Raw genomic sequence first — 57,671 nt, forward strand, 5'->3', positions numbered from 1 at the left:
GCCACTAAGGCCGAAGCCTTCGTTCGACTTGCATGTGTTAGGCATGCCGCCAGCGTTCGTTCTGAGCCAGGATCAAACTCTCAGGTTCAGATCGCCAACCGAAGCTGACGACTGACAGGACCGCCTTAGCGATCTCCTGAAACGTCGATACTGTTACAGTTTCTCTGCTCAAAAGATGCACAGACGATCCTCATTGTGCCGATCCCCTTCCGGAAACCCGCACCCCAAGGCCGCAACGGCTACCAACTGCCGCCGCCTGCGCATCCCTTCTCACAACACGGTATAAACTTGTCAAAGAACCCGCAGCGCCTCAGCGGCACCGCCCGAACCATTCCGCGGCGCCTGCAGTTTGCAGCGCCGCGTCTTGTTCGCTTTATCTAGAGGACTTTACTTTCACTGTCAACCTCTTTTTTTCGAGGTGCTCGGCAGTTACTTGGTCTGACCTCTGTTTCCCTTGAAGCGACACTGTCTTGCCGACCGTGCTGCGTCGCGGGAGGCGGTGTATAGGCCGACCGACCGACCCGGCGCAAGCGCTTTTTTCCGACCCCCGCGGATTTTTCAGCCGAGCCGCTCGCGCAGTTCCGATCCGATCTGGAACGAGCGCAGCCGGGCGGCGTGGTCGTAGATCTGTCCGGCCAGGATCAGCTCGTCCGCCTGGGTGGCGCGGATGACCTCCGACAGCTTGGCCGCCACCTGATCCGACGTGCCGACCGCCGCCATGGTGCCGAGCGCGCGCTCCACCATCATCTTCTCGGCCGGGCTGCTCCACCACGCCTCGATGTCGTCCACCGGCGGGGGCAGCTTGCCCGGCGTGCCGCGGCGCAGGCTGGCGAATTGCTGCTGGGCGGAGGAATAGATGCGCCGCGCCTCGGCCTCCGTATCGGCGGCGAACAGGTTGACCGCGACCATCGCATAGGGCTTGTCCAGCGTCGCCGACGGCTCGAAGCGGGCGCGGTAGATCGCCAGCGCCTCCATCAGCATGTCGGGCGCGAAGTGCGAGGCGAAGGCGAAGGGCAGCCCCAGCATCGCCGCCAGCTGCGCACTGAACAGGCTGGAGCCCAGCAGCCACAGCGGCACCTTCAACCCGGCCCCCGGCACGGCTCGGATGCGCTGGTTCGGCTCCGGCTCTTCGAAATACATCTGCAGTTCGACGACGTCCTGGGGGAAGCGGTCGCCGCTGTCAGTCATGTCGCGGCGCAGAGCCCGCGCCGTCATCATGTCGGTCCCCGGCGCGCGGCCGAGCCCGAGGTCGATGCGGCCGGGATAGAGCGATTCCAGCGTGCCGAACTGCTCCGCCACCATCAGCGGCGCATGGTTGGGCAGCATCACCCCGCCCGAGCCGACGCGGATAGTCGAGGTTCCGGCGGCGACATGGGCGATCACGACGGCCGTGGCGGCGCTGGCGATGCCCGGCATGTTGTGATGCTCGGCCAGCCAATAGCGCTTGTAGCCCCAGCGCTCCGCATGGCGGGCGAGGTCCAGCGTGTTGCGGAAGCTGTCGGCGGCGGTCGCCCCCTGCACGATCGGGCTGAGGTCGAGGACGGAAAAGGGGATCATGGCGCAATCCATAATGTGGGCCGGCTTGCGGCCAGTGGTTAATAGGCAAGGTATGGTCGCGAAGACACGAGTTCCACGCCCCACGCCCGCGCGGCTGCCTTGCACCGGCCGGCGCCATCCGCTCCACCTTCTCCCGCTTGCGCCTGGATTTCAGGGTCAACAGCCACGCAGCCAAGGTCGGCAGGGCTGCTTCCGTATAACCGGACCAGCACAAGAAACCGATGGCAGTCGCAATGATCTCGACAACATGGGCGGGAGCCTTGACGTCACGCCAACATGACGAGGCAAGAAACCTACTCCCAAATGGCTAGAGGAGCTGGATTGCCACTCCTCGGACGATTGAATATCCTCGCGCCATGATCCGGACCAAATCCCTCATTTTTTGTCGGAGCATTCGGCATCGGCGCCCGGGACCGGCGCTGGCCGATGTGAATGGCTTGTGGATGACCGTCTTCGGGGTGTCCGGCGCATGATGCCCGATCGGGTCTGGGCGGATGCGGCCCGGCTTCGCCACGCCGATAGCCGCGATATGGACGGCCCAGGCTACAGGAACCGGGGCATGCCGGGGGGCACGCCGGACATCTTCACCGGCGGCGGGGAGATGGGCGCGCGGATGCGGGCGATGGACTGGTCCGCCACCCCGCTCGGTCCGACGGAGGGCTGGCCGCAGTCGCTGCGCACCCTGGTCAACCTGATGCTGACCTCCAGCTTCCCGATGTTCGCGGTCTGGGGACCGGAACTGACCTTCCTCTACAATGACAGCTACCGCCCGATCCTGGGCGACAAGCCTGAGGCGCTGGGCCGTCCCTTCGCCGAGGTATGGGCCGACATCTGGGAGGATCTGGTCCCCCTGGTCGTGCGGGCGCTGGCCGGCGAGGCGACCTACCACGAAGACCGGCTGCTGGTGATGCAGCGCCACGGCTATCGGGAGGAGACCTATTTCACCTTCTCCTACAGCCCGGTCCGCGACGAGACCGACCGCGTCGCCGGCATGTTCTGCGCCTGCACCGAAAACACCGCGCGGGTGCTGGCGGAACGGCGGCTGACCTTCCAGCTCGATCTGGCGGAGCGGCTGCGCGGGCTGAACGACCCGGTCGGCGTCACCGCCGCCGCGGCGGAGGGTATCGGCCGTCATCTGGGGGTGGCGCGGGCCGGCTACGGCCGCATCGATCCCACCAGCGCGACGGTATCGGTGGAGCGGGACTGGAGCGACAGCGGGATGACGAGCCTGTCCGGGGAGACCCGGCCGCTCGACAGCTTCGGCCCCGCCGTGATCGCCGAACTGCGGGCCGGATACACTCTGCGCGTCGATGATGTGGCGACCGACCTGCGCACCTCCGGCAGCGGACCGGCGGCTGCCTTCGCCGGCATCGGGGTGCGGTCGCTTCTGGTGGTGCCGCTGCTGAAGGCCGGTCAGCTGACTGCCATCCTCTACCTGCACGAAGCGAAGCCGCGCCATTGGACCGAGGCCGACGCGGCGCTGGCGGAGGATGTGGCGGAGCGGACTTGGGCGGCGGTGGAGCGCGCGCTGGCCGAAGCGGCGCTGCGCACCGCCAACCAGGCCCTGATGCGCGAACGCGCGGCGGTGGAGGCGGCCAACGCCCGGCTGGCGGCGGAGGGGGAGCGGCTGCGCACCCTGTTCCGGCAGGCGCCCAACTTCATGTGCGTGCTGCGCGGCCCGGACCATGTCTTCGAACTGGCCAACGATGCCTATCTGCAGTTGGTCGGCCGCCGCGATCTGGTCGACCGCCCCGCCCGCGAGGTCCTGCCGGAGGTGGAGGGACAGGGCTTCTTCGAACTGCTCGACCGCGTCTACAGCTCCGGCGAGACCTTCGTCGGGCGGAACATGCCGATCCGCTTCCAGCGCCGTCCGGACGGGCCGCTGGAGGAACGATTCCTCACCTTCGTCTACCAGCCGATCAAGGGCGAGGCGGGACAGGTCACCGGCCTGTTCGTGGAGGGCAGCGACGTCACCGAGGCCAAGCGGGCGGAGGAGGAGTTGCAGCAGCTCAATGCGACGCTGGAGGCCCGCGTCGCCGAGGAGGTGGCCGAGCGCGAGCGCGTGCAGGTGGCGCTGCTGCAGACCCAGAAGACCGAGGCGCTGGGCCAGATGACCGGCGGCGTCGCCCACGACTTCAACAACCTGCTCCAGGCCCTGTCCGGCTGCCTGCACATGATCGAGAAGCGGGCGGAAGGAACGCGCATCCAGCCGCTGGTCGATGCCGGCCGGCAGGCGGTCGACCGCGGCGCCAAGCTGGTGCAGCAGTTGATGGCCTTCGCCCGCCGCCAGGCGCTGCGGCCGGAAACCGTCGATCTGCGCGACCGTGTGCTCGGCATGTCGGAACTGCTGAACCGGGCGCTGCGCGCCGACATCCGGCTGGAGATCGACTTCACCACCGGGTTGTGGCCGGTGGAGGTCGATGCGACGCAGTTGGAGCTGGCCCTGCTGAACCTCGTGGTCAATGCGCGCGATGCGATGCCGGAGGGCGGGGTGCTGACCATCCATGCGGACAATGCGACGCTGGAGCCGAGAGACCCGCAGGCGCCCGACGGGCTGTCCGGCGACTTCGTGCGGCTGACGGTCAGCGACACCGGGACCGGCATGCCGGCCGAGGTGAGGGCGCGCGCCTTCGATCCCTTCTTCACCACCAAGGAGATCGGCAAGGGCAGTGGTCTCGGCCTGTCGCAGGTCTACGGCTTCGCCCGCCATTCCGGCGGCACCGCCTGGATCGAGAGCGAGGAGGGACGCGGCACCACCATCGGCCTGCTGATCCGCCGTTCCGGCACCGCCCCGCAGGCGGAGGCCGAGCCGGCGGCCGAGGCGGCCGGCGCCACCCGCGTCGGCGGCCATGTGCTGGTGGTGGAGGATGACCCGATCGTCGCCCTGACCGTCGCCACGGCGCTGGAGGATGCCGGCTTCACCATCACCCGCGCCGCCACTGCGGACGAAGCGCTGCCGCTGCTGGCGGCCGGCCGGTTCGACCTGCTGTTCAGCGACGTGGTGATGCCCGGCACCATGAGCGGCGTCGATCTGGCCCGCACCGTGCGGCACCTCTACCCCGGCCTTCCGGTGGTGCTGGCGACCGGCTACAGCGAGGAGGTGGCCCGCGCCACCGGAGTGATGGTTCTGCCCAAGCCCTACCGCATCGAACATCTGGTCGGCGTGCTGGATACGGTGCTGGCTGACTCTGGCCGCCCGCCTCCCGGCTTCGGTTAAGACACTGGACCGTTCGATGATTGAGCCAGATTAAAGACGCCTTGCGGGCCCGATGCTCTACTGATGGAGTTCAACCAGAGAGGCACTTCATGGCACCGCTGGCCGAATCAGGCTCCACCACCCGAACGCCCGCCCAAATGCCCACCGATACCCCATGGCATGCGCTCGACGCCGCCGACGCCGCCGGCCGGCTCGGCAGCCCGGACGAGGGGCTGAGCGGCACAGAGGCCGCGGCACGGCTGGAACGCTTCGGTCCGAACCGGCTGACCCCGCCGAAACGGCGGCCGGCCTGGATGCGCTTCCTGGCGCAGTTCCACAACCTGCTGATCTATGTCCTGCTCGCCTCCGGCGCGGTGGCGCTGCTGATGCGGCACTGGACGGACGCGGGCGTGATCTTCGGCGTCGTGCTGGTCAACGCGCTGATCGGCTATATCCAGGAGGGCAAGGCCGAACAGGCGCTGGAGGCGATCCGCAACATGCTGTCGCCCCAGGCGGTGGCGATGCGCGACGGCCATGCCGTGACCCTGGCAGCGGAAGAGTTGGTACCGGGTGACCGGGTGTTCCTCGCCTCGGGCGACCGGGTGCCGGCCGATTTGCGGCTGGAGCGCACGAAGGGGCTGCTGGTGCAGGAGGCGGCGCTCACGGGCGAGTCCGTCCCCGCCGCCAAGGCTTCCCTCCCCGTTGCCGCCGATGCGGCTCTGGGCGACCGCCTCGGCATGGCCTATGCCGGCACGATGGTGGTCCAGGGCCAGGGCACCGGCATCGTGGTGGCGACCGGCGACGGCACGGAAATCGGACGCATCGGCCATCTGCTGGCGTCGGTCGCGTCGGTGGAAACCCCGCTGCTGCTGCAGATGGCGCGGTTCGGCCGCTGGCTGACCGGCGGTATCCTGGTGCTGGCGGCGTTCACCTTCGCATTCGGCCGGCTGGTGCATGGCGAGCCGTGGCAGGACATGGTTCTGGCGGCGGTCGGGCTGGCGGTGGCGGCGATCCCGGAAGGGCTGCCGGCGGTGATGACCATCACGCTGGCGGTGGGCGTGACCCGCATGGCCAAGCGCAACGCCATCATCCGCCATCTGCCGGCGGTGGAGACGCTCGGCTCCGTCGGCACCATCTGCACCGACAAGACCGGCACCCTGACCCGCAACGAGTTGCTGGTGCAATGGGTGGTGACGGCCGACGGCACTTACCGCGTCGGCGGCAGCGGCTATGCGCCGGAGGGGGAGTTCAGCCGCGATGGCCGGCTCTCCGACCCGGCCCGCGAGCCGGTGCTGCTGGATCTCGCCCGCGCCGCCCTGCTGTGCAACGACGCCGACCTGCATCGAGGTTCCGGTGGTGAATGGCTGCTGGCCGGCGACCCGACCGACGGCGCGCTGCTGGCGCTGGCGATGAAGACGGGGCTGGAGCCGGGCGACGAGCTGGGCCGATGCCCCCGCCGCGACGCCATTCCCTTCGAATCCGAACGCCAGTTCATGGCGACCCTGCATCACGACCATTCCGGCCACGGCATCCTGGTGGTGAAGGGCGCGCCGGAACGCGTGCTGGCGCTGTGCGAACGCGAGAAGCGGGCCGGCGGCAGCGTTCCGCTGGACCGGGAGCGCTGGTCCGCCATGACCGCCGATCTGGCCGGCCAGGGGCAGCGGGTTCTGGCGCTGGCGATGCGCCGCACCTCCATCGACCTGTCGGAACTGATCGTCGACGACCTGGGGGACGGGGGGCTGGAGCTTCTGGGCCTGTGCGGCCTGATCGACCCGCCGCGGGAGGAGGCGCTGAGCGCAGTCGCCGCCTGCCGTCAGGCCGGGATCACGGTGAAGATGATCACCGGCGACCATGCCGCCACCGCCGCCGCCATCGGCCGGACCTTCGGCCTGCCGGACGGCGTCACCAGCGGACCGGAGCTGGACCGTATGGACGAGGCGGGCTTCGCCGCCGCCGCCCGCGCCAACAGCGTCTTCGCCCGCACCACGCCGGAGCACAAGCTGCGCCTGATCGCGGCGCTCCAGGCGGACGGCGGGACAATCGCCATGACCGGCGACGGCGTCAACGACGCCCCGGCGCTGAAGCGCGCCGACGTCGGCGTCGCCATGGGCCGCAACGGCACCGAGGCGGCGAAAGAGGCGGCGGCGATGGTGCTGGCCGACGACAATTTCGCCTCCATCGTCCACGCGGTGGAGGAGGGGCGCACCGTCTACGACAATCTGCGCAAGACCATCCTGTTCATGCTGCCGACCAACGGCGCCCAGGCGGTGGTGATCCTGGCGGCGGTTCTGTCCGGCACCATCCTGCCGATCACGCCGGTGCAGATCCTGTGGGTCAACATGGTGACGGCGGTGACGCTCGGGCTGGCGTTGGCCTTCGAAGCGCCGGAACCCGGCGTCATGGCCCGCCCTCCCCGCCCGCGCGACGAGCCTATCCTGTCCGGCCTGCTGATCCGCCGGATGCTGGTGGCGCTGGTCCTGCTGGTGGCCGCCAGTTTCGGCTTCTTCTATTTCCAGCGGATGCAGGGGGGCGGGATTGAGGTGGCGCGCACCATGGCCGTCAACGCCCTGGTGGTGGGAGAGATCTTCTTCCTGCTGAACGCCCGCGGCCTGCACAGCCACGCCGGCCTGCTGGCCGGCATCGCCGGCAGCCGGCCCGTCTGGCTTTCCATCGCGCTGATGACCGTCCTGCAGCTGGCCTTCACCTACGCCCCGCCGCTGCAGTCCCTGTTCGGCACCGCCCCCATCGGCGCCATCGCCTGGGCAGCCATGATCGCCGCCGGAGCCCTGCTGTTCCTGCTGGTGGAACTGGAGAAGCGGCTTTCGAAAGGGTAAGCCGCTCCGGTATGCACACATCTCAATATCTTGTAAGGTATCAGGACAAGGTTGCTTTCTCGGCCGTCATTCCCGCGAAGGCGGGAATCCAGCCACATCCGCCGCTGATCTGCGGAGTTTCCTGGATCCCCGCCTTCGCGGGGATGACCAGGGGTTCCTATTCGTCAGTAACCTACCCCCGCCCTTAGACCTGTGCATACCATCCCCCCGCCTGAAGAGGCCCCGCATGGTTGCGACCTGGGCGATATACTAGTATCCCAAGGAGACAGCCGCCGTCAGTGCCGGCCCTCCCCTTCCGGAACCTTCCCGCCCGATCATGACCCTCGCCTTCCACATGATGCCGCTCGTCGGCACGATCCTGCTTCTTGCCTCCCGCCGTGTCAGCCTGCTGACGGCCGGGCTGGCCGGCATGACGCTGGCGTTCATGACGATGATCGCCGCGCAGGCGCCGCTCGACAGGGTACCGGACATGGCGGCACTGACCATGGCGGCGGTCAAGGCCGGCGAAGGGGCGTGGCTGGCGTGGCATGCCATGTCGATCATCGCCGCCGGCCTGCTTTTCCACCGCGCCTATGAGGCCCGCGGAATCCCCGCCGCCGCAATCGCGCAGGAGAACCGCCGGCGCGCCGTTTTCGTCGCCTGCTTCCTGGTCGGCCCCTTCGCGGAGTCGGTGACGGGGTTCGGCGTCGGTCTGGTCGTGGCCCTCGCCATGCTGCGCCACATGGGGCTGCCGCCGGTGCAGGCCGCAGCCCTCGGCCTGTTCAGCCAGGTGCTGGCGGCCTGGGGCGCCATGGGAGTCGGCACGCGGGTCGGCGCCGAGTTGATCGGCGTGTCCTTTACCGAGCTCGGGACGGCCAGCGCCCTGCTGATGGCGGTCGTGCTGCCCTGCCTGCTCCCGGTGTTCTGGGGGCTGATACATAGCTGCGGGCTACGCTCCGGCCTGCGCGAGCGGGCGGCCGACGTCGCCCTCCTGCTCTTCCTGGCCGGGCTGATCTGGCTGACCAACCGCTTCGTCGCGCCGGAGCTCGGCGGCGGGCTGGCGACCGGCGTCCTGCTGGTGCTGGTGGAGGGGCCGCGCCTGCTGCGCAGCGACGCCGGACTCCGCGACCTGATGAAACGGCTTTGGCCCTATGTGCTGCTGATCGCCGCGCTGATGGCGACGCGGCTGCTGCCGCCGCTGTCGGACTGGACAGGCCGCTGGCTGGTGCTCGACCCGTTCGGCGGACTGGCCCCGCTGGCCCTGCTGCGCCATCCCGCGACATGGCTGGTGGTGATCGCCGCCATCCTGCTGGCCGGTTTGCCGGCCGCCAAGGCGGGAGAGGTGGTCCGCGGCGCCCTTCGCGCGGCGCTGGTGCCGATGGCGGCGACGCTGGTTTTCGTCGAATTCGCCGCCTTCATGGCCGCGTCCGGCGGCGCGGCGATGTTCGGCCAAGCCTGGCGCGAGGTCGCCGGACGCTTCGCCGTGCTGGCGACCCCGGTGTTCGGCGGCGCCGCCGGCATGCTGACCGGCTCCAACACCGCGTCCAACGCCCTGATGATGCACATCCAACTGAGCCTCGCCGCCGAAAGCGGCCTGCCGCCGATGCTGACCGCGGCGGTCCAGACCGTTTCGGGGAGCATCTGCACCATGCTGACCCCCGGCCGCATCGTGCTCGCCGCCGGCCTCGTCGGGCTGCAGCAGGCGGAAGGCGCCATCTACCGCCGCGCCCTGCCGATCGGGCTGGCGACGATCCTGTCGCTGCTGGCCGTCGTCGTCCTGGTGGCCGGGGCCAAGGCCTGGGGCTTGGTGTAGGTCCCGGCTTACCGCCTGATCATGTGACGGATCCGCGGGATCCGGCCCAGCCTGTTTCCGGTGGCTGCGGGGGCCATGCCGGTTACCGAGCAGGCATGGCGGTAAGCCATCGCAAGAACCCCCATGGCAAAAGCGGGATCCATGGGTTGGGACAGCATCTCGTCGCATGAGTATCCCGATCCGAACACCTTCGTCCAGAATGTGTCGTCGTCCAAGAACATCACATTCATGGCCCAGACTCCGAACCGCCGCCGGGGAACATCCTGCTCGGAATAGACGATCTCGATGTGGTCGTGGCGCGAGTCCCTGTAGATGCGGTCAAGTGTATCGCTGACATCGCGAACCTGTCCTTCGAGCGACTGAAGGAACACGCCGCCGCATTCAACCATGAAACCGGTGACAGCGGCCTTCCTGTTGTTCCGTGCCGCCGCAAGGCATAACCGCTGGATGTCGAGATAGGAAAGAAGCGTCGTCAATTGACTTCGGAAGACAACCTGCAGCATGCTCGCGTCTCCGGCGGAGAGGTCTAAACTATTCGGACACTGACGTGACTCCTTGAAATTATTCCAACCACGAACATTGTCACGGCTCAAAAAAGCCGACTAGCTCTCCGGGCGGAATCGGCAACGAATGGCTGTGGTCAACCTGTCCGAACGGTCAGGAACGCAATGGCCGAAGGTGCCGCCCCCGGCTGCGCGCTCGCCGTTAGCCCACAGGAGCCAAGCACCGGTGAGCGACAGCACTGTGACGGCGGTTCCTGTGAAGGCGATCAGGATCCGGCCCAGCAGGCCGTCATGCCACTCGAACCCCACGCCGTAAAAGTTGTATTTGAAGCTGTGGCAGAGCAAGCGCCTGCACCGGCCCGGCTTGCGGAGCAATCAGAAAAATCGGTCCGGCACCCTTGTTTCAAGCGACAGAATCCTCATTTTTAGCGATGTCGGCGGTGACGCCGAGCCTCCCCAAAATCCTGGCCCACAACCCTGGTCGGATACCCCGTGTCGATCCCATTCCCGGGCTCCACGGCAACTTTGGTGATCTCCTTGATCTAAGTTCTCCAGTTCGGCGTCCCTGTTCGGGCATGCCGACGCCTTCCTCTCCGGCCTGATGAAGTGCAGGCTGCCAGACTCCCCCCGATCGTGCGCCGCCGGCCGGGCCGGAGAGGGCCCCTCATATCCGCATCCTGTGGCGATGCGCGCACTCCGGCAGCGTCGAATGCCGGATTTTTGCAGCCTGCCCGCGCATCCGGCGCCGGGCCGACGAAGGAACCCTATGGGTACGAATCCGCACACCGACACGAATACCATCGAAACCCCGCGGTCCAGCCTGGGCCGCGCCCTTGTCCTCCACCCGGTTCTTCGCGGGACCGAAACCGACCGCAGCCCCGATGCCTCGCTTGAAGAGGCGGTGGGACTGGCGGCGGCGATCGAGCTTGAGGTGGCGCAGGCCGCCGTCGTCAAGGTCAACCAGCCGCGCCCGGCCACCCTGCTGGGCGGCGGTGCCATCGAGCAGTACGCCAAGCTGCTGGACGACGCGCGGGAGGCGGGCGAGGACATCGACCTCGTCATCGTCGACCATGCGCTGACCCCGGTGCAGCAACGCAATCTGGAAAAGGCGTTCGGGACCAAGGTGATCGACCGCACCGGCCTGATCCTGGAGATCTTCGGTGCCCGCGCCCGCACCCACGAAGGCCAGCTTCAAGTCGAATTGGCATCGCTGACCTACCAGAAGTCCCGGCTCGTGCGGTCCTGGACCCACCTTGAACGTCAGCGCGGCGGCTTCGGCTTCCTCGGCGGTCCCGGTGAATCCCAGCTCGAACTTGACCGTCGCCTGATCGGCAACCGCATCGTCAAGATCAAGCGGGAACTGGACGACGTTCGCCGCACCCGCGGCCTGCACCGAAAGGCGCGCGCCAAGGTGCCGTACCCGGTGGTGGCGCTGGTCGGCTACACCAACGCCGGCAAGTCCACCCTGTTCAACCGGATGGCCGGTGCCGACGTTTTCGCGAAGAACCTGCTGTTCGCGACGCTCGACCCGACCATGCGTCAGGTGGTGCTGCCGTCGGGCCGCAAGGTGATCCTGTCCGACACGGTCGGTTTCATCTCCGACCTGCCGACCCATCTGGTCGCGGCCTTCCGCGCCACGCTGGAAGAGGTGCAGTCGGCCGACATCATCCTGCATGTCCGCGACATCGCCCATCCCGATACCGAGGCCCAGAAGGCCGACGTGGAGGCGATCCTGACCGACCTCGGCATCGATCCGGAGCGCGATCCCCGCGTGGTCGAGGTTTCCAACAAGATCGACCTGCTGGATGGGGCGGAACTCGACGCCGCCCTCGCCCGCGCCGGACGGTCCGGCAACGCCTGCGCCGTTTCGGCGGCGACGGGGGACCGGCTGGACACGCTGTTCCGCATCCTCGACGACCGGATGACCGCCGGCCGCGAGCTGGTGGAACTGGATGTGGAGCATGGCGACGGGGCGACCCTCGCCTGGCTCTACGCCCATGGCGAGGTGGTCGGCCGCCGCGACGACGACAGCCACGCCCATCTGCAGGTGGCGATCGAGCCGGCGGTTCTGGCCCGTATCGCTCCCCTCGCCCAGGCGCGCGCCGCCGCCTGATCGGGTATCCATCATGATGTGGGACGTCCCACATCGTCGCGGAGAACCGCAAACGAAAAGGGCCATGTGGGACGTCCCACATGGCCCTTTTCGTTTGTCAGGTTCCGGTCCCGATGGACCTCTGTCCGGGAAGGTTCCTCATTCAGCCGGGGTGGCCACCATCGGAACTTCCAGGGCGCGGGCCTGGAACAGCTCCCGCCACTTCTTGAGGGCGGCGATCAGGATCACGAAGCCCAGCGTCAGCATGATGATGGAGATGCCGGCGTTGAAGGGGTTGTAGCCCTTGGCCGCCTTGTTCAGATAGACGTTGGCGATCATCCAGTAGCCGGCGACATTCACCGTGACGAACAGGTAGGCCAGCGGGACCAGGCAGGTCAGCATGTAGATCCGCTTCTGGGCCAACCGCAGGATGATGGTGGCGCCGATGATCAGGCCAACCGAAGCCATAAGCTGGTTCGACACGCCGAACAGGGCCCAGACCGAGTTGATGTCGCCCGAGGTCAGCAGATACCCCCAGGCCACGCAGGCGATGACGCTGGCGATGATCGAACCGGGGACCCAGTCCAGCCGCTTCATCGGGGCATAGACGTCGCCCAGCAGGTCCTGGATCAGGTAACGGGCGACGCGGGTGCCGCTGTCCACGGCGGTCAGGATGAACACCGCCTCGAACATCACGACGAACTGGAAGAAGTAGGAGGCGAGGCTGTTGAACCACGGAACGCGGGTGAAGATCTCGGTCATGCCGACCGCCAGCGTCACCGCGCCGCCGGTGCGGCCGTAGAGGTCGAGGCCGATTTCCTGGCTCAGCCGCGGCAGGTCGACGACGGTCATGCCCAGGGCCTTGAAGGCGGCCGGCGAAGAGTTGATGGCGAAGTAATCGGCCGGATGCAGCGCGGTCGCGGCGATCAGCGCCATGACGCCGACCAGGCATTCCGCCAGCATGCCGCCGAAGGCCACCGGACGGATGTCGCTCCACTTGTCGATCAGCTTGGGCGTGGTGCCCGACCCGATGAAAGCATGGAAGCCGGAGATGGCGCCGCAGGCGATGGTGATGGAGATGAAGGGCCAGACCGGGCCGTTCAGCACCGGGCCGCCGCCATGGATGAAGTCGGTCAGCGCGGGGAAGCGGATCTCCGGATTGATGAAGACGACGCCGACGACCAGTGCGCCGAACACGCCGACCTTCATGAAGCTGGACAGGTAGCCGCGCGGGGTCAGCAGCAGCCAGACGGGAAGGGCGGTGGCGAAGAAGGCATAGATGGGCAGGATGACGGCGACGGTCTCGGCATGCAGCGTCAGCCACTCGCCCAGCAGCGTGCCCTGGATGTACGGGCCGGCGAAGACCGAGGCGGCGATGGCGGCGATGCCGACCTGGGTCGCACCCTTGGACGAGCCGGTGACCTTCTCATACAGGCCCAGCGCGATGGCGATCGGGATCGTCATGAACACCGCGAAGGCGCCCCAGGCGTTGCGTTCCAGCGCATGGACGACAACCATCGACAGGCCGGCCATGGTGATGGTGATGATGAACAGCATCGCCAGACCGGTGCACCAGCCGGCCACCGGGCCGAGTTCGGCCTTGGCGACCTCGGACAGCGATTGGCCCTTGTGCTTCATCGAGGCGAACAGCACGACCGTGTCGTGCACCGCGCCGCCGATGACGCAGCCGATCAGCAGCCACAGGAAGCTCGGCAGATAGCCGAATTGCGCGGCCAGGACCGGACCGACCAGCGGGCCGGCGGCGGCGATGGCGGCGAAATGCTGTCCGGCATTCACCCACTTCTTGGTGGGCACATAGTTCTTACCGTCGGCCAGGATGTGGGACGGAGTGACTTCAGAATCGTCGGCACGAAGAACCTTGCGCACGAAGAACACGCCGTAAAAGCGGTAGCAGAGCGTAAGGATGCAGAGTGTCGCGATCACAAAGGTTAGAGCGTGATCCATGACGGCTCTCCTGAAAAGGACGTGCCATCGGTCTACGCCGCCACGTCGAACCCGTGGGGTGGAATGCCGCGAGCGGCTGTCAGGACGTGCCGAGCGGCAGCCGGCAGGGGGCGAGCGGCGCCGCTCAAGTCGCCATAGCGCCGCTCGGCGCCAGGATGCCGCCGTTCGCCGGGAATCGGCCCATCGCGCAACGGCACGGCGCTAGTGTGGGACGTCCCACTATGCCGGACAGCATCCCGGAGACCCAGCCATGTCCACCCAATCCGCCCCCTGCCCCACGCCGCTGCGCAAGGCGCTGGCCAACCTGCGCCGGCTGTTCAACGACGATTCCTACGAGCGCTACCGCGAGGCCCAGGCCCGCTTCACCCCGGACGAGCCGCCGCTCGACCGCCAAGCCTTCAAGGCGCGGCAGATCCTGATGACGCTGGGACGGGGTTGCTGCGGCCGATAGGGGGTTGGCTGACAGGAGGGCGGCCGATAGGAGGATGGTGCGACCGGCTGCCCTTGCGCTCCGAGTAGGCGCGGGTCAGTTCCGCCCCGAACAGAAAGATGACGGCCGAATAATAGACCCACAGCAGGATCAGCACGAAGGATCCGGCCGCACCATAGACCGTCACCACCCCGCTGGTGGCAATGTAGAAGCCGATCAGGAACTTGCCCACCGCGAACAGAAAGGCGTTGACCGCGGCCCCTAGCCACACGTCGGTCCAGCGGATGCGGGTATCCGGCAGGATCCGGTAGATCATCGCGAACAGCCCGGTCAGCACCGTCCAGGAAACCACCACGTCGAACAGCCACAACAGCGACGGCATCGCCGGCAGATAGCCCGTGGCCCAGGTGCCGACCGCCGCCAGGGCGGCACTGACCACCAGCGAGACGATCAGCAGGAACCCGATCGCCCCGATCAGCGCCAACGCCTTCAGCCTCACCCGAACCAGCCATGTGATGGTCGATTCCTGCGGTGCCGCCACCTTCCAGATACGGTTCAGCGCGGTCTGCAGCTCGACGAAGACGGTGGTGGCGCCGACGATGATGGTGCCGATGCCGATGATGCTCGCCACGATGCCGGTTTCCCGCGCATCGGCCCGCGCGATCAGGTCCTGCAGGGTCTCGCCGGCCTCGCGACCGACCAGCGCCGACAGTTGGTCGACCAGCGCGCCTCTTGCCGCCTCGTCGCCGAAGACCAGCCCGGTCAGCGCAATCACCAGGATCGCCAGCGGGGCCAGGGAGAAGATGGTGTAGAAGGCAATGGACGCGGCCATGCTCATCGCATCGTCGTTGATCCAGCCATAGGCCGCATCGACGACAATCGCCCACCACCGCCGAAAATGCTGCATCACCGCCCCCAGGATCCCGCCTCACTGGTCAGGTAACACTGGCGACGGCAATTCGGTCACAGGTGGAAGGCGGGGGCGGGGGCGGGGGCCGAAGCCACCAACGGGAACGGGCCGCCCGTCACCGGGCGGCCCGCTTCAAGTCATGTGGTCTGAACGGAGGAGCCGATCAGCCCAGCAGTCCGATGTCGTCGTAGGGGATGTGGTCGAAGCCCTGCCCATAAACGGGCGAGTTCGACGAAAGGGTGAAGTCGTCCGCACCCGGATTGACGAAGCCCGGGTTCAGCGTGACGGAGCCCTTGTCGTACCCGGCAGCCTGCCACTCCGCCAGATCGCCCTTGCCGCCGCCGGCCATCACCTGCGGCCAGACGTCGAACAGATCCTTGGACGCATCCAGGTTGCTGTAGAAGTTGTTGTGGATGTTGCCGACACCGGCCGGGCCGTAGATGTGGACGGCCATGCCCTCGCTGACATCGACGACGTTGCCGGAGATGTCGTTGCCGCTCATCACCTTGCCCTTCCAGCCGCCCCAGGCGACGGGCTGCTGCAGGCCGATCTGGGCGCCGCTGTTGCCGGCGATCACGTTCTCGGTGACCGTGTTTTCCCAACCGCCATGCAGGAACACGCCGCCGATGTTGTCATGGACGACGTTGCCCTTCACCGTGGCGCCGCTGGTCCAGTCGTCGAGATAGATGCCCCAGCTCGCCACCTGGCCCGTGGGGTTGGTCGCCGTGGTGCCGGACACGTCGTTGTTGACGACGGTGTGCTCGGTCAGGTCCTGCTGGCGGTTGATCAGGTAGATGCCGCCGCCGTCGTTCGATTCCAGGTTGGCGTTGACCACCTTGTTGAAGGCGATGGTCGCGCGGTAGGTCGCGTCGCTGCCGTCCGTCTGGACCGAGCCGACGGCGATGGCCTTCTCCGGCGAGTCTTCGATCTGGTTGTGGGTGATCTTGACGTCGGAGCTGCCGTTGACCCAGATCCCGGCATCGCCGCGGTCGGCGGCGTTGGGGTGCTTGATCAGATTGTCGGACACCACCGTGGCGTCGGAGCCGGCCTTGACGAAGACCGCCTCGGCGCCGGTGCGGTCGAACTGGTTGCCGACGACCTTGCTGTTGGCGCTGTTCTGCACCGTGATGCCATAGCCGCCGCCGGTAACGGTGTTGTTGGCGAAGGTCAGGCCGGCGGCGTTGTCGGCGAAGACATAGTGGCCATTGGCGACGCCGCCGGTGAAGGTCAGGCCTTCGATGGTCACGTCCTTGGCACCGCCCAGGCCGAACGACACGGACGCCTGCGCGCTGCCGTGGATCACCGCCTTCTCGTTGCCGTAGCCGGTGAAGGTCACGCCCGAATCCTGGCCGTCCAGCCAGATCGGGTTGCTCGGGTAATAGTCTCCGCCGCGCACATAGGTCGTGTCGATGTCGCTCGACCGCATGGCGTTCTGCGCCTTCTGTAGCGAGGCGAAGGGGCCGTCGGTGCCGTCGGCGTTGGGGGCCGCCAGCTTGCCGGACCAGCTGTCGTTGCCGTTCTTGGCGACGTAGAAGCCGGGGCCGCTCGGCTTCGGCACGCTGGGGGTGGGCTCGGTCGGCGTCGGCTCAGTGGGCGTCGGCTGGGCGGGCATCGGCTGGGCGGGCGTGGGCTGAACGGGCGCCGGCTCCACCGGCGTGGGGTCGGCGGGAGCGGCCACCTCGTCACCGGTCGAGAAGTAGTTCTTGCCGGCATTCACGACCAGCGCGCCGTTCCACCACAGGCCGTCCTGCCCGTCGACAACGTCGCGGCCGTCCAGCGCGCCCTTGTCGTAGGTGACGATGTCGTCGGTCGGCAGGACCGATTTGCCGTTGATCGAGATCTCGTTGACGATCAGGTTGCGGTCCTTGCCGTTCACAAATCCGTCGTTGTCGTACTGGACCTGCACCTTGTGGGCTTGGTCCTCTGCGAGATCCGTCTTGAAGACGAAGTCCTTGGCCGTGGCACCCGTGGTGCCATCACCGATCTTCTTGCCGTCGACCAGCAGGTTGAAGTGCGCCTGTTCGGTGCCTTCGGCGGTCACGATGATGGTCGAGTTCCCGGAGGTCGTGGCCATTGATCCGTATCCTTAGCGGTTGCGATGCGGCGCCACGATGGTCGGACGGCTGGGGCATTGGTGAGGCATTTTTCCTGGAATCATCGAATAGGTGGTAAATTCTGTTACATTCCTGAGATCAATGGCAAATACATACGAAAGTTTATTAAACAGAATAGACAGTCATTTTCGCAACAGTCTTAGAATTACCCCTTACGATGCTTGCAGATATTCGCTGATGATCTTCTACATAGCTTCCATCAGGCTGTTTACGCGCTCCGGATCAATAGGGCAGCAAACAGAAAAAGGCCCCTCCCGGTTGGGGAGAGGCCTTTCGTTTGCCAGCACCGCAGACCGACGGGGCGTCAGGTCATGCTGCGCAGTTCCTCCGCGCGGGTGGAGCGCGAGGCGGCGTAGTGGTCCTTGGCCAGCAGGGTGTAGACCGCCGGCAGGACGAACAGCGTGAACAGCGTGCCGATCAGCATGCCGGCCACGATGACGAGACCGATGGAGAAGCGGCTGGCGGCACCGGCACCCGCCGCGGTCAGCAGCGGCAGCAGGCCGACCACCATCGCCGCGGTGGTCATCAGGATCGGGCGCAGGCGGACGCGGGCCGCGTGCTCGATCGCGGTGCGGCGGTCCACGCCTTCGTTCAGCTGCATCTCGCGGGCGAACTCCACCAGCAGGATGCCGTGCTTGGAAATCAGGCCGATCAGCGTCACCAGACCCACCTGGGTGTAGATGTTCATGGTGGCAAGGCCGAAGAACAGCGGCAGCAGCGCGCCGCAGATCGACATCGGCACCGACACCAGGATCACCAGAGGGTCGCGCAGCGATTCGAACTGCGCCGCCAGCACCAGATAGATGACGACCAGCGCGAAGGCGAAGGTGACCATCAACTGGCTGCCCTCCGTCACGAACTGCCGCGATTCCGACAAATAGGCGTGGTTGAAGCCGGCCGGCAGGTGGATGCGCGCCTGCTCCTCCAGGAAGTCGACGACCTGGCCCATGGAGACGCCCGGCATCGGCACGGCGGAGAAGGTGGCCGAGGGGAGCTGGTTGTACTTGTTCAGCGCATTGGGCTCCACCGCCGTTTCAACCGACACCACGGTGGACAGCGGGATCTGGGCGCCGGAACCCGAGGTGACGTAGTAGCCGGTCAGCGATTCCGGCGTCAGGCGGTCGGCCCGCGGCACCTGCGGGATGACCTCGTAGGAGCGGCCGTTCAGGTTGAAGCGGTTGACGTAGTTGCCGCCGACCAGCACCGACAGCGTGCTCGACACCGACTGCATGGTCAGGCCGAGGTCGGCCGCCTTGGCGCGGTCGATCTTCAGCCGGACGACCGGGCTGTCATATTGCAGGTCGCTGTCGGTGATGATGAACATGCCGCTCTTGGTGGCGGCGTCCTTGATCCGCTCGATGGCGTCGTAGATCGTCCGGTAATCGCCGGGGCTGGAGATCACCATCTGCACCGGCAGACCGCCGGTGGAACCGGGCAGGGCAGGGGGCGACACCAGGAACACGTTGATGCCCGTCACCTTGCTCAGTTCCGCCTGGGCCAGCGGCTGCAGTTCCTTGGCCGACCGCTCGCGCTCGTCCCACGGCTTCAGGATCATGCCGGCGAAGCCCTGGTTCAGGGTGGGCATGCCGGTCAGGACGAAGCGGGTGTCGGTCTCCGGAAAGCTGGCGAAGGTCTCGTCGATCTGCTTCCCGAAGCTGTCGATGTAATCGAGGTTGGCGTATTGCGGCGCCTTGGAGATGCCGAACAGGATGCCCTGGTCCTCTTCCGGCGCCAGTTCCGACATGGTGTTGGCGAACAGGTAGCCGACGCTGGCCAGGATGCCGACCGCGAACAGCAGCGTGGCCGCCCGATAGTCCAGCGTGCCGTGCAGCCGCCGCTCGTACCAGTCCGCCAGCTTCTCGAACTGGCGGTCGAGGAAGGCGGCGAAACGGCCCTGGGACCCGCCCTCCTTGAGGATGACCGAGCACATCATCGGCGACAGCGTCAGCGCCACGACGCCCGACACGATCACCGCCGCGGCGAGCGTGAAGGCGAACTCGCGGAACAGCGCGCCGGTCAGGCCGCCCAGCAGGCCGATGGGCGCATAGACCGCCGCCAGCGTGATGGTCATGGAGACGACCGGCCCGACGATCTCCCGCGCGCCGATCAGCGATGCGGCGACCGCCGATTTCCCGTGCTCGATATGGCGGTGGATGTTCTCCACCACGACGATGGCGTCGTCCACCACGAGGCCGATGGCGAGCACCATCGCCAGCAGCGTCAGCAGGTTCAGCGAGAATCCCATTGCCAGCATGAAGCTGGCGGCGCCGATGATGGACAGCGGAATGGTGACGATCGGGATCAGCACCGACCGGAACGACCCCAGGAACAGGAAGATGACGACGATGACGATGGCGACCGCCTCGAGCAGCGTCTTCACCACCTCGTCGATGGACGCCTGGATGAAGCGGGTGCTGTCATAGACGATCTCCATCTTCATGTCCGGCGGCAGGTTGCGCCGCAGGTCCGGCTCCATCTTGCGGATGTCGGCGACGATGTTCAGCGGGTTGCCGGTGGGGGTGGCGTCGACGCCGATGAAGATCGCCTGCTGCCCGTTCATCGCCACGCTGGCGTCGAAACTGCGGGAGCTGAGTTCGACCGTGGCGATGTCGCGCATCCGCACCAGCGCCCCGTCCTTGGCCTTCACCACCATGTCGCGGAACTGCTCGACATCGGTCAGGCCGGTGTTGGCGGTGACGTTGGAGATGACGAAGACGCCCTTGGTCTGGCCGGGCGCCGATTGGTAGTTGTTGGCGGTGACCGCGGCCGACACGTCGGCGGGCGAGATGCCGCGCGCCGCCATCTTGACCGGGTCCAGCCACAGGCGCATGGCGAAGGTCTGGCCGCCCAGGATCTGGGCGCGCGCCACACCGTCCACCGTGGACAGCACCGGCTGCACCACGCGGGTCAGATAGTCGGAGATCGCCGCCCCCGACAGGTCGGGGCTGGAGAAGCCCATATAGAGGATCGAGGTCGTCTCGCCGGTCGATTTCAGGATGACCGGGTCGTTGGCCTCGCGCGGGAGCTGGTATTTGACCTGGTTGACCTTCGCCATCACGTCGGTCATCGCGACGTTGGGATCGAAGTTCAGCCGGACATAGGCGGTGACGACGCTCTGCCCCTGGGTGGAAGAGGAGGTCAGGTAGTCCAGCCCCTCGGCCGAGGACACCGCCTGTTCGATCGGCGTGGCGATGAAGCCCTGCATCAGTTCGGGCGAGGCGCCGGGATAGCTGGTGGTCACGGTGATGACCGTGTTCTGCAACTGCGGATACTGCCGGATCGGCAGCTCCAGCATCGCGCGAGCCCCGACCAGCAGGATCAGCAGGCTGACCACGACGGACAGGATGGGCCGGCGGATGAAGATGTCGGTGAAATTGCCCATGGCGTCGGCCTCAGTTCTGCGGCAGGGACTGCGGCGGGGTCAGCGGGTTGTTCTCGGCCGGGACCACGGCGGCACCGTTGGCGAGCTTCAGCTGGCCCGACACCACGACGCGGTCGCCGGGGTTGATGCCGCTGCGGATCTCCACCCGGTTGGCCAGACGGTCGCCGGTCTTCACCGCCTTGCGCTCCACCACCAGCTGCTCCTTGCCGTCCTCGCCCTTCTGCTGGGTCGCGACGAACACGGAATCGCCGTAGACGGTGTAGTCCACCGCGGTTTCCGGCACGGTCAGGGTGTTGGGCTGCGGCGGCAGGACGACGCGGACATTGGCGAACATGCCGGGCCGCAGCAGGCGCTCGCGGTTGTCCATGGTGGCCTGCACCTTGACCGCGCGGGTGTCGGCGCTGACCTGCGGCTCGATGGTGGTAATCTTCGCCCCGAAATCGCGGCCGGGCAGGGCATCGACGTTGATCAGCACATCCTGGCCGACCGACAGCCTGGGGAAGGCCTGTTCCGGCAGGGTGAAGTTGATGTAGAGCTGCGACAGGTCGGTCAGCGTGACGATGGTGGCGCCGGGATTGACGTAATCGCCGACGTTCACCTGCCGGATACCGAGGTCGCCGTCGAACGGCGCCTTGATCAGTTTCTGGCCGATCAGGGCGCTGGTGCGCTTCATGTTGGCGTTGATCTCGTCGAGCTGCGCCTGATACTGGTCGACATTGCTCTGGGGCGTGGCCTGGCTGCGGCGCAGGTCGCGGTAGCGTTCCAGGTTCAGCTCCGCCAGACGCGCCTGGGCGCGCTGGGCCAGCAGGTCGGCCTGCTCGGTGGCGTCGTTCAGCTGCACCAGCGGATCGCCGGCCTTGACGCGTGCGCCCGATTCGAAGGGGATGCGCTCCACCCGGCCCGCGACCTCGGGCGCCACCGTCACCTGACGCGCCGCCTGCAGCGTGCCGATGGCGGACAGGTATTTCGGCACGGTCTGCACCGTCGCCTCCGCCAGGGCCACCGGGGTGGGCGGCGGCTTGTTGTTGGCGAAGAAGTCGGCGATGGCTTTGGCGCGGAAGGTGTTGAAGCCGTACAGCGCCGCCCCCAGCAGCCCCAGCACCACCAGCATGATGATGATGCGCACGGTCAGCCGCCCGCGGGTGACGGGCTTGCGCGGGGGACGGGGCGGGGACGGCGGCGTGCCGTGGCCCGGCTCCGACGCCGGATGCCCGAACGACGTCTCGGTCTTTGGCGAATGATCCAGGGTCACGATCGGCTACTCCGCTCTCTCGGGTGTGGATTCGTCATTTCTTGGTCCGCCTTCCGGCGGCGGTGGGGGAGGCACGAAGACCAGATGTCCGCAGCGCTCCTGCTCGGCAATGGCCTCGTCGCGCAAGCCTAGTCCACGCAGGATGAACCATGCGGTCCGCCGTGCAAGCTCTGGACGGCCGCAGCTGTAGGGAACCACCGTGCCGCCGGACAGGCAGACGGTCGCCATCATCTCGCAGAGATGCTCGGCAAGCCAGAGCCCGCTCTCCGCATCGATCGGGCCGGGCACCAGATCGCCATCGGCGATGGCCGCGTCGATGGAGGCGGTGAAGCAGGGCAGGAACCGGCTGCGGATTCCCTCATAGACCTGCCGCATGAACTCGCCGTCTTCCAGCAGGCTGATGATCGACAGGCGCTGGCGGGCCCGTTCGTTGGGATCGGCCGGGACCTCCATCACGAAATAGCCGACCAGCCCCTGGATCATCTGCACCAGCGTCGCGGTGCCGGGCGGCAGGGCAATCAGCCGCTCATATTCCGGATCGCCGTCGATGCAGCTGAGGAAGATCGCCTCGTAGAGCGAGGCCTTGGACGGGAAATGCTTGAAGATCAGGCCTTCGGACACACCGGCGGCCTGCGCGATCTCCTTGGTGGTGGTCGCGGCGAAGCCCTTGCGGGCGAAAAGCGGCAAAGCGGCATCGACGATGGCGCGGCGCCGGGCGCGGCTGTCCAGGCGTGGAGCCATGGGCTGCGGTCTTTCAAAAACTGGATATATTAGGGAAGTGAGCGCACACTCACCTCGGTCGGGCGGTTTGTACACCGGCCCGATGCGCTTGTCCATCGGATGCGCGTCGTTCTTATTCGCTGACGAAGCCCCTCACCCCTCGCAGGGTGAAGGGCTTGCGAGGCCACCCCGCAGCCTCACCCCATCCCCAGCCGTTCCTTCAGCGGCCCCAGGAAGCGCCGGCTGACCGGCACGGTGTGGCCGCCGGTGGTCAGGATCTCCGCCAGACCGCCGTCGACGAAATGGATTTCCCGGATGCGTTCCGGGTTGACCAGGAATTGGCGGTGGCAGCGGAACAGCTGGCTCTTTTCCTGGATGGTGTGGAGCGTCAGTTCGGTGAAGCGCTCCTGCCCATCCTCTCCCACCACGTAGACGCCGGCCGGGCGGGAGACGACATACTCGACGTCCGCCAGCTTCATCAGGGTGATGCGGTTGACCCCGGTGCAGGGGATGTGGCGCAGTTCGGCCGCCCCCGGCAGAACGCCGACCTCCTGCGGGGCATGCTGGCGGCGCAGGCGCTGCAGGGTCTTCGCCAGCCGCGCCGGATCGGCCGGCTTCAGCAGGTAGTCGAAGGCATGCTCCTCGAAGGCTTTGACGGCATACTCGTCATGGGCGGTCAGGAAGACGATCCGCGGCATGCGGTCGGGGTCGAGCATGCTCAGCATCTCCAGCCCGCTGACCCGCGGCATCTGGATGTCGAGGAACACCACGTCCGGGGTCTGCCGGTTGATGGCCCCGATCGCCTCGATGGCGTTGGCGCATTCGCCGACGACGCGGATGTCGGCGGCCTCCTCCAGCATCCGGCGCAGTTCCTCCCGCGCCAACGGTTCGTCGTCGACGATCAGGATGTTCATCATGGGCAGACCATAAAGGAACGGGCCATCTGGCGGTGGACCTTCATGCGGGCACGGTCTCTTCGACAGGGAGGGGCAGGCGCAGGGTGACGCGGGTGAAGACGTCCGGATCGCAGGCGATCGAAACGCCATACGCCTCACCGTAGCGGTTGCGGATGCGGCGGTCGACGATGGTCATCCCCAACCCGTCGCCGCCCGGCTTGGCCTCGTAAAGCCCGGCATTGTCCTCCACCGACAGCAGCAGGTCGCCGCCCTCCCGCTTCGCGGCGATCCGGACATGGCCGTCGCCGAGAAGCTGCGCCGTGCCGTGCTTGATCGCATTCTCCACCAGTGGCTGGAGAGAGAAGGCCGGCAGTGCGGCATGGCGCAGATCATCCGGAACGTCGATCTCCACCGCCAGCCGGCCGGTGAAGCGCGCCAGCTCGATCTGCAGATAGGCGCTGACATGCTCGACCTCGTCGGCCAGCGTCGCCGTCTCGCTGGGGCGCTTCAGGTTCTTGCGGAAGAAGGTCGACAGGTTCTGCACCAGCTGGCGCGCCCGCTCCGGATCGTTGCGGATGACGGCGGAGATGGTGTTCAGCGCATTGAACAGGAAATGCGGGTTCACCTGCGCATGCAGCAGCTTGATCTCCGACTGGGCCAGCAGGGCCTTCTGCTGCTCGTAACGGCCGGCCAGGATCTGGTTGGACAGCAGCCGGGCCACGCCTTCGCCGAGCGTCCGGTTGATGGTGGAGAAGATCTTGGTCTTCGGCTCGTACAGCTTGATGGTGCCGATCACCCCGCCATCCTCGCCGACCAGCGGGATCACCAGCGCCGCCCCCAGCCGGCAGGCCGGGCTGATCGAGCAGCGATAGGCCACCTCGTTGCCGTCGGCGTAGATGACCTGGTTGTTGGCGATGGCCTGATGCGTCTGGCGCGAGCTGATCGGCGTGCCGGGCAGATGGTGATCGTCACCGATGCCGATGAAGGCCAGCAGCTTCTCCCGGTCGGTGATGGCGACGGCACCGACGCCGGTCTCCTCATAGATGATGCGGGCGACGCGGGTGCTGTTCTCGCTGTTGAAGCCGCCGCGCAGCACGCCGTCGCAGCGCGCGGCGATCTTCAGCGCCTTGGCGGAAAAGGCGCTGGACTGCTTCTCGTCCAGAACGCGGCGCTCCAGCAGGATGCGCATGAACAGCGCCGCCCCCAGCGTGTTGGCGACGATCATCGGCGCCGCCACCACCTCGACCAGATGCACCGCCGCCTCGAAGGGACGGGCCACCGCCAGGATGATCAGCATCTGCACCAGTTCGGCGACGAAGGTGACGGCGCCGACGCGCAAGGGGTTGAACAGCGGTTCGATCCGGCCTTGGCGCACCATGTGGCGATGGACCAGACCGCCGATCAGCCCCTCCGCCATGGTGGAGATGGCGCAGGCCACCGCCGACATGCCGCCCAGCGAATAGCGGTGCATGCCCCCGGTCAGCCCGACCGCCAGCCCCACCGACGGCCCGCCGAAGATGCCGCCCAGCACCGCGCCGATGGCGCGGGTGTTGGCGATGCTGTCGTCGATGTGCAGGCCGAAATAAGTGCCCATGATGCAGAAGATCGAGAAGATCACGTAGCAGGCCAGCTTGTGCGGCCAGCGCACCGTCACATGGGTCAGCGGCAGGAACAGCGGCGTCCGGCTCAGCAGATAGGCGATCACCAGATAGACGCACATCTGCTGAAGCAGGGAAAGGATCAGGGTGAAGGGCTCGACTGGCATGGCGGCATTCCCGGCAGCCGCCGCGGACATCGGGCGCTGCTCGGCCGCCATCCTACATCAGCATGCCATCCCCGCCGATGGGACATCCTTGCATCTCTGGCGATAGTCAGCGGCGGTTACCGCCGATGCGGCGCCGGATGCAGCAGCGCCAGCGACGGCGTGACCGCATCGCGCATCGCCGCCTCCCATTCCGTCATGGTGACGAAGCGGTATCCCCGCCGCTCTCCCTCCTCCAGAATCGCCGGCAGCGCCGCGACGGAAGAGGCCTTGGTGCTGTGCATCAGCACGACGGCGCCCGGCGCCAGCCGCTCGACCACGCGGCGACGGACGATGTCGGGGCCGGTGTCCTTCCAATCCTGGCTGTCGGCGGTCCACAGCACCGTCGCCATGCCATGCCTGCGCGCCAGCGCCGCCAGCGCATCGTCGACATCGCCGTAGGGCGGCCGGAACCAGGCCGCCGTCACTCCGACCGAGGCCAGCGCCGCCTCCGCCTGCGCCAGATTCCATTCGCTCCGGGCCGGCTTCAGGTCGGTGGTCATCGGGTGGGTCTGGGTGTGGCTGCCGACCTCGTTGCCCGATGCCGCGACGAGCCGGGCGATCTCCTGATGGGCGGGGATCTTGGCGCCGATGTAGAAGAAGGTCGCCTTCGCCCCATGGGCCCGCAGGATGTCGAGGATGCGCGGGTCGTTCGCGTCCGGCCCGTCGTCGATGGTCAGCGCCACGACATTGGTCCCCGGCAGAGTCAGATCGACCTGTTCGAGGTCGAGGTCGGACCCCGGAATCAGATGCTCCGTCTCGAAGGGAGCGGCGCCATGGGTGGCGGCATAGCTGCGCTGTCCGGCCACGGCTGAGACGGACAAGGCTGAGACGGACAAGGCCGCCACCAGCCCCAGCAGCAGGGCGGTGCGGCGGAAATGGGTCATCATCGCAAGGCACGCAAGGGAAGGTCGGCGCCCCTCTACACCTTATAAAGGGGTAGGGCGGGCTGGGTGCGCGAGCTTTGCTCCCGGCGGCGATGATGGACAAGCGATTTTTTGGAAGGCGCGGCCAGCCCCCGCGCTCAGCCGAACAGCCCCTTGCACGTCTCCCGCAGCAGGTTCTTCTGCACCTTGCCCATGGCGTTGCGCGGCAGCTCCTCCACGAAGGCCACCGCCTTCGGCACCTTGAAGTTGGCGAGCTTCTCCCTGCAGGCGCCGATCACCGCCAGCTGATCCAGCGCTTCCGCACCCGGCCGGCGCAGAACCACCGCCACCACCGCCTCGCCGAAGTCCGGGTGCGGAACGCCGATCACCGCGGACTCCACCACGCCGTCGATGGCGTCGATCACCGTTTCCACCTCCTTGGGGTAGACGTTGAATCCGCCGGTGATCACCAGATCCTTGGCGCGGCCGATGATGTGGACATAGCCCCGCCCGTCGATCCGCCCGACATCGCCGGTGATGAACCAGCCGCCGGGACGGAACTCCTGCGCCGTCTTCTCGGGCATGCGCCAATAGCCGGAAAAGACGTTCGGCCCCTTCACCTCCAGCACGCCGATCCCGCCATCCGCCACGGGCTCCCCCGTCTTCTCGTCCACCACCCGCACCGACACCTCGGGCAGGGGGAAGCCGACGGTGCCGGGGATGCGGTCGCCGTCCAGCGGGTTGGAGGTGAGCATCCCGGTCTCGGTCATCCCATAGCGTTCCAGGATGGCGTGGCCGGTGCGCTCCCGGAACTCCCGGTGGGTGTCGGCCAGCAGCGGGGCGGAGCCGCTGATGAACAGCCGCATATGGGCCGCCGCCTCTGGCGTCAGGCGCGGGTCGGCCAGCAGGCGGGTGTAGAAGGTCGGCACCCCCATCATCACGGTCGCCCGCGGCAGCAGGCGGAAAACGGCGTCGGCATCGAACTTGGGCAGGAACAGCATGCCGGTCCCGTTCATCAGCACGCAGTTGGTGGCGACGAACAGCCCGTGGGTGTGGAAGATCGGCAGGGCATGCAGCAGCACGTCGTCCGGCCGGAACCCCCAGATGCGGTGCAGGGTGGCGGCGTTGGAGGACAAATTGCGGTGGCTCATCATCGCCCCCTTCGACCGCCCGGTGGTGCCGGAGGTGTAGAGGATCGCCGCCAGATCGTCCGCCGCGCAAGGCACCGTCGCGAAGTCCGCATCCAGCCCCGCCGCCCGCTCCGGAAGGCTGCCGTCACCATCGGTCCCCAGCGTCAGCAGGGTCCCCACCCCGGCGCCCTTCGCGGTGTCGGCCAGCGCCGCCGCGTTGACCGGCGTGCAGACGAAGACCCTCGGCTCGGCATCGCCCAGGAAATAGCCGACCTCGGCCTTGGTATAGGCGGTGTTCAGCGGCAGATAGGCCGCCCCGGCGCGCAGGCAGGCGAGATAGAGGAAGACCGCCTCCGCCGACTTCTCCACCTGCACCGCCACCCGGTCGCCCTTGGCGACACCCAACTCCGTCAGCAGCCGGGCATAGCGGCCGCTGATCTCCCTCAGGTCGCGATAGCTGTAGCGGCGTCCGGACTCCAGCTCGATGAACGGGGCGTCGGCATCGGCGGGGAAGCGTGCGGCAGCGATGTCGAAGAAATTGTCGGTCATTCTCGGTCGGCCCCCTGCGGAATGGCGCGCCCATCATACACCGGCGCGGGGAAGGCGGAATCCCCTCTCCCTCCGGGGAGAGCGGGGCAGAGGGAGTCACACCCGCGCAACGCATGACCGTGGGGCATGACTCTGGGGCAGGACTGTGGGACGCCCCACATCGGCGCCCCCGAATCGGCGAGACGAATATCGACGATTTTACTCAACCCCAACGGAGGCTATCACCGCTCACTCTCCCATACGGAAAAAATGTGGGCGATACAGATTATTTACAGTGGAAACCCCTGGAGTGCTCGCGTAAGCACGACTCACGTAACGGGAAATTCCATTCATCGAAACAACTTTTTCATCCGCGTATCCACCCTTCCCGGCACCCCCGCCGGACGATTCAGGAGACGGAGCGTATGACGGCCAAAGATTCCTCCCCGATTCCCCCGTGCTTCGACTGCGCGACCAACGCCACCCAGCGGCTGGACGAGATGTTCATCGCCATGGGCCAGATGAAGCGCATCGCGCTGGGCCAGACGCCGGCGGAACGCGCGGTGTTCCGCAAGCTGCACGGCGCCGCCCAAGGCCGGCTGGTGATGGACCCGAACCGGCCGGAGTGCTTGCGCGTCGGCGTCTTCGCCAGGGACGAGTTGCCGGCCTGGGTGCGCTTCTCCAGCGACACCAGCCCGACCTCGCCGGATCTGGGCTCGACGCTCGGCATCGGGTTGAAGGTCTGGGGCGTCGATGGCGTCAACGCGCTGGGCGAGACGGGCGACGTCGCCGACTTCGTCATGCAGAACTTTCCCGTCTTCTTCGTCGATAACGCGGAGGAGATGTGCGAGTTCACCTATGCCGGCACGGTCCTGAAGGATTATCCCGGCTATCTCAAGAAACACCCGAAGACCGACGGCATCCTGAACGCCATGTCGGCGCAGGTGGACGGCAGCGTGCTGACCACCCAATATTGGGCGATCCTGCCATTCGATTTCGGCCCCGACAATTACGCCAAATACTCGCTGGTGCCGGAAACGCCGCCGCCGGGGCATCCGGCGGTCAACGTGCCGACCGACGACAAGAACTATCTCGCCACCGACCTCGCCAACCGGCTGCTGGAGAACGAATACCGCTTCACCTTCATGGTGCAGGTGGTTCCCAAAAGCGCCGGCTATCCGCTGGACAAGGCGACGGAGGAATGGCCGACCGACCAATACCCCTACCAGCCGGTGGCGACGCTGGTCCTGCCGAAGCAGGATGTCTGCGCACGCGGTCAGGGCGACTATGGGCAGGAGCTGGCCTTCAACATCTGGCGCACGCCGGTGGAGCAGGCGCCGCAGGGCAGCATCGCCGCAGTGCGCAAGGTCGTCTACAACCACGGCGCCGATGTCCGCCATCAGGCCAACGGCCAGCCGCTGGAACAGTCGACGCAGCCGCGCACCCAGGCGCCGCCGCTGCCGAAGGACGACTGCATCGTCAAGGCGGTGATCTACCCGCCCATCGGCATCGCCCGCATCGGCAACGCGCCGGAGGGCTATGTCGTCGGTCCCGAGGTGCCCAACCCGAAGCCGCTGATGGCCGGCGACGATCCGGCGCAGAACCCCTATCGTGACGCCGAAGGCCGGCTGCTGCCGCAGGCCGCGCGCTTCCGCATCTATGGCGTCAACGCCATGGGCCGGATCGTCCGCGAGCTGACCGCCGCCGACAGCGGCGCCGACATCACCTGGAAGGTCCATCTCTCCAACCAGAAATCGGCCTGGTACAGCTTCCAGCTGGCGCTCGACATTCCCGAAGCGGCCTCGGCCGATCCGTCGACGCTGCGCAACCCGACGGTCACCGACCGCGAGGCGCTGGTGCTGGATGCCGGCGAGCACAAGATCCACGCCGGCCAAGGCAAGCAGAGCCGCAAGCTGGTCGCCGGCAAGTTCATGCACCAGGGCGAGCCGGTCTATCTCGGCCGCATGTGGTGCGAGGAGGGCGACCATCGCCTGCTGGTCACCGGCGGCCGCGGCTTCTCCTCGTCCTACAACGGCACCAAGGCGATCACCTTCGGCAACAACGAGGGCTGGCACGACGACACCTCGGACGGGCCGGTCGATGCGGTGGTCAGGCTGAACGGCATGGAATTGCCGGTCACCCCCGCCTGGATCGTCGTGGCGCCGCCGAATTACGGGCCGCAGCGCAAGTCCGTCCGCACCATGTGGGACCTGATGCGCGACGTGGCGATCCAGGCAGGATCCCTGCCGAAGCCCGCCCGCCCCTCCTTCACCCACGACATCTACCCGGTGTTCGAGCGGATGACCGGGCTGCAATGGGTGAATGCCGGGTTCGCCGCCGGGTTCGGCTGGAACTCCGCCAACGACTTCACCAAGCCGGAATGGATCGCGCGGCTGAACGACCGCAGCCTCGCCAACCAGGAAACCCGGCGGGTGCTGAAGAACTCCTTCCGGCATGACGATGTCGACAGTTGGTCGCCGATGCCCTGGCCCTGGGTCTATGGCGACGCGATGAGCATCCCGCCGGCGCAGACGCCGCGGCAATACAACTCGCTGACCCAAACCCAGCTGGAATTCCTCGACCAGTGGGTCGCCGGCGACTTCGACGACGATTGGGGCAAGGTCCCGGTCTACACCGAGTTCGATCAGGTTCCGCTGGACGAGCAGGGCGAGGTGCTGACCCGCGCCGCGCTGGACTTCTGCCTGGCCGACGCCTTCCATCCCGGCTGCGAGATGACGTGGCCGGTCCGCGCCTCCACCATGTATATGGAGCCCTTCCGCTTCGCCCATGCGCCCAAGGGCTGGGTCGAGCCGGGCATGGGCGCCATCCTGTCCAGCGATACGGTGACCATCCCCAACGGCCCGCTCTATGGCCAGCTTCCCGGCGGCATCACCCGCTGGATGGCGGTGCCGTGGCAGACCGACACCGGCAGCTGCCGCTCCGGCTACGATCCCGGCTACGACCCCAACGTCCCCACCTTCTGGCCGGCCCGCGTGCCGAACGAGGTGCTGACCCGCGAGAACTACGGAATCGTAATGGACGCCGCCCAGCCGGCCCAGGTGCGTCTGGCCGCCTTCGCCAACCGCGCCGCCTGGGTGGCGCCGCTGGGCACCACCAGCTACACCGACCAGATCAACAACATGATCCATCACTTCGACCATCTCGGCGTGGTGGAGGTCAATCCCGGCCCGACCGATCCGGAAGGCGCCAAGCTGTTCCCGCCGCTGATCGAGGTGGAGGACCAGCACATCCCCATCCCCGACGTGGACGACACGGTGGACACCAAGGCGGTCCGCACCGCCCACCGCACCCTGTCCAGCAAGGCGCCGGCCCCGTCGGGCGGCGGCGGTGGGCTGCGGGCGACCCAGCCGGTCGATCTCAGCCGGATCGACAAGGTCCGCCGCTTCCCGCGCGGGCTGCGGTGATCCGGACAGGCGCGATCGAGCCGGATGCGGTCGTGGCCGACGTGGTTGTGGTGGGGGCAGGCCCCGCCGGGGCCGCCTTCGCCCTCAACCTCGCGCCGCTGCACCGGGTGCTGGTGCTGGACCGGCGGGACGGCCCTGCCGTCCGCATCGGCGAATCGCTGGCCCCGGCGGCCCGCCGCCTGCTGGCCGACATGGGGCTGTGGGAGGCTTTCCTGGCGGAAGGCCATTCCCCCTGCCATGGCGGCCGGTCGGTCTGGGGCGGTCCGCAGCCGGTCGAGGCCGACAACCTGCGCGACCTCGACGGGCCGGGCTGGCACCTCGACCGCGGCCGTTTCGACGGCTGGCTGCGCCGGGTCGCAGTGTCGCGCGGTGCGGCGCTACTGGTCCCGGCCCAGCTCTTGTCGGTGAACAGGGCAGGGGAGGGCTGGCTGCTGGAGGTTGAAACCGCCGGCCGCCGCCTTCCCGTCCGCGCCCGCCTGCTGGTCGATGCCGGCGGGCGCGGCTCGCCGCTGGCGAAGCGGTTTGGCGCCCGGCGGACGGTGTCGGACCGGCTGGTCTGCGGCTGGATCCATGGGATGGACGCCCCCGGCCGCCAGTCCGGCCTGACCTGGATCGAGGCGGAACCGGATGGCTGGTGGTACAGCGCCCCGCTGCCCGAGGGCCGCCGGGTCGTCGCCTTCCACACCGACGCCGACCTGCCCGCCGCAGCCGATGCCCGTGACGCCGCATCGCTGCTGGGCCGGCTGCCCGGCTGTCCCGTGCTTTCGGAGTCATTGCGCGCCTGCAGCTTCACGCCGGAAGGGCAGGGGGAGGGGAGAGGCGGTTTCTGCGCCGCCCACAGCAGCACGCTGTCACCCGCCTCGGGCGAGGGCTGGCTGGCGGTCGGGGACGCTGCCCTGGGCTTCGACCCGCTGTCGTCCCAGGGCATCTTCAACGCGCTCTACACCGGCCTCGCCGCGGCGGAGGCCGCCGACCGCCATCTGTCCGGCGATGCGAACGCTCTCTCCGGTTATGCCGCCGGCCTGACGCCGATCCGCGACGCCTACCGCGCCCATCTGCACGCCTGGTACGGGCTGGAGCGCCGCTGGCGGGACCGCCCCTTCTGGAGCCGCCGGCTGGCGGCCTGAGCGGTCAGGCCCCGTGTTCCACCCCGTCATCCACCCCCTCCAGGATCGCATCGATCTCCGCGCGCAGCCGCATCAGCCGCTCGCGGTTGTCCGGGTCGAGGTGGCGGCGCTGCTCGCGCACCACGGCGACATCGCGCATGATGCGCTTCACGCTGGCCTGCAGCGAGCGCATCGCCTCCTTCGGGCCGGGCTCCGGCGGAGTGGCTTCTGAAGCACCACCCGCAATAGTCCCCTGGGCATGGTCCCGCTTGGCCTGCCGCACCGCCTTGACGCTCGCCCCCTCCTTGGCCCGCTCCCACAGCTCGGCGCGGAGCTCCGCCGGGGCGGCGGCGATCTCGATCATGACGGAGCGCGAGACATGGGCGAAGGCGGTCGCATACTCCTCCCGCATCTCCGCCGGCAGGCTCATGATCGCCAGCAGCTTGGTCACGTCGGTGCGGTCGCGCCCGACCACGGCGGCCAGCTCGTCATGGGTGTAGCCGTGCTTGTCGATCAGCCGGGCCAGCGCCGCCGCATATTCCACCGCGTTCAAATCGACGCGCTGGACGTTGTCGATCAGCCCGATCTCGTCCGGATCGCCGGAGGTCAGGATGGCGAAGACCGTCTTGCGGCCCAGCATCTCGTGCGCGCGCACGCGGCGCTCGCCGCCGATCAGCAGATATTCGCCCTGGGGCAGCGGGCGGACCAGGATCGGGTTCTGCAGCCCGTGCCGCTCGATGGAGGATGCCAGGCCGCGCAGTTCCGCCTCGTCGAAATGGCGCCGCGGCTGGTCGGGGTTGCGGTGGACGCGGTCGAGGTCCAGCTCCACCACATGCGGGAAACCGGCGGAGGTGCCGAACAGCCGGTCGCTGCCCACCGTCAGCCCGCCCGTCATGGCGCCCCCCGCCACGCCGCCCGGCTCGCCGGCGCCGCCCAGAAGCTCGCGGGTCTTGCGTTCGAACTTACGCGACATGCGGCAACTCCCGGTTCTGGGCATAGGCGCGGATCTGGCGCGCCACCTCGCGGAAGGTCTCGGCCCCCGGCGCCTTGGGATCGCCCGCCAGCGTGATCATGCCGGCGGCGGCCGCCTTGCCATAGACGGTGGCGCGCGGGATGGGGTCGAAGACCGGCACCTGACCGGCGTAGGATTCGTGCAGCTCCTGCAGCGTGGCGCGGTCCTGGGTCAGCCGGTCGTTGTACATGGTCGGGATGATGCCGGCGATGCGCAGGGTCGGGTTCACCCGGCGGCGGATGCGACCGATGGTGTCGATCAGCCGCTTGACGCCCAGCAGGGCCAGCGCCTCCGTCTGCACCGGCACCACCACCAGCTCGGCCGCCGACAGGGCGTTGGCGGTCACCAGCCCCAGGTTCGGCGCGCAGTCCATCACCACGAAATCATAGGCGTGGCGCACCTCGTCCAGCTTCTCCCGCAGGATCAGCCCGCCGGTGGAATCCGCCGCCAGTTCCACGTCGGCGTCGGCCAGCGACAGCCCGGCGGGGGCGAGATCCAGACCGCGCTCCGCCGTCGGCATGATGACCGAGGTCAGCGGCTCTTCCGACCGCAGCACGTAATAGAGTGTCTTGCGCTGCTGCTCCAACGCGACGATGGCGGCGTTGCCGATGCCGACATGGACGGTGGCGTTGCTCTGCGAATCGCAGTCGATCAGCAGGACCCGCGCGCCCCCTTCGGTCAGGGCATAGGCGAGGTTGACGGCGGTCGCGGTCTTGCCGACGCCGCCCTTCTGGTTGGCGACCGCCAGATATGTGGCGGCGCGGGGGCGCTCGTCCGCCTTGTGGCGGGTCAGGAAATCGACCAGCTGCTGCGGGATCCGCTCCGCCCCGCTTTCCCAGCGGCTGATCCGTGCCTTGGTATAGCTGCGGCCAAGCTGCGCGTTCAGCCATTCGGCGAACTGCGTCTGGTTCTCGCCGCGACGCTCGCGCAGCTGGCGCATCTCGTCGCCCCCAATCGACTGCATTTCCGTCACTTCCCCCCTCAACTCCGGCCCCGATCTGGACGGCCATCCGGGCGGGCGGAGTCTGAGCAAGTTGCCGGAACTTTGTCAATGGAAGGCGCGGCGAGTTGCCACAACAATCACCCCGGAACCGGCCCGCCCGCCCGCAATTCGGTGAAGACGCGGCTTATCTCCGGAAAGCGCTCCTTCACCTGCCGGTCGATGCGGGCGAGGGCCTTCTCCACCTCGCCCGCGCTCACCTCGTCCCGCAGATCGAGGCTGAGATTGACGATCACCACCTCGGGGCCGAGATGGGTGGTCAGCACCTCGTTGACGCGCTCGATGGCGGGCTCCTCCCGCAGCAGGGCGCGCACCCCGCGCACCAGATCGGGACGGGCCGATTCGCCGATCAGCAGGCTTTTCGTCTCATAGGCGAGGAAGCCGGCGGTGGCCGCAAGCACCAGCCCGATCAGCACCGACCCGATGCCGTCGAACACCGGCTGGTCCAGCAGCAGGTCGGCGGACAGGCAGGCGGCGGCGATGATCAGGCCGACCAGGGCGGCGCTGTCCTCGAACAGCACCATGAAGATGGTGGGGTCCTTGCTGGCGTGGACGGTCTCGAACACGCCGGCGTCGCCGCGCCGGGCATTGAAGGCGCGCAGCGCCACCAGCCAGCTGACCCCCTCCATCACCACGGCGATGCCCAGCACGACGAAGTTGATCCAGGGCGATTCGATCGGCTGGGGGTGCAGGATCTTCTCCACCCCTTCATAGATCGACACCACGGCCCCACCGGCGAAGATCACCAGCGCCACGACGAAGGTCCAGAAATACAGCTCGCGCGCGTAGCCGAAGGGGTGGCTGTCGTCGGGCGGCTTCCGCGACCGCTTCAGCCCGACCAGCATCAGCGCCTCGTTCCCGCTATCGACCAGGGAATGCACCGCCTCGCTCAGCATCGACGAACTGCCGGTCAGGAACGCCGCCACGAATTTGGTGACGGTGACCGCCAGATTGGCCGCGATGGCCGCGATCACCACCTTGCCGGCGTCCGTCTCCGATCCTCCCACCGAACCGGTCATCGCATCCTGCGCCATGGTCCCCCGCCAATTCAGCCCCGTGGGCAAACAACTCCGCTGCCGCCGCCCGGTTCCGCGGAGCCGGCGCACCTGAACCTTGGTGACGCCCCGATGGTCTGGGATGAGGTGGCAAGCCTCCGGAGTTTGAACTTTGGTGACGCTCCCATCCGGAACGACTCGGCATGACTCCTGAACTTTGGTGACGCCCTGCCAAAATATCCGGCGCCATGGTTTGAACTTTGGTGACGCCAGCGGCCCCGGATCGACTCGACCGGGTGTTTGAACTTTGGTGACGCATCGGCGGGAAAGGGGGCGATGAACGGCAGCGAAACCCGGAAAGCCAACGTCCGCTTCTCTGTGCGTCATTCCCGCGAAGGCAGGAATTTAGCCGACTCGGTCGGTTACCATGCGGCGCTCCCTGGATCCCCGCCTCCGCGAGGATAACGGGTAAGCCATTGAATTCAAACACTGTGCCGATGATGGGCGAACACCCGACCATCCGATGGCCGGCAGCCAAGGCCCCACAAGGCCGCCTCACTTAGCCGCTGGAATCCTTGAACTTTGGTGACGCCTGCCGCGACTTGAGCCCGCCCGATTCACCGCGACTCGCCTGCCCGGGCGTCACCAAGGTTCAAACCCGCGGGGCTCCCGGCACCGCGATTCGTCCACAGGCACCCCGGTTTTCCCCATGAACTCTGGTGACGCCATCCTTGAACTGTGGTGACGCGACTCGGACTTATCCCCTGAACCTTGGTGACGAATCTAATAGTTGGTTCCAAATAGCTTCCAATTAGCCTGCGTCACCAAGGTTCAAATTGCCTTCGGCGCGATCCGGGGTGTTGTATCTGGCAGGTTCGGTCATCCGGCGGTCACAGGACGGTCATGGAGACCAGCAGCGGGTGACCAGGAACGGGAGAGCGGCATGGGCAGCATTCATCGTTTGATCGAGACACATGGGCGCGACGGCGCACTGGCCCTCGTTTCGGACGAGGAACGGCCGCTGATCGACATCGCCGCCGCGGTCCAGGCCGCGGAGAACGGCAAGCTCGGCATCACCTATGCCGGATTCTGCCAGACGGCGCTGCCCCACCGCCAGCTTCCCGACGACCAGCATTGGGAACGGCCGGGCCACAAGGTCAAGTTGGTGATCCAACCCGGTGTGATCGAGGACCGCAACGGCGTCACCCGTCGAATCGGCGTGCCCTACGGCAGCCGGGCGCGGATGATCCTGCTCTATCTCCAGACCCGTGCCATCCAGACCGGCAATCCGGAGGTGGAACTCGGCGGCTCCATGCATGACTGGCTGAAGCGGATGGATATCCCGATCTGCGGCAAGGCCTATCGCGATGTGGAGGATCAGGCTGCGCGCCTCTCCGCCTGCCATCTCACCTTCTTCACCGACGCCGACGGCGGCCGGCGGCAAAGCAAGGAATCGATCGTCGCCGACGCCATCCAGCTGCGCCGGCCCGACGACCGCCAGGGAACCCTGTTCACCGAGACGGTGCGGCTCAGCGACAGCTTCTTCAAGGCACTGCGTGAACATCCGGTTCCGGTGGCGGAAGAGGCACTGAAGGCGATCAGCGGCAAGTCGATGGCGCTCGACGTCTATATCTGGCTCGCCTACCGCCTGCATTCGCTGGAAAAGCCAACGCCGATCACCTGGGCGGCGCTGCACGGCCAGTTCGGCGCCGGTTACGCCCTGGTCCGCCAGTTCAAGACCAAGTTCATCCCGAATCTGAAATACGCCATGGCCGCCTATCCCGACGCCCGCGTCGAGGAATCGGGCGAAGGGCTGATCCTCTACCCCTCGCGCCCGCCGATCAACGAGCGGGTGGTGGCGCGCATCGCCTGATTGCGCGGCTGAACTTTGGTGACGGTGGGCGATTACGGCCTTGAACTCTGGTGACGCCTCGGTTTCCAGGGTGCCCGTCACCAGAGTTCAGGACACCAACAGTCAGGCATTCGCAGCCCAATCGCGAAGAAGCGGGCGTTACCGTTTTCGAGCCGACGCTTATCCCTCGGGACGATTTGTGATAGGAAAAATAGCCTGTCACGGAGTGCGGGAGAGAGAGCGTGTGCAGCCGGGTGCCATCTTCGCCGCTCCTATCGTCGCAAGATCCTCCCGGCTGCGAGTTGAACAGTGGAACAGGCCTGAATTCCTGTTTCACACTGTTTCAAATGTTCCACTCCCCCTCCGTCGCGAGGCCGACAAAGGGGAAGCGGCGCGGAATCCGGCCGCTATGCCCGGCCGCCGGAAACATCCCGCAGAGGGTTGCGCGGAAGCGTCCCGTTCAGCCCGTCGATGCCGGTCTGCACCGCACGGGCAAGCGCGGTGCGGGCCAGAACCACCAGCAGGTCGGTCTGGGTGACCATGCCGAGGACGCGGCGGTTCTGGTCGACGATCACCACGTCATGGGTGCGCCCGTCCGACAGGCGGCCCAGAAGGCGGAAGACCGGGGTGTCCGGCAGTTCAACCGTCGCCGGGGCCATGACGCTGGCGACGCGGGCGCCGCTGCGGCCGGTATCGCCGTGCGACAGCTGCTCGTGCCCGACCATGCCGACCACGGTGTTCTGGGCATCCACCACCGGCAGGGTGCGGAATCCATGTTCCAGCAGCCGGGCGCGGGCCACCTGCGGATGGGTGTCCAGCGTGACCGAAACGACGTCGCGGGACATGATGTCCCGGCAGCTGATGTCGGCATGCAGGCGTTCCAGCGCATGCAACTCGGCGTTGACCAGCAGCGCGCCGAGATCCTCGCGGCTGACATCCAGCGTCTCGGCCAGTGTGCGCAGCGCCTCGTCCACGTCGCCCTGGATCAGGCCGGGGCGCAGCTGCGGCGGCGGATCGCTGGTGCGGTGGGTGTTCACCGCCTTGTGCGGATAGCGGTGGCCGGACAGCCGGTGGAACATCAGCCCGGCCGTCAGCAGCAGGATGGAGTTCACCGCGACGGGGAAGAAGGCGAACTTGATCCCCATCTCCGTCACCGCCGGCCCGCCCAGCACCGCAGTCAGGGCAGCGGCCCCGCCCGGCGGGTGGAGGCAGCGGGTCAACGACATGGTGGCGATGGCGAGCGCCACCGCGGCGGCCCCCGCCAGCATCGGGTCGGGAATGACGGCGGCGACCAGCACCCCGACGATGGCCGACAGCGTGTTGCCGCCGACGATCGACCAGGGCTGGGCCAGCGGGCTGGCCGGCACGGCGAACAGCAGCACCGCCGACGCCCCCATCGGCGCAACCAGCACCGGCGCGCTGGACATGTAGGTCAGCATGTTGCGACAGAGCAGCCCGGTCGCGGCGATGCCCAGCAGGGCGCCGCAGCAGGCGATCATGCGGTCGCGCAGCGTGGCGCCGGGCAGGATCGGCCGGAACACGAACTCCCCCCATCCCGCCAAACGGTCACGCAAGGCGGCAAGCTTTCCCCTCGTCATACGGTCCCCGTCCCCCTGATTACGCAATCGGCACATTGCCCGTTTGGTCGGCAAAGTCGGGGCAGGCTAAAACCTCAACAGAACTTGAGGTCAAGCGGAAATGGCTGCACACTGGCGGGACGGAGGGTTGCGGCAGAGGGGAGGGCCGGGATGCTGTCGCCGGAGGAATACGACAAGGACCTGACGGTGGGCGAAGTGGCGCGCCGGTCCGGCGTGGCGGTCTCGACCATTCACTTCTACGAGGCGCAGGGGTTGATCCGCAGCTGGCGCAATTCCGGCAACCAGCGCCGCTTCTCCCGCGACGTGCTGCGGCGGGTGGCGGTGATCAAGGTGGCGCAGCGGCTGGGCATCTCGCTCGCCTCCATCGCCGACGCGCTGAACGCCCTGCCGGAGGACCGCACCCCCACCACCGCCGATTGGCAACGCATGTCGGAGCGCTGGCGGCAGGAACTGGACGAGCGCATCACCAAGCTGACCAGACTGCGCGACAATCTCGACGGCTGCATCGGCTGCGGCTGCCTGTCGATTCGCGACTGCCCGCTGCGCAACCCGTGGGACGAGCTGGGGGATGGCGGCGCCGGGCCGCGTCTTCTGGATCCGGCTTGAGGGATCCGACTTGAGGATCGCGGCCCCGCGGCACCCCCCTCAGGCGCTCAGTCGACCTTCAGCGTCAGCGTGCCCATGGTGCCGTAGCGGGCGACCGACCGGCTGCCCGGCTGGACGAAGACGGTGCCGGTGCAGGAGCCGGTGGTGACCACCTCGCCCGCATGCAGGCCGCCGAAGCTGCGGGCGCCGACATTGGCCATCCACACCAGCAGCCGCACCGGGTCGCCGGCGCTGTTGCCGCCGACGACATCGACCTTGGTCTCGCCGTCGACCTCCAGCGTCACCGACTCCTTGAGCGGGTCGAGGGCGCGCCAGTCGGCGATGGCCGGGCCGACGATCAGGGCGCCGTGGTTGAACTGGTCCGCCATGTGGCTGAGCCGGTCCTGGCTACCGAAGCCGGTGTAGCGGGTGTCGACGATCTCCCAGGCCGGATGGACGGAAGCAACGGCGTCCAGAACCTCCTCCCGCGTATAGGGCTGCTCGCGCGCCGGCAGGTCGCTGCCGAAGCGGTAGGCGATCTCCGCCTCCACCCCGATGACCTGGAACAGGTTGGCCGGCAGATGGTCGGTGCCCTCGAACACGGTGGCGGCGTTGATCGGCGCGCGGAAGGGCTCGGCGTCGGGCGTGGCGGCGCCGACCTTCCAGGCGGTGACGGGGCCCAGGCGGCGGGCGACGGCGTCCTGGATCGCATAGGCCTCCGCCTCGTCGGCGGGGCGGCTTTCCAGCCCGGTCAGCCACTTGCGGGTCTCGCGTGCCGCGATCAGGGCCTCGACGGTATCGGTCATGACAGGTCTCTATGGTGGGTGGAATGAGTGGGAGCGCCGCAGGATTGGCGGACGACCAGCCGGCTCGGCAGGATGATCCGCTCGGGCGGGCCCTGCGGGTCGGCAATGCGGCGCAGAAGCAGGCGGGCGGCTTCCTGCCCGATCTGCCTTGCGGAGGTGGCGACGGTGGTGAGCGCCGGGCGGCTGAGTGCGGCCTCCGGCACGTCGTCGAAGCCGGTGACGGCCAGATCGCGCCCGGCCCTGAGGCCAAGCGCCTCCAGCCCCAGCATCAGCCCCAGCGCCACCACGTCGTTGTAGCACAGGGCTGCCGTCGGGGCCTGCGGCCGATGGAGCAGATCGTCCGCCACCTCGGCACCCGAACGCCTGGTCAACGGACAGCGCAGGACCAGATCGTCCGCCAGCCCATGCCGCCGCATCGCCGCGATGAAACCGGCATGGCGTGCCGCGTAGGCGGAATGGTCCAGCATCCCGCCGACGAAGGCGATCCGGCTGTGCCCGAGGGAGACCAGATGGTCGACGACCGTCTCCACACCCGCCTGGTAATCCACCCCGGCATAGTCGCGGCCCCGGTCGGACAAGAAGCGCAGGGACTGGACGCAGGGCAGCCGCCAGCGGTCAAGACGCTCCAGCAGGTCGTAAGGCGTTCCGGCGGCGGGGCAGAGGATCACCCCGTCGACATTGTGTTCCCGCATCCGCTGCAGGAAGCGCTCCTGCCGCTCCGGCTGCTCGGCGGTGTTGGCGATGAAGGCGACGAAGCCTTCGGCGTCCAGCACATCGTCCACCCCCGCCGTCAGCTCGGCATAGAAGGGGTTGTTCAGCTCGCAGACCAGCAGCCCGATGGTCTGGGTGCGGGCGGCGCGCAGGGTGGCCGCGCCGCGGTTGTAGATGTAGCCCAGCGCCGCCATGGCGGCCTGGACCCGCTCCCGCGTCTCCGCCGCCACCAGCGGGCTGCCGCGCAGCACCAGCGACACCGTCGACCGCGACACCCCGGCATGGCCGGCGACCTCCGTCAGGGTGATGCGGTCGTTGCCCGGTTTGCTGCTATCCGGCGGCTGGGCCACGGTGGCGGAGCCTCACACCACGGCGGTCGGCAAGGGCCGGCCGGCGAAGAAGGCGTCCAGATTGTCCAGCACCAGCTGGCCCATCGCCGTGCGCGTCTCCACCGTGGCGCTGGCCTGATGCGGCTGCAGGACGACGTTGTCGAGGCCGTAGAAGCCCTCCGGCACATTGGGCTCGTCGGCGAAGACGTCCAGCCCGGCCCCGCCCAGCCGGCCTTCGGTCAATGCCGCCAGCAGCTCCGGCTCGTCCACCACGCTGCCGCGGGCGACATTGACCAGGATGCCGTCGGGCCCCAGCGCGTCCAGCAGGTCGCGGCCCACCATGTTGCGCGAGTCCGGCCCGGCCGACGCCGCCACCACCAGGATGTCGCTTTCCCGCGCCAGATCGACCGGCGAGGCGACGAAGCGGTAGGACACGCCGTCGCGCGGCTTGCGGTTGGTGTAGGCGATGGTCATGCCGAAGGACTCGGCGCGCTTGGCGATGGCCTCGCCGATGCGGCCCAGCCCCAGAATGCCCAGCCGCTTGCCGCTGACCTTGCGGGCGAGCGGCAGCTTGCCCGTCGGCCACTGCCCGGCCCGGACGAAGCGGTCGCCCACCGCCATGCGGCGCGAGGCGGCGATCAGCAGCCCGATGGCGAGGTCCGCCACGTCGTCGGTCAGTACGTCGGGCGTGTTGGTGACGCGCACGCCGCGGCCGCGGCAATGCTCCAGATCGACCGCGTCGGTGCCGACGCCGTTGATGGCGACGATCCCCAGCTTCGGCAGGGCGTCGACCACCGCGTTCTTCACGCCGGTCCCGCCGCCGGTGACGACGGCGCGCACCCGGTCTGCCAACTCGGCGACCAGCCGGTCGCGGTCGGTCGCGGCGGACAGGCGGTGGACGGTGTAGGCCGCGTCCAGAGCCTGCTCGATGGCGGGCATCATGGGTTCGACGAGGAGGATTTCGGGCTTCATCACGACTGTCCTTGGTGGAACGAAAAGGTCCTAGTGAGCCAGAATCTGGCCGAGGAAGCTCCGCGTCCGCTCCGATTTCGGGGCGGAGAAGAACGCCTCCGGCGTGTTCTGCTCGACGATCTCGCCGCGGTCCATGAAGATCACGCGGTGGGCGACCGACTTTGCGAACCCCATCTCGTGCGTCACGCACAGCATGGTCATGCCGTCTTCCGCCAATCCGATCATGGTGTCCAGCACCTCCTTGACCATTTCGGGGTCGAGCGCGGAGGTGGGTTCGTCGAACAGCATCACTTTCGGGTTCATGCAGAGCGACCGCGCGATGGCGACGCGCTGCTGCTGGCCGCCCGACAGCTGGCCGGGATACTTGTCGGCCTGTTCGGGAATGCGCACCCGCTCCAGATAGCGCAGCGCGGTGGCCTTCGCCTCGGCCTTGTTCGTGCCGCGCACCTTCATCGGCGCGAGCATGCAGTTCTCCAGCACGGTCAGGTGCGGGAACAGGTTGAAGCTCTGGAACACCATGCCGACCTCCCGCCGCACGGTGTCGAGCTGGCGGTGATGGGGGCCGAGCTCGACGCCGTTGACGGTGATGCGGCCCTTCTGGTGGCGTTCCAGCTGGTTGATGCAGCGGATCAGGGTCGACTTTCCCGATCCGGACGGGCCGCAGATGACGATCCGCTCGCCCCGGTGGACCTCCAGGTCGATGTCCTTCAGCACCTGGAAGTGATCGTACCATTTCTGGACGCCTTCCATGCGGATGACGACATCCGCGCTCATCGGTCCGGACGCCACTGCCATGGTTCTACCCTCCACCGGGGAAATGCGGTTGCTTCAAGCTCAGGACTTGCCGGACGTGACCGCCGCCGGCAGGTCGGTGCCCAGCCACTTCTGATGGATGGCGTTCAGCTCCCCGTTCTTCTTCACCGTGTCGAGGAAGCCGTTGACCCAGGCCTGCAGCTTGTCCTGGCCCTGGCGCATGGCGACGCCCTGCACTTGGCTCTTCAGCACGAACTTCATCTCGTAATTGGCCTGAGGCGCCATCGTCTTGATCTGCTGCGCCACCACGTTGCTGACGCCCAGCGCATCGACCTGGCCCGACAGCAGGGCCTGCACGGCGCTGGCGTCGTCGTCGAAGCGCATGATGCGGGCATCCTTCGGCGCCGCCGCGGTCAGCGACTGGTCCTGGGTGCTGGCGCGGGCGACGCCGGCGCTCTTGCCCGACAGATCCTCGGCCTTGGCGATCGGCGACTTCTGCGGGGCGAGCAGCCCGATCTCGATGGCGGCATAGGGGTCGGAGAAGGCGACCTGCTTGGCCCGTTCCGGCGTGATGCCGAGCGACGCGACCAGCACGTCCACCTTGCCGGTCAGCAGGTAGGGGATGCGGTTCGGACCGGTGACCGGCACGATGTCCACCGGCACGCCCATGTGCTTCGCCATCAGCTTGGCGACGTCGGCGTCGTAGCCGTCCGGCTTGCCGTCGGCGGTGGTGATGCCGAAAGGTGGGAAGTCGACCAGCATGCCGACGGTCAGCTTGCCCTTGCCCTTGATGTCCTCGACGCTCTGGGCGTTCGCCGTGGCAGTCAGGCCGATTGCGGTGGTCATCAGGGCGCCGGCGACGATCAGGCGGCGGGTGACGGTGAAGGCCATGGGTGTTTCCTCCGAATGCATTTTTAGGGTTTCAGCGTGTTGGAGCGGCGTAGCGGGCTTCCAGCCGCTGGCTCAGCAGCGACAGGGGCCAGCACAGCGCGAAATAGATCGCGGCGACGATGCCGAAGACCAGGAAGGGCTGGAAGGTGGCGTTGTTGACGATCTGGCCGGCGCGGGTCAGCTCGACGAAGCCGATGATGGCGGCCAGCGAGGTGCCCTTGATGACCTGGACCAGATAGCCGACGGTCGGCGGTACCGCGACCTTCACCGCCTGCGGCAGGATCACGTAGCGCATCAGGCCGGGATAGCGCAGGCCGAGCGCGGACGCCGCCTCCCATTGCCCACGAGGCACCGACTGGATGCAGCCGCGCCAGATTTCGCCCAGGAAGGCGCTGGTGTTCAGCGTCAGGCCGAGTGCCGCGGCCACCCACGGGCTCATGTCGATGCCCATCACGGTGGCGCCGAAGAAGACCAGGAACAACTGCATCAGCAGCGGCGTGCCCTGGAAGACCTGGATGTAGCCGGTCGCCAGCCAGCGCAGCGGCTTCACGTCCGACGTGCGGCCGAGCGCGACGAACAGGCCGACGATGCCGCCGCCGATGAAGGCGATGGCCGACAGCAGCAGCGTCCACTGCACGGCGCTCAGCAGGAACAGGAACTCGTTGTATCCGAAGGCGCGGATCATCTTGCGGCCTCCTTCAGCGCCGGTCGACGGAATAGGCGAAGGCCAGCCGGTAGATGCCGGCGAACAGGGCCGAGAACATCAGCGCCAGCACCAGATAGATGCCGGTCACGACGATGTAGATTTCGAAGCTGCGGAAGGTCTGCGACTGGATGTTGTTGGCGACCGAGGTCAACTCGTCCGCGGAGATGGCGGACACGATGCTGGAGCTCAGCATCAGCAGGATGAACTGGCTGGTCAGCGCCGGATAGACCGTGCGCAGCGCCGGCTTCAGCACGATATAGCGGAAGACCTGCAGCGGGCGCAGCCCCAGCGCCAATCCGGCTTCGATCTGGCCCTTGTGGATGGATTCGATGCCGGCGCGGATGATCTCGGTGGCATAGGCCCCGACATTGACGACCATCGCGATCAGCGCCGCCACGTCCGGCGACAGCCTGAGGCCGATGGTCGGCAGCCCGAAGAAGATCAGGAAGATCTGGACCAGGAAGGGCGTGTTGCGGATGACCTCGATATAGGCGTTGATAAGCCAGCGCACCGGTTTCGGACCGGAGGTCTTGCCCAGCGCACAGAGGATGGCGACCACCAGCCCGATGGCCATGGCGCCGAACGACAGCTTAATCGTCAGCCAAGCCCCGCCCAGCAGCATGTCCCACGACGCGAACACCGCGTCGAATTGAAAGTCATAGGTCACGGCCGTTCCTCCGCACCCGCGTCGTACCGGCTTGTCCAAGGGCCGGCGTCGCGCGGATCGCCTTTGTCCGTCGGGCATCCATCCAGGGTCATCGCCCGGGTGTCGTTGCCTGGGCTGTGGCGGCCTTCGCGGTCGCCGTCCCGGTGCCCCCTCAGTCTTTGGACAAGCTAATTGGATCGATCCAAATACGCAACGGAAAATGAGGAGAGTCGTGACAATTCGTGTACCAGATGTTTGGCGGGTGCTCGGACGGGGCGCTGGCGAAACCTTCCATTGCGACGGGACGTTTCACCCGCAGCCGGAACGCCTCACCCGGTCCTTCCATCAGCACGAGGAGTGCCGTCCGCCATGACCGCCAGACAAAGCGCCGCTCTGGGCTCCGCGCCGCGGAATGCCGCGGTGAGCAGCCTCGTGCCCGCCCGGATGGACCGGCTGCCCTGGGCCCGTTTCCATTGGATGGTCGTGGTGGGGCTGGGCGTCAGCTGGATCCTGGACGGCATCGAAATCCAGCTGATCTCGGCCTCCGGCTACAAGGAAAGCCTGGGCATGTCGAGCGCCGAGGTCGGGCTTGCCGGCACCATATATCTCATGGGGCAGGTGGTCGGGGCGCTCTTCTTCGGGCGGCTGACCGACCGCTGGGGACGCAAGCGGCTGTTCATCACCACACTGGCGATCTACCTGATCGCGTCGGGCATCGCCGGGTTCGCCTGGACGCCGTGGTTCCTCTATCTCTGGCGCTTCGTCGCCGGGATGGGGATCGGCGGCGAATATGCCGCCATCAATTCCGCCATCGACGAACTGATCCCCGCCCGCTACCGCGGCCGTGTCGACATCGCCATCAACGGCACCTATTGGGGCGGTGCGATGATCGGCGCCGTCGGCAGCGTCTTCCTTCTCGACCATTCGCTGGTGCCGGAGGATCTCGGCTGGCGGATCGCCTTCTTCATCGGTCCCTTCCTGGGACTGTTCATCATCTATCTGCGCCGCTTCATCCCGGAAAGCCCGCGCTGGATGGTCACCCACGGGAGGGAGGAGGAGGCCGAGCGTATCGTCGACGGCATCGAGGCCAGCGTCCGCGAGCAGGGAAAGACGCTGCCGCCGGTCGATCCGCGGCGGGCCATGTCCATCATCCCCGAAGATTCGGTGTCCTACGCCCAGTTGGTGGACGTCTTCTTCCGGCAATATCCGTCACGCACCTTCCTGGGCGTGACGATGATGGTCACGCAGTCCTTCCTCTACAACGCGATCTTCTTCACCTACGCCCTGGTCCTGCAGAATTTCTATCATCTCGACCCGTCACAAACGGCGCTCTATTTCTTTCCCTTCGCCGCCGGCAACCTGATCGGTCCGCTGCTGCTGGGGCCGCTGTTCGACACGGTGGGGCGGCGGCGGATGATCTTCAGCACCTATCTGCTGGCGGGAACCGTGCTGCTGGTCTCCGCCTTCCTGTTCCGGCAGGGGGTGCTGACGGCGGACACCCACACGGTGTTCTGGTGCGTGTCCTTCTTCTTCGCCTCGGCGGGCGCGTCGTCGGCCTACCTGACGGTCAGCGAGATCTTTCCGCTGGAGGTGCGCGCGCAGGCCATTTCGTATTTCTTCGCCATCGCCCAGGTGGTGGGCTCAGCCGGGCCGCTGCTGTTCGGCTGGCTGGTGGGGGAGGGTACGGAGCGCGACCCGCTGTTCTGGGGTTATGTGCTGGGGTCGGTGGTGATGATGTTCGGTGGCGTGGTCGCCCTGATCTACGGTGTCGATGCCGAAGGCAAGGGGCTGGAGGAGATTGCCGAACCGCTGACCAAGGCCGACCGCGACCGCGGGGTGGGGGAGGAGGCTACGGAGACGATCTGACCGCCGCCGCGTCTCATCCTGGAGTCGCGGTTTCCGAGGCGTGGGCGCCGCTCAGGAACAGCCGCACCGCCTGCCGGACATAGCGGTCGAGGTCGGGGATGGCCGGCGCGCTTTGCGGCAGGATCAGGCGGCGCATCAGCAGGTTGCCGGTGACCATGCCCAGGAAGGCCTGGGCGGCCACGGCCGGATCCTCGATCTTCAGGGTGCCGCTGTCCGAGAGGCGTTGCAGATACTCGGCAAGGCGGCGGATGGCGTTTTCCGGGCCGATGCGGAAGAAGGCCTCGGCGATGTCCGGCACGCGGTCGCCTTCGGAGATCAGGATGCGGACCGTACCGGTCGTCTCCTCGTTCAGCAGGGCCTTGACCAGATGCAGGGCGAAGGCGGTCAGCCCGGCTTCCGGCGTGACGCGGTCGTCGGCCTGGGCCGGGGCGAGGCCGGAGAGGATCATGGCGTTGTCCTCCTCCATGATCGCGCGGAACAGGCCTTCCTTGTCGCCGAAATGCTCGTACAGCGTGGCACGGGAGCCGCCGGCCACGGCGATGATGTCGCTGAGCGTGGTCTTCTCGAACCCCTTTTCGATGAACAGCCGCCGCGCGGCGGTGAGGATCGCCTGCCGGCGCGCCAGTCCCCGCGGTCCGCAGGTGGCGGGTCCCGCCGGTGCCGGTCCGGCAGTGGCTCCGGCGGCGACATCGGCCTTGTGGCTGCTGCTCGTCATGATGCGCTTTCCTCCGGCGCGGCGGTGCCCGCGTCCGGTCTGATTATCCGTTCCACGCCGATGCGCGTGCGCCACTGTAGAACGTCTGCACCGGGAAGGGGGACCGGCGCGAGCTGTAAAAAAGACGCAGGGGCCCCTTCTCCGGCAGTGTCATCGCGACAGCAGGATCGGCGTGTTCGCCTTCGCCAGAACCGTCCGGGTCGTCCCGCCGAAGACGAATTCGCTGATCCGCGGCCGGCCATAGGCGCCCATCACCAGCAGGTCGGCATCCACTGTGCGCGCATGGTCCAGCAGCACGGTGCCGGCATCGGTGCCGGGGCGCTGTTCCAGCACCACCTCCACTCCGTTGCGCGCCAGATGGCGGGACATGTCGGCCCCCGGATCGCCGCCGAGCAGGCCGTTCGGGCGCGCTTCGGGCACCACGACCAGATGCACGATGTCCGCCGCGCTCAGCAATGGCATGGCGAGCGCGATGGCGGTCGCCGCCTCGCGGCTGCCGTTCCAGCCGACGACGATGCGCCGGCCGATGCGGTGCGACGGCCAGCCGGCCGGCAGAAGCAGGGTGGGGCGGCCGGAGGCGAAGATCACGTCCTCCGACAGGCTGAGCATCCGCGCCGGCCGGGTCGGCCGCAGCGGCGGACCGACGATGGCGAGGCTGGCATGGCGGGCGTGGAGCATCAGCGCCTCGCCATCCTCATGGTCGGACAGGCGCCATTCGCCGCTGATGCCGGTGTCGGCGACGATGCGGTCGAACAGCGTCCGCGCCTCCGCCGCCGCGTTGCGGGTGGCGGTCTGATGCTGGCGCAGCATGGCTTCCAGCCCGCCGCCGCGGGCGAAGCCGCTGCCGGGGGTCAGTTCCAGCCGGTTGACGACGAAGGTGGCGATCAGGTGCGCCTGCCAGCTTTGCGCCAGGGCGGCGGCATAGGCGAGCCGGCCCGCCCGCTCCTCGTCCGCCTCGATGAAAACGACGATGTCCTTCGGCATTCCTGATTGCATTCCGGGGCGCATTCTACGGGCCTCTTGCTTGGCGGTTCGTTCGGGAGCGTGATTGGGTCGGTGCCGTCAGGAGGCCGACGGGGACGGGGCGGCGCCGCGAAGGAACAGATGCACGCAGGCGCGCACATAAGCCTCCACCGCCGGCATGTCGACAGGCCGGTCGGGCAGGATCAGCCGCTCCATCAGAAGGTTGCCGGTCACCATGCCGCAGAAGGCCTGTGCCGCCGCATCAGGGTCGGCGACGCGGATCCGTCCTGCCTCGGCCAGTTCGCGCAGGCAGCCGGCCATCCGCTCGCGCGTGCGTTCCGGTCCGACGCGGACGAAGGTCTCGACGAGGTCGGGGATGCGGGCGCCTTCCGAAATCAGCGTGCGCAGGATCGCCGTCGTCTGCGGCTCCGTCAGCGCATGCATGATGTGCAGCGCGATGCGGACCAGCCGCTCTTCCGGATCGGCGACCTGCTCCGAAACGCTGCCGGCGGGGGCATCCAGGGCGAGGGCGTCCGGAGCCATGCCGTCCAGCACGCGGGCGCAATGTTCCTCCATCATGGCGCGGAACAGGCCGTCCTTGTCGCCGAAATGGGCATAGAGCGTCGTGCGCGATCCGCCGGCGACCCGCAGCACGTCGCTGAGCGACGTTCCGGCATAGCCCTTCTCGACGAACAGCGCCGCCGCGGCATCCAGCAGAGCCCGGCAGCGCGCATGGCCGCGGGTGCCCGTTCCGGCGCCGTATTCCAACCCCCTTGCGTCCAGCCCCGTATCGGGCATTGCGGAACCCCCTTGCGCGCTGCAGCATTCTGAATGTATCGTCTGGTACAGTGTACTGTATGAGACAGTACTAAGCAACGGGGATGTGCCGGTCCACCCGCAGCCCGGACCGAAGGCCGGCCCAAAGCCCGGCCGTAGCAGGGAGACGGGACCGCAGACGCGCGGCGCCGAGACGAGGAAAGAGATGTTCAGATCCAACTCATTCATGACGCTGGCCGCGGCGGCTGCGCTGATCGCGGTGCTCGCCGGCTGCAACCAGCAGAAGCAGGCGGCCGGCCAGCCCCAGGCCGGCGGTCCGCCGGAGGTGTCGGTCATCACCATCGGGCCGCAGCGCCTGACCGTGACGACCGAGCTGCCGGGCCGCACCGCCGCCTATCGGGTGGCTGAAATCCGCCCGCAGGTCAGCGGCATCGTGCTGAAGCGCCTGTTCCGCGAGGGCAGCGACGTCAAGGCCGGCGACCAGCTCTATCAGATCGACCCTGCCACCTACGAGGCATCGCTGGCGAGCGCCCAGGCCGACGTGCAGAAGGCGGAAGCCAACCTGCAGGCCGCGCGCAACAAGGCGGGACGCTATGGCGACCTCGTGAAGAACAGCGTGGTCAGCAAGCAGGACTTCGACGACGTCCAGGCCTCGCTGAAGCAGAACGAGGCGCAGGTTGCCGCGGCCAAGGCGGCCTACAACCTCGCCAGCATCAACCTGAACTACACCAAGGTGTTCGCGCCGATCTCCGGCCGCATCGGCAAATCGGCGGTCACCGAAGGCGCGCTGGTCACCGCCAGCCAGGCGACGGCGCTGGCGACCATCCAGCAGTTCGACCCGATCTATGTCGACGTGACGCAGACCGCCTCGCAGCTGATGAAGCTGCGCGAGGACATGGCGACCGGCCGCATCCGCCCGGCGGAGCCCGGCAAGATCCCGGTGACGCTGTTCCTGAACAGCAACGGCGACGACACCCCCTATCCGGCGAAGGGTGAACTCCAGTTCTCCGACGTGACGGTGGATGCCGGCACCAGCTCGGTCCAGCTGCGCGCCGTCTTCCCCAATCCGAACAAGGAGTTGCTGCCCGGCCTGTTCGTCCGCGCCCGCGTGGAGCAGGGCGTCGCCGAGAACGCCATCACCGTGCCCCAGGCGGCGGTCAGCCGCGGACCGGACGGCAGCGCCCGCGTCTGGGTGGTGGGCGCCGACAACAAGGCGGCCCAGCGCACCATCAAGACCGAGCGCGCGGTCGGCAATGTCTGGCTGGTGTCGGACGGGCTGACGGCCGGCGAGCGGGTGGTCGTCGAAGGCCTGCAGAAGGTCAAGCCGGGGGCCGAGGTGAAGCCGGTGCCGGCCCAGAATGCTCTCGCTGCGCTGCCTGAAAAGGCCGCGTCGGCCCGCTGATCCAGGATACCGCTCCCCCAGGAACCGCTCACATGTCAAAATTCTTCATCGACCGGCCGGTCTTCGCCTGGGTCATCGCCATCGTCATCATGATGGCGGGCGCCCTGGCGATCCTGCGGCTGCCCGTCGAGCAATATCCGAAGATCGCGCCGCCGACGGTGTCGATCACAGCCAGCTATCCCGGCGCCTCGGCCAAGACGCTGGAGGACACGGTCACCCAGGTCATCGAACAGAAGATGACCGGGCTCGATCATTTCCGCTACATGTCCTCCAACAGCGACTCCTCCGGCAACGTCACCATCACCCTGACCTTCGAGCCAGAGGCCAACCCCGACATCGCCCAGGTCCAGGTGCAGAACAAGCTGCAGCTGGCGGTTCCCCTGCTGCCGCAGGAGGTCCAGCAGCGCGGCCTTCAGGTGTCGAAGGCGGGCAACGACTTCCTGCTGGTGGTCGGTTTCGTGTCGAGCGACGGGCGCCTCAGCCAGGGCGACATCGCCGATTACGTCACCTCCAACCTGCAGGACACGCTGAGCCGTGTCGAAGGTGTCGGCGACGTCACCGTCTTCGGCCCGCAGCATGCCATGCGCATCTGGCTCGATCCGGATGCACTGAACAACTTCGCGCTGACCACCACCGACGTCTCCAACGCGGTCAAGACGCAGAACGCGCAGGTCTCCGCCGGGCAGCTCGGCGGTGCGCCGGCCGTCGCGGGCCAGCAGATCAACGCCACCATCACCGCCCAGTCGCGCCTGCAGACGCCGGAGCAGTTCGGCGCCATCCTGCTGCGCGTGAATCCCGACGGTTCCCAGGTGCGGCTGCGCGACGTGGCGCGGATCGAGATCGGGTCCGAGACCTACGAGATCAGCGCCGCGTACAACGGCAAGCCGGCGGCGGGCGTCGGCATCAAGCTGGCGACCGGCGCCAATGCGCTGGACACCGCCGGTGCGGTCAAGGCCCGCGTGGCGGAACTGCAGCCCTTCTTCCCGGCGGGCATCGAGGTCATCTACCCCTACGACACCACGCCCTTCGTCGAGCTGTCGATCCATGAGGTGATCAAGACGCTGTTCGAGGCCATCATCCTCGTCTTCGTCGTGATGTACCTGTTCCTGCAGAATTTCCGCGCCACGCTGATCCCGACCATCGCGGTGCCGGTGGTGCTGCTCGGCACCTTCGGGGTGCTGTCGGCCTTCGGCTTCTCGGTCAACGTGCTGACGATGTTCGGCATGGTGCTGGCGATCGGCCTGCTGGTCGACGACGCCATCGTCGTGGTCGAGAATGTCGAGCGCGTGATGAGCGAGGAGGGGCTGCCCCCGCGCGAGGCGACGCGCAAGTCGATGGACCAGATCACCGGCGCGCTGGTCGGCATTGCGCTGGTGCTGTCGGCTGTGTTCGTGCCGATGGCCTTCTTCGGCGGGTCGGCCGGCGCCATCTACCGCCAGTTCTCGCTGACCATCGTGTCGGCGATGGCGCTGTCGGTGGTGGTCGCCCTGGTGCTGACCCCGGCGCTGTGCGCCACCATCCTGAAGCCTGTGACCGTCGGTCACGGTCATTCGAAGAGGGGCTTCTTCGGCCTGTTCAACCGCGGCTTCGACGCCAGCAGCCGGGTCTATGTCCGCGGCGTGCGCGGCGCGGTGAACCGTCTGGGCCGCTATTTCATCGCCTATCTGCTGATCCTCGGCGGGCTGGGCTACCTGTTCCTGCAGATGCCCTCCTCCTTCCTGCCGACGGAGGACCGCGGCCAGCTGTTCGTGCTGTGGTCGGCCCCGCCGAACGCGAGCGCCGAGCGCACGGCCGAGACCGCCAAGGCCGTCACCGCCCATTTCCTTGAAAAGGAGAAGGACAGCGTCGAGGGCCTGTTCACCATCGTCGGATTCAACTTCTCCGGCCGCGGCCAGAATGCCGGCATGGCCTTCGTCCGGCTGAAGGACTGGAGCGAGCGCGGATCGCCGGCGCAGAAGCCGCAGGCCATCGCCGGTCGGGCGATGGGGGCGCTGTCGCGGCTGAAGGATGCGGTTGTCTTTGCCTTCCTGCCGCCGTCGGTTCCCGGCCTCGGCAACGCCACCGGCTTCGACGTGCAGCTGGTCGACCGCGGCGGGCTGGGCCATGACCGGCTGATGCAGGCGCGCAACCAGCTGCTGGGCATGGCGGCGCAGAACCCGAAGCTGGTCGGCGTCCGCCCCAACGGCCTGGAGGACACGCCGCAGTTCAAGCTGGACGTCGACCGCGAAAAGGCGAGCGCGCTCGGCCTTGCGCTGAGCGACATCAACACGACGCTGTCGGTGGCCTGGGGGTCGTCCTACGTCAACGACTTCATCGACCAGGGCCGGGTGAAGAAGGTCTATCTGCAGGCCGACGCGCCCTACCGCATGCAGCCGAGCGACATCGACCGCTGGTACGTGCGCAATTCCAGCAACCAGATGGTCCCCTTCTCCGCCTTCACGACGGCGCAGTGGATCTTCGGCTCGCCGAAGCTGGAGCGCTATAACGGCTCTTCATCGCTGAACATCCAAGGGTCGGCCGCACCGGGCATCAGCTCGGGCGAGGCGATGGCCGAGATGGAGGCGATGATGCGGAAGCTGCCGCAGGGAATCGGCTACGAGTGGACCGGCCTGTCCTACGAGGAACGGCTCAGCGGCTCGCAGGCCCCGGCGCTCTACGCCCTGTCGATGATCATCGTCTTCCTCTGCCTGGCGGCGCTCTATGAGAGCTGGTCCGTGCCGGTGTCGGTGATCATGGTGGTGCCGCTGGGCGTCATCGGCGCGGTCATCGCGGCGACGCTGCGCGGCCTGCCGAGCGACGTCTATTTCCAGGTCGGCCTGCTGACCACCATCGGCCTTTCGGCGAAGAACGCCATCCTGATCGTGGAGTTCGCCAAGTCGCTCTACGACGAGGGCATGGAGCTGAAGGAGGCGGCGATCGAGGCCTGCCGCCAGCGCCTCCGGCCGATCATCATGACGTCCCTGGCCTTCGTCCTCGGCGTTCTGCCGCTGGCGATCGCAACCGGCGCCGGTTCGGAGAGCCAGAACGCCATCGGCGTCGGCGTGATGGGCGGCATGATCTCCGCCACCGTGCTGGCGATCCTGTTCGTCCCGGTCTTCTTCGTCGCGGTCTACCGCCTGTTCGTCCGCCGGCGGCCGGGGCAAGGCACCATGCCGCAGCCGGCGGCAGGGGACTGAGCGAGCAGGCTCACGCCGTCGAAACGGAAAAGCGCCGGGTCCCTCGCGGGCCCGGCGCATTTTCTTATCCGGCAGGAAGGAACATCGTGGAACAGGTCCGCCGCCTCTGTTCAATCCGCCCACCCCCTTTCGATCGTGGGACGTCCCAAGAAAGGCGGGGGCAGCTTGTGGGCGATGCGGTGTCGGAAGGGACGCGGCCTGTAGGTTTCAGGCTTTACCGTGCCGGCAGCGCCGGGACGCCGTCCTTCCACTGGTCCCAGTGGCCGACGATGTGGTCGACCATGCGGGAGCCGACCAGTTCCACATTCTCAACCGTCTCGGCAAAGCCGCCGGCCGTTTCGCCCGGCTTCGGGTCGAGATGCTGCAGGGTGGTCTCGTTCGGGTTGCCCTGGTCGAAATTCACGGCGCCGCGCAGGCTCATCACCCGGTCGGAGCCTTGCAGCCGCTTGATCACCAGCGTGATCGCCGCCGCTTCCATCTCGGTGATGACGTAATCGTCGGCGCCATAGAGCTTGGCGATGTACTGCGCCTGCTCCGACATGCCGGGGCCGTGGAAGAAGGTGTCGCCGGTCATGTGCGTGCCGGTGCCTACGAAAGGAGCACGTTGCGCCGCTTCCTGCGGATAGCGCTTGCGATAGGCACGGGCGGACTCGCTGTCCTTCAGCGGCGTGTCGGCGGTCAGCCGCATCGCCCAGGAGACCAGCGCCGGGTTCATCGGGAACAGGCGCACCGCTTCATAGCCCTTGCGCGGCATGAAGGTCGGCTCGCCCGGCTTGCCTTCCTCCGGCGCCCAGCGGTGGCCCAGGTCGTAGTCGACCACCCAGGTCGCCCAGCTGACCTCGCCGATGGTGCCGCGTGACGGCGGGGTGCCGGCCACGCCGGTGACCAGGAAATAGGCTTGCGACAGGTCGAGCTGCGGGGTCAGCAGGATCGCCTGCATCGAGGCGGAGGAGCTGACCTTGCCCATGCCCAGCACCGACCCGCACACGCCGTCGGCATTGCAGTAGACCGGGTTCAGCGCGCCCTTCACCGTGATCGGCTCGGCGGTCTGCCAATAGCGCTCGTACCAGTGCTGGAACTCGCCCGCCCGGTCGCCGGTGTTCTTGCCGATCTCGAACATCGACCCGACGAACACCTTGACCTTGACCGGTTCCGCGGCCTGGAGGGATCCGTTCAGCCCGAACAGGAGCAGGGCCGACAAGGCGGCGCTGCGGCAGCAGGAGAGCAACGACATCGAACTTTCACTCCGTGGGACAAAAGACGCACGGGAGTATGCAATGCCCGAGCCATGCCCGTCCGTTTTCATTCGTGCAGAAACGAAAAACGCCCCGCACCGGGCGGTGCAGGGCGTTTTTCCGATCTGGTCAGGCGGTCAGGCCGCGACGCGCTCTTCCTCTGCGTCCACCGCCACCGGCGGGACCCAGGGGATCAAGTCCCGGCCGGTGTTGGCGAGGCGCCTAGGCTCGATGCGGCCGATCACGCGGGTGCCTTCCTTGGCGATGCGCAGGATGTCGCCATCCTCCGGAACCAGGGCGCGCTCGACGCCGCAGGCGCGGGCGAGGCGGGCGTGAGCTTCCATATGCTCGATGGTGCCGTGGACCGGAACCGCGAAGCGCGGGCGGACCAGCCCGTACATGCGGGCGAGGTCGTCGCGCTTGGGGTGGCCGGAGACATGGACCGGCGCATCGGCCGGGGTGACGATCTCCACCCCCATGCCGCGCAGATGCTCGTGGATCTCGGCCAGCGCCTCTTCGTTGCCGGGGATGGTGCGGGCGGAGAAGATGACGGTGTCGCCCTCTTCCAGCCACAGCTCGCGGTGCTCGTTGCGGGCCAGACGGCTGAGCGCCGCCCGTTCCTCACCCTGGCTACCGGTGCACAGGAACACCAGATTCTCGCGCGGGGTCCAGGAGGCCTCGCGGACATCCATGAAGTCCGGCACATGGTCGAGATAGCCGCAGGCCTGCGCCGCCTTTTCCATGCGCAGCATGGAACGGCCGACCAGCACCACCTTGCGCCCGACCGCCGCCGCCGCTTCCGCCACCGCGGTCATGCGGGCGACGTTGGAGGCGAAGCCGGTCACGGCGATGGCGCCCGGACGGTTGGCGAAGGCGCCGATCAGGCCGGCGCGGGCGTCGGCCTCCGATCCCGTCGCACCGGGCACGTCGGCGTTGGTGCTGTCGCACATCATGGCGAGCAGCCCCGCGTCGCCCAGGCGCTTCAGCGCGGCGACGTCGGTGGTCCGGCCGATCAGCGGATCGGGATCGAACTTCCAGTCGCCGGTGTGCAGCACCGTGCCTGCCGCCGTGCGGATCGCCAGCGACATCGGTTCGGGGATCGAATGGGTGACGGCGATGGTCTCGATCCGGAAGGGACCGACGGTCAGCGTGTCGCCGATGTCGAAGGTCTGAACCTTGGCGGCCCGATGCGCGCCCTTTTCCTTCAGCCGGTCGCGGATGATGTGCGAGGCGAAGGGGCTGGCATAGATCGGGCAGCGCAGGCGCGGCCACAGATGGTGGATCGCGCCGATATGGTCCTCGTGCGCGTGGGTCACCACCAGGCCGACGACGTCCTGCATCCGCTCTTCGATGAAGGTCGGATCGGCCATCAGGCTGTCGATGCCCGGCGCCTCGTCGCCCATGAAGGCGACGCCGGCGTCCACGATCAGCCATTTGCCGGCATGGCCGTAGAGCGCCATGTTCATGCCGATGCGGGAACAGCCGCCCAGCGGAAGGAACAGGATCTCGTCCTTGCCCGGAACCGGGCCGGTGGGGCCGCCGCCATGGACCGTGTTGGCCGTCGGACGGGAGCCATCGAAGTCATCACGCGGACGTTGGTTGCGTGCGCGGTTGTTCGGCGCCATCCGACGCCGCCTTGAATCAAACGTCATGCCTCTGTCGTACGTCTCACATAAGCCGGCATTCGACGCTGCCGGACGGGCGTGCATCGCTCGTCGATGCGGATCTCGGTGTGGAGGGAACCCGGGCGGAGGCGCCTTGGCGGCGGCCGTCGGACGGCTGGGATCGAATGTTTCGTGAAAGCTTATGTGGGCAAAGGGAGACGTACGTCAAGGGCGCGCGTGAAAGGTCACACGAAATGGTGGGGCATTGCTGGGATGCGTGGGCGGGGAGCGACGCCCGGAAGCGGACATGGCCGAACCGGGTCGTCGATCATTCAGGCGGCTTCGGGAATACGGGCGACGACTTTGATCTCGAAATCGAAGCCGGCCAGCCAAGTCACTCCCACCGCGGTCCAGTTGGGATAGGGCGGGCCGCCGATGACCTTGTCGCGCACGGCCATGATGGTTTCGAACTGGTTGGCCGGGTCGGTGTGGAAGGTGGTGACGTCCACGACATCGTCGAGCGTGCATCCGGCGGTCTTGAGGACGGTCATGAGGTTTTCGAAAGCCAGTTGCACCTG

The 57,671-nt window shown here is 67.5% G+C and carries 41 protein-coding genes and 1 rRNA gene (1 of these 42 running past the window's edge); 12 read left to right on the plus strand and 30 right to left on the minus strand.

Going from position 1 to position 57,671, the window contains the following annotated elements; all coding sequences use genetic code 11:
* Positions 1-88, minus strand: a 16S ribosomal RNA gene (locus tag J2Y49_RS18460); the annotation flags it as partial.
* A 470-nt stretch (positions 89-558) separates the two neighbouring features.
* Positions 559-1,557 (minus strand): LLM class flavin-dependent oxidoreductase, encoded by a 999-nt coding sequence (locus tag J2Y49_RS18465; RefSeq protein WP_310116337.1) that lies wholly within the window; start codon positions 1,555-1,557, stop codon positions 559-561.
* A 559-nt stretch (positions 1,558-2,116) separates the two neighbouring features.
* Between J2Y49_RS18465 and J2Y49_RS18470 the strand changes: the two genes are divergently transcribed.
* The 3 genes from J2Y49_RS18470 (at position 2,117) to J2Y49_RS18480 (ending at position 9,379) form a co-directional block, all read left to right on the plus strand.
* Positions 2,117-4,774 (plus strand): ATP-binding protein, encoded by a 2,658-nt coding sequence (locus tag J2Y49_RS18470; RefSeq protein WP_310116338.1) that lies wholly within the window; start codon positions 2,117-2,119, stop codon positions 4,772-4,774.
* 137 nt (positions 4,775-4,911) lie between these two features.
* Positions 4,912-7,587, plus strand: coding sequence for an HAD-IC family P-type ATPase (locus J2Y49_RS18475; protein ID WP_310116339.1), 2,676 nt, complete (start codon positions 4,912-4,914; stop codon positions 7,585-7,587).
* A 316-nt stretch (positions 7,588-7,903) separates the two neighbouring features.
* Positions 7,904-9,379, plus strand: a complete 1,476-nt coding sequence (locus J2Y49_RS18480) for an L-lactate permease (protein WP_310116340.1) — start codon at positions 7,904-7,906, stop codon at positions 9,377-9,379.
* An 8-nt stretch (positions 9,380-9,387) separates the two neighbouring features.
* Here J2Y49_RS18480 and J2Y49_RS18485 read toward each other — a convergent pair whose 3' ends face one another.
* Positions 9,388-9,882: a BLUF domain-containing protein gene (locus tag J2Y49_RS18485; protein ID WP_310116341.1), complete on the minus strand. Its 495-nt coding sequence runs from the start codon at positions 9,880-9,882 to the stop codon at positions 9,388-9,390.
* A gap of 766 nt (positions 9,883-10,648) precedes the next feature.
* On the opposite strand from J2Y49_RS18485, the gene hflX reads away from it, so the two are divergent.
* Positions 10,649-11,995, plus strand: a complete 1,347-nt coding sequence (hflX, locus tag J2Y49_RS18490) for a GTPase HflX (protein ID WP_310116342.1) — start codon at positions 10,649-10,651, stop codon at positions 11,993-11,995.
* Between the two features lie 138 nt (positions 11,996-12,133).
* On the opposite strand, the gene J2Y49_RS18495 is transcribed toward hflX, so the two are convergent.
* The gene (locus tag J2Y49_RS18495) at positions 12,134-13,939 is read right to left on the minus strand and encodes a carbon starvation protein A (protein WP_310116343.1); all 1,806 of its coding nucleotides are present in this window, start codon (positions 13,937-13,939) and stop codon (positions 12,134-12,136) included.
* A 250-nt stretch (positions 13,940-14,189) separates the two neighbouring features.
* Between J2Y49_RS18495 and J2Y49_RS18500 the strand changes: the two genes are divergently transcribed.
* Entirely contained in the window at positions 14,190-14,390 is a 201-nt protein-coding gene (locus tag J2Y49_RS18500) for a hypothetical protein (protein ID WP_310116344.1), read from the plus strand.
* Here J2Y49_RS18500 and J2Y49_RS18505 read toward each other — a convergent pair.
* The 9 genes from J2Y49_RS18505 to J2Y49_RS18545 all read right to left on the minus strand — a co-directional run bounded on the left by J2Y49_RS18505 (position 14,338) and on the right by J2Y49_RS18545 (position 27,989).
* Entirely contained in the window at positions 14,338-15,276 is a 939-nt protein-coding gene (locus J2Y49_RS18505) for a YihY/virulence factor BrkB family protein (protein ID WP_310116525.1), read from the minus strand. The genes J2Y49_RS18500 and J2Y49_RS18505 overlap by 53 nt on opposite strands.
* Before the next feature lie 166 nt (positions 15,277-15,442).
* Positions 15,443-17,353 (minus strand): right-handed parallel beta-helix repeat-containing protein, encoded by a 1,911-nt coding sequence (locus J2Y49_RS18510; RefSeq protein ID WP_310116345.1) that lies wholly within the window; start codon positions 17,351-17,353, stop codon positions 15,443-15,445.
* Between the two features lie 344 nt (positions 17,354-17,697).
* Positions 17,698-20,775, minus strand: coding sequence for a multidrug efflux RND transporter permease subunit (locus J2Y49_RS18515; RefSeq protein WP_310116346.1), 3,078 nt, complete (start codon positions 20,773-20,775; stop codon positions 17,698-17,700).
* A gap of 10 nt (positions 20,776-20,785) precedes the next feature.
* Positions 20,786-22,027 (minus strand): efflux RND transporter periplasmic adaptor subunit, encoded by a 1,242-nt coding sequence (locus J2Y49_RS18520; protein ID WP_310116347.1) that lies wholly within the window; start codon positions 22,025-22,027, stop codon positions 20,786-20,788.
* A gap of 6 nt (positions 22,028-22,033) precedes the next feature.
* Positions 22,034-22,768: a helix-turn-helix domain-containing protein gene (locus tag J2Y49_RS18525; protein ID WP_310116348.1), complete on the minus strand. Its 735-nt coding sequence runs from the start codon at positions 22,766-22,768 to the stop codon at positions 22,034-22,036.
* A gap of 176 nt (positions 22,769-22,944) precedes the next feature.
* Positions 22,945-23,664, minus strand: a complete 720-nt coding sequence (gene btsR / locus J2Y49_RS18530) for a two-component system response regulator BtsR (protein ID WP_194914551.1) — start codon at positions 23,662-23,664, stop codon at positions 22,945-22,947.
* Positions 23,665-23,704: 40 nt separating this feature from the next.
* On the minus strand, positions 23,705-25,408 hold the full coding sequence (locus J2Y49_RS18535) for a sensor histidine kinase (RefSeq protein WP_310116349.1): 1,704 nt from the start codon (positions 25,406-25,408) through the stop codon (positions 23,705-23,707).
* A 116-nt stretch (positions 25,409-25,524) separates the two neighbouring features.
* Positions 25,525-26,334 (minus strand): polysaccharide deacetylase family protein, encoded by an 810-nt coding sequence (locus J2Y49_RS18540; protein WP_310116350.1) that lies wholly within the window; start codon positions 26,332-26,334, stop codon positions 25,525-25,527.
* Between the two features lie 134 nt (positions 26,335-26,468).
* Positions 26,469-27,989: a malonyl-CoA synthase gene (locus J2Y49_RS18545; RefSeq protein WP_310116351.1), complete on the minus strand. Its 1,521-nt coding sequence runs from the start codon at positions 27,987-27,989 to the stop codon at positions 26,469-26,471.
* A gap of 404 nt (positions 27,990-28,393) precedes the next feature.
* On the opposite strand from J2Y49_RS18545, the gene J2Y49_RS18550 reads away from it, so the two are divergent.
* Both J2Y49_RS18550 and J2Y49_RS18555 read left to right on the plus strand, forming a co-directional pair.
* Complete coding sequence (locus tag J2Y49_RS18550; protein WP_310116352.1) at positions 28,394-31,393, plus strand: LodA/GoxA family CTQ-dependent oxidase; 3,000 nt, start codon at positions 28,394-28,396, stop codon at positions 31,391-31,393.
* A 32-nt stretch (positions 31,394-31,425) separates the two neighbouring features.
* Positions 31,426-32,520 carry a tryptophan 7-halogenase gene (locus J2Y49_RS18555; RefSeq protein ID WP_310116353.1) on the plus strand — a complete coding sequence of 365 codons (1,095 nt, stop codon included), beginning with the start codon at positions 31,426-31,428 and terminating at the stop codon, positions 32,518-32,520.
* A gap of 4 nt (positions 32,521-32,524) precedes the next feature.
* On the opposite strand, the gene J2Y49_RS18560 is transcribed toward J2Y49_RS18555, so the two are convergent.
* The 3 genes from J2Y49_RS18560 to J2Y49_RS18570 all read right to left on the minus strand — a co-directional run bounded on the left by J2Y49_RS18560 (position 32,525) and on the right by J2Y49_RS18570 (position 35,530).
* Entirely contained in the window at positions 32,525-33,472 is a 948-nt protein-coding gene (locus J2Y49_RS18560) for a ParB/RepB/Spo0J family partition protein (protein ID WP_310116354.1), read from the minus strand.
* Positions 33,462-34,475: an AAA family ATPase gene (locus J2Y49_RS18565; protein WP_310116355.1), complete on the minus strand. Its 1,014-nt coding sequence runs from the start codon at positions 34,473-34,475 to the stop codon at positions 33,462-33,464. Before J2Y49_RS18565 ends, J2Y49_RS18560 begins: the two co-directional genes overlap by 11 nt.
* Positions 34,476-34,591: 116 nt before the next feature.
* On the minus strand, positions 34,592-35,530 hold the full coding sequence (locus J2Y49_RS18570; RefSeq protein ID WP_310116356.1) for a cation diffusion facilitator family transporter: 939 nt from the start codon (positions 35,528-35,530) through the stop codon (positions 34,592-34,594).
* 919 nt (positions 35,531-36,449) lie between these two features.
* Here J2Y49_RS18570 and J2Y49_RS18575 point away from each other — a divergent pair.
* Positions 36,450-37,379: a replication protein RepA gene (locus J2Y49_RS18575; protein WP_310116357.1), complete on the plus strand. Its 930-nt coding sequence runs from the start codon at positions 36,450-36,452 to the stop codon at positions 37,377-37,379.
* 386 nt (positions 37,380-37,765) lie between these two features.
* On the opposite strand, the gene J2Y49_RS18580 is transcribed toward J2Y49_RS18575, so the two are convergent.
* A complete protein-coding gene (locus J2Y49_RS18580) occupies positions 37,766-38,956 on the minus strand; it encodes an HPP family protein (protein WP_310116358.1) in 1,191 nt (396 codons plus the stop codon).
* 150 nt (positions 38,957-39,106) lie between these two features.
* On the opposite strand from J2Y49_RS18580, the gene soxR reads away from it, so the two are divergent.
* The gene (gene soxR, locus J2Y49_RS18585) at positions 39,107-39,562 is read left to right on the plus strand and encodes a redox-sensitive transcriptional activator SoxR (RefSeq protein ID WP_310116359.1); all 456 of its coding nucleotides are present in this window, start codon (positions 39,107-39,109) and stop codon (positions 39,560-39,562) included.
* 47 nt (positions 39,563-39,609) lie between these two features.
* Here the strand turns inward: soxR and J2Y49_RS18590 are convergent, their stop codons facing one another.
* The 7 genes from J2Y49_RS18590 to J2Y49_RS18620 are packed head-to-tail and all read right to left on the minus strand — an operon-like array spanning position 39,610 to position 45,376.
* Positions 39,610-40,347, minus strand: a complete 738-nt coding sequence (locus tag J2Y49_RS18590) for a fumarylacetoacetate hydrolase family protein (protein WP_310116360.1) — start codon at positions 40,345-40,347, stop codon at positions 39,610-39,612.
* The gene (locus J2Y49_RS18595) at positions 40,344-41,408 is read right to left on the minus strand and encodes a LacI family DNA-binding transcriptional regulator (RefSeq protein WP_310116361.1); all 1,065 of its coding nucleotides are present in this window, start codon (positions 41,406-41,408) and stop codon (positions 40,344-40,346) included. The genes J2Y49_RS18590 and J2Y49_RS18595 overlap by 4 nt, the downstream gene beginning before the upstream one ends.
* A 12-nt stretch (positions 41,409-41,420) precedes the next feature.
* Positions 41,421-42,359: a 2-hydroxyacid dehydrogenase gene (locus tag J2Y49_RS18600; RefSeq protein WP_310116362.1), complete on the minus strand. Its 939-nt coding sequence runs from the start codon at positions 42,357-42,359 to the stop codon at positions 41,421-41,423.
* A gap of 30 nt (positions 42,360-42,389) precedes the next feature.
* Complete coding sequence (locus tag J2Y49_RS18605) at positions 42,390-43,154, minus strand: amino acid ABC transporter ATP-binding protein (protein WP_310116363.1); 765 nt, start codon at positions 43,152-43,154, stop codon at positions 42,390-42,392.
* A gap of 39 nt (positions 43,155-43,193) precedes the next feature.
* Complete coding sequence (locus tag J2Y49_RS18610) at positions 43,194-44,003, minus strand: transporter substrate-binding domain-containing protein (protein ID WP_310116364.1); 810 nt, start codon at positions 44,001-44,003, stop codon at positions 43,194-43,196.
* Between the two features lie 31 nt (positions 44,004-44,034).
* The gene (locus J2Y49_RS18615; protein ID WP_149222499.1) at positions 44,035-44,688 is read right to left on the minus strand and encodes an amino acid ABC transporter permease; all 654 of its coding nucleotides are present in this window, start codon (positions 44,686-44,688) and stop codon (positions 44,035-44,037) included.
* Positions 44,689-44,701: 13 nt separating this feature from the next.
* Complete coding sequence (locus J2Y49_RS18620) at positions 44,702-45,376, minus strand: amino acid ABC transporter permease (protein WP_194914855.1); 675 nt, start codon at positions 45,374-45,376, stop codon at positions 44,702-44,704.
* Positions 45,377-45,724: 348 nt separating this feature from the next.
* Here J2Y49_RS18620 and J2Y49_RS18625 point away from each other — a divergent pair, with 348 nt between their 5' ends.
* Positions 45,725-47,221 carry an MFS transporter gene (locus J2Y49_RS18625; protein ID WP_310116366.1) on the plus strand — a complete coding sequence of 499 codons (1,497 nt, stop codon included), beginning with the start codon at positions 45,725-45,727 and terminating at the stop codon, positions 47,219-47,221.
* A gap of 13 nt (positions 47,222-47,234) precedes the next feature.
* Here the strand turns inward: J2Y49_RS18625 and J2Y49_RS18630 are convergent, their stop codons facing one another.
* From J2Y49_RS18630 to J2Y49_RS18640, 3 genes are all read right to left on the minus strand, one after another.
* Entirely contained in the window at positions 47,235-47,936 is a 702-nt protein-coding gene (locus tag J2Y49_RS18630) for a TetR/AcrR family transcriptional regulator (protein ID WP_310116367.1), read from the minus strand.
* Positions 47,937-48,086: 150 nt separating this feature from the next.
* Positions 48,087-48,920 carry a universal stress protein gene (locus J2Y49_RS18635; RefSeq protein ID WP_310116368.1) on the minus strand — a complete coding sequence of 278 codons (834 nt, stop codon included), beginning with the start codon at positions 48,918-48,920 and terminating at the stop codon, positions 48,087-48,089.
* Between the two features lie 78 nt (positions 48,921-48,998).
* Positions 48,999-49,697, minus strand: coding sequence for a TetR/AcrR family transcriptional regulator (locus tag J2Y49_RS18640; RefSeq protein ID WP_310116369.1), 699 nt, complete (start codon positions 49,695-49,697; stop codon positions 48,999-49,001).
* 184 nt (positions 49,698-49,881) lie between these two features.
* On the opposite strand from J2Y49_RS18640, the gene J2Y49_RS18645 reads away from it, so the two are divergent.
* Both J2Y49_RS18645 and J2Y49_RS18650 read left to right on the plus strand, forming a co-directional pair.
* Complete coding sequence (locus J2Y49_RS18645; protein ID WP_310116370.1) at positions 49,882-51,078, plus strand: efflux RND transporter periplasmic adaptor subunit; 1,197 nt, start codon at positions 49,882-49,884, stop codon at positions 51,076-51,078.
* A gap of 32 nt (positions 51,079-51,110) precedes the next feature.
* Positions 51,111-54,254: an efflux RND transporter permease subunit gene (locus J2Y49_RS18650; protein WP_310116371.1), complete on the plus strand. Its 3,144-nt coding sequence runs from the start codon at positions 51,111-51,113 to the stop codon at positions 54,252-54,254.
* 214 nt (positions 54,255-54,468) lie between these two features.
* Here the strand turns inward: J2Y49_RS18650 and J2Y49_RS18655 are convergent, their stop codons facing one another.
* From J2Y49_RS18655 to J2Y49_RS18665, 3 genes are all read right to left on the minus strand, one after another.
* On the minus strand, positions 54,469-55,488 hold the full coding sequence (locus tag J2Y49_RS18655; RefSeq protein ID WP_310116372.1) for a purine nucleoside permease: 1,020 nt from the start codon (positions 55,486-55,488) through the stop codon (positions 54,469-54,471).
* Positions 55,489-55,626: 138 nt separating this feature from the next.
* On the minus strand, positions 55,627-57,114 hold the full coding sequence (locus J2Y49_RS18660) for a ribonuclease J (protein ID WP_310116373.1): 1,488 nt from the start codon (positions 57,112-57,114) through the stop codon (positions 55,627-55,629).
* A 311-nt stretch (positions 57,115-57,425) separates the two neighbouring features.
* A protein-coding gene (locus J2Y49_RS18665; protein WP_310116374.1) for a RidA family protein crosses the window boundary here: on the minus strand, positions 57,426-57,671 show its 3' portion. 153 nt of this gene lie beyond the right edge of the window; the window shows 246 of its 399 coding nt (coding positions 154-399); the start codon falls outside the window, past its right edge; it ends in the stop codon at positions 57,426-57,428.

Source organism: Azospirillum sp. BE72 (assembly GCF_031455875.1).
Classification (GTDB): Bacteria; Pseudomonadota; Alphaproteobacteria; order Azospirillales; family Azospirillaceae; genus Azospirillum.

Excerpts from the sequence above, each read along its gene's own strand:
- J2Y49_RS18550 (WP_310116352.1), top strand. The coding sequence starts at position 28,394 with ATGACGGCCAAAGATTCCTCCCCGATTCCCCCGTGCTTCGACTGCGCG.
- J2Y49_RS18625 (WP_310116366.1), top strand. The coding sequence starts at position 45,725 with ATGACCGCCAGACAAAGCGCCGCTCTGGGCTCCGCGCCGCGGAATGCC.
- J2Y49_RS18535 (WP_310116349.1), bottom strand. The coding sequence starts at position 25,408 with ATGCCAGTCGAGCCCTTCACCCTGATCCTTTCCCTGCTTCAGCAGATG.
- J2Y49_RS18590 (WP_310116360.1), bottom strand. The coding sequence starts at position 40,347 with ATGACCGATACCGTCGAGGCCCTGATCGCGGCACGCGAGACCCGCAAG.
- J2Y49_RS18465 (WP_310116337.1), bottom strand. The coding sequence starts at position 1,557 with ATGATCCCCTTTTCCGTCCTCGACCTCAGCCCGATCGTGCAGGGGGCG.
- J2Y49_RS18540 (WP_310116350.1), bottom strand. The coding sequence starts at position 26,334 with ATGATGACCCATTTCCGCCGCACCGCCCTGCTGCTGGGGCTGGTGGCG.
- J2Y49_RS18485 (WP_310116341.1), bottom strand. The coding sequence starts at position 9,882 with ATGCTGCAGGTTGTCTTCCGAAGTCAATTGACGACGCTTCTTTCCTAT.
- J2Y49_RS18505 (WP_310116525.1), bottom strand. The coding sequence starts at position 15,276 with ATGCAGCATTTTCGGCGGTGGTGGGCGATTGTCGTCGATGCGGCCTAT.
- J2Y49_RS18510 (WP_310116345.1), bottom strand. The coding sequence starts at position 17,353 with ATGGCCACGACCTCCGGGAACTCGACCATCATCGTGACCGCCGAAGGC.
- soxR (WP_310116359.1), top strand. The coding sequence starts at position 39,107 with ATGCTGTCGCCGGAGGAATACGACAAGGACCTGACGGTGGGCGAAGTG.
- J2Y49_RS18575 (WP_310116357.1), top strand. The coding sequence starts at position 36,450 with ATGGGCAGCATTCATCGTTTGATCGAGACACATGGGCGCGACGGCGCA.
- J2Y49_RS18560 (WP_310116354.1), bottom strand. The coding sequence starts at position 33,472 with ATGTCGCGTAAGTTCGAACGCAAGACCCGCGAGCTTCTGGGCGGCGCC.
- J2Y49_RS18600 (WP_310116362.1), bottom strand. The coding sequence starts at position 42,359 with ATGAAGCCCGAAATCCTCCTCGTCGAACCCATGATGCCCGCCATCGAG.
- J2Y49_RS18630 (WP_310116367.1), bottom strand. The coding sequence starts at position 47,936 with ATGACGAGCAGCAGCCACAAGGCCGATGTCGCCGCCGGAGCCACTGCC.
- J2Y49_RS18545 (WP_310116351.1), bottom strand. The coding sequence starts at position 27,989 with ATGACCGACAATTTCTTCGACATCGCTGCCGCACGCTTCCCCGCCGAT.
- hflX (WP_310116342.1), top strand. The coding sequence starts at position 10,649 with ATGGGTACGAATCCGCACACCGACACGAATACCATCGAAACCCCGCGG.
- J2Y49_RS18655 (WP_310116372.1), bottom strand. The coding sequence starts at position 55,488 with ATGTCGTTGCTCTCCTGCTGCCGCAGCGCCGCCTTGTCGGCCCTGCTC.
- J2Y49_RS18515 (WP_310116346.1), bottom strand. The coding sequence starts at position 20,775 with ATGGGCAATTTCACCGACATCTTCATCCGCCGGCCCATCCTGTCCGTC.
- J2Y49_RS18610 (WP_310116364.1), bottom strand. The coding sequence starts at position 44,003 with ATGGCCTTCACCGTCACCCGCCGCCTGATCGTCGCCGGCGCCCTGATG.
- J2Y49_RS18615 (WP_149222499.1), bottom strand. The coding sequence starts at position 44,688 with ATGATCCGCGCCTTCGGATACAACGAGTTCCTGTTCCTGCTGAGCGCC.
- J2Y49_RS18635 (WP_310116368.1), bottom strand. The coding sequence starts at position 48,920 with ATGCCGAAGGACATCGTCGTTTTCATCGAGGCGGACGAGGAGCGGGCG.
- J2Y49_RS18495 (WP_310116343.1), bottom strand. The coding sequence starts at position 13,939 with ATGGATCACGCTCTAACCTTTGTGATCGCGACACTCTGCATCCTTACG.
- J2Y49_RS18565 (WP_310116355.1), bottom strand. The coding sequence starts at position 34,475 with ATGCAGTCGATTGGGGGCGACGAGATGCGCCAGCTGCGCGAGCGTCGC.
- J2Y49_RS18500 (WP_310116344.1), top strand. The coding sequence starts at position 14,190 with ATGTCCACCCAATCCGCCCCCTGCCCCACGCCGCTGCGCAAGGCGCTG.
- J2Y49_RS18650 (WP_310116371.1), top strand. The coding sequence starts at position 51,111 with ATGTCAAAATTCTTCATCGACCGGCCGGTCTTCGCCTGGGTCATCGCC.
- J2Y49_RS18470 (WP_310116338.1), top strand. The coding sequence starts at position 2,117 with ATGCCGGGGGGCACGCCGGACATCTTCACCGGCGGCGGGGAGATGGGC.
- J2Y49_RS18525 (WP_310116348.1), bottom strand. The coding sequence starts at position 22,768 with ATGGCTCCACGCCTGGACAGCCGCGCCCGGCGCCGCGCCATCGTCGAT.
- J2Y49_RS18645 (WP_310116370.1), top strand. The coding sequence starts at position 49,882 with ATGTTCAGATCCAACTCATTCATGACGCTGGCCGCGGCGGCTGCGCTG.
- J2Y49_RS18570 (WP_310116356.1), bottom strand. The coding sequence starts at position 35,530 with ATGACCGGTTCGGTGGGAGGATCGGAGACGGACGCCGGCAAGGTGGTG.
- J2Y49_RS18605 (WP_310116363.1), bottom strand. The coding sequence starts at position 43,154 with ATGGCAGTGGCGTCCGGACCGATGAGCGCGGATGTCGTCATCCGCATG.
- J2Y49_RS18475 (WP_310116339.1), top strand. The coding sequence starts at position 4,912 with ATGCCCACCGATACCCCATGGCATGCGCTCGACGCCGCCGACGCCGCC.
- J2Y49_RS18660 (WP_310116373.1), bottom strand. The coding sequence starts at position 57,114 with ATGGCGCCGAACAACCGCGCACGCAACCAACGTCCGCGTGATGACTTC.
- J2Y49_RS18480 (WP_310116340.1), top strand. The coding sequence starts at position 7,904 with ATGACCCTCGCCTTCCACATGATGCCGCTCGTCGGCACGATCCTGCTT.
- btsR (WP_194914551.1), bottom strand. The coding sequence starts at position 23,664 with ATGATGAACATCCTGATCGTCGACGACGAACCGTTGGCGCGGGAGGAA.
- J2Y49_RS18640 (WP_310116369.1), bottom strand. The coding sequence starts at position 49,697 with ATGCCCGATACGGGGCTGGACGCAAGGGGGTTGGAATACGGCGCCGGA.
- J2Y49_RS18580 (WP_310116358.1), bottom strand. The coding sequence starts at position 38,956 with ATGACGAGGGGAAAGCTTGCCGCCTTGCGTGACCGTTTGGCGGGATGG.